This is a genomic window from Sinorhizobium sp. FG01 (assembly GCF_002531875.1).
In the GTDB taxonomy this organism is placed as follows: Bacteria; Pseudomonadota; Alphaproteobacteria; order Rhizobiales; family Rhizobiaceae; genus Sinorhizobium; species Sinorhizobium fredii_C.
The window spans coordinates 165,783-222,282 of the sequence record NZ_NWTB01000010.1 but is presented as its reverse complement, the minus strand read 5'-3'; the positions used below and the strand labels follow the sequence as shown (position 1 = coordinate 222,282).

51 protein-coding genes and 2 pseudogenes (2 of these 53 only partly in view) are annotated in these 56,500 nt (G+C 63.7%); 20 read left to right on the top strand and 33 right to left on the bottom strand.

The genetic code is table 11. The features are described 5' to 3' along the window. Positions 1 to 3,732, top strand: the 3' portion of a protein-coding gene (gene gltB, locus CO656_RS18625) for a glutamate synthase large subunit (RefSeq protein WP_097526684.1). It extends 993 nt beyond the left edge of the window; only the last 3,732 of its 4,725 coding nucleotides appear in the window; its start codon lies off the left edge, out of view; it ends in the stop codon at positions 3,730 to 3,732. A gap of 99 nt (positions 3,733 to 3,831) precedes the next feature. Continuing rightward, positions 3,832 to 5,289 (top strand): glutamate synthase subunit beta, encoded by a 1,458-nt coding sequence (locus CO656_RS18620; RefSeq protein ID WP_097526683.1) that lies wholly within the window; start codon positions 3,832 to 3,834, stop codon positions 5,287 to 5,289. Between the two features lie 200 nt (positions 5,290 to 5,489). Here the strand turns inward: CO656_RS18620 and CO656_RS18615 are convergent, their stop codons facing one another. Then, positions 5,490 to 6,755 (bottom strand): GDSL-type esterase/lipase family protein, encoded by a 1,266-nt coding sequence (locus CO656_RS18615; protein ID WP_097526682.1) that lies wholly within the window; start codon positions 6,753 to 6,755, stop codon positions 5,490 to 5,492. Between the two features lie 112 nt (positions 6,756 to 6,867). Continuing rightward, complete coding sequence (locus CO656_RS18610; protein ID WP_097526681.1) at positions 6,868 to 8,085, bottom strand: lytic murein transglycosylase; 1,218 nt, start codon at positions 8,083 to 8,085, stop codon at positions 6,868 to 6,870. 302 nt (positions 8,086 to 8,387) lie between these two features. Between CO656_RS18610 and galU the strand changes: the two genes are divergently transcribed. Continuing rightward, positions 8,388 to 9,275, top strand: coding sequence for a UTP--glucose-1-phosphate uridylyltransferase GalU (gene galU, locus CO656_RS18605; protein WP_037420256.1), 888 nt, complete (start codon positions 8,388 to 8,390; stop codon positions 9,273 to 9,275). Positions 9,276 to 9,363: 88 nt separating this feature from the next. Here galU and CO656_RS18600 read toward each other — a convergent pair whose 3' ends face one another. The 3 genes from CO656_RS18600 to CO656_RS18590 all read right to left on the bottom strand — a co-directional run bounded on the left by CO656_RS18600 (position 9,364) and on the right by CO656_RS18590 (position 12,369). After that, positions 9,364 to 10,806, bottom strand: coding sequence for an outer membrane beta-barrel protein (locus tag CO656_RS18600; protein ID WP_097526680.1), 1,443 nt, complete (start codon positions 10,804 to 10,806; stop codon positions 9,364 to 9,366). Positions 10,807 to 10,910: 104 nt separating this feature from the next. Further along, positions 10,911 to 11,366: an NfeD family protein gene (locus tag CO656_RS18595; protein WP_097526679.1), complete on the bottom strand. Its 456-nt coding sequence runs from the start codon at positions 11,364 to 11,366 to the stop codon at positions 10,911 to 10,913. Between the two features lie 10 nt (positions 11,367 to 11,376). Continuing rightward, positions 11,377 to 12,369, bottom strand: a complete 993-nt coding sequence (locus CO656_RS18590) for an SPFH domain-containing protein (protein ID WP_097526678.1) — start codon at positions 12,367 to 12,369, stop codon at positions 11,377 to 11,379. Between the two features lie 197 nt (positions 12,370 to 12,566). Between CO656_RS18590 and CO656_RS18585 the strand changes: the two genes are divergently transcribed. Next, on the top strand, positions 12,567 to 14,453 hold the full coding sequence (locus tag CO656_RS18585; protein ID WP_097526677.1) for a diguanylate cyclase: 1,887 nt from the start codon (positions 12,567 to 12,569) through the stop codon (positions 14,451 to 14,453). 181 nt (positions 14,454 to 14,634) lie between these two features. Here CO656_RS18585 and CO656_RS30830 read toward each other — a convergent pair whose 3' ends face one another. Beyond that, positions 14,635 to 15,213: a hypothetical protein gene (locus CO656_RS30830; protein ID WP_234819793.1), complete on the bottom strand. Its 579-nt coding sequence runs from the start codon at positions 15,211 to 15,213 to the stop codon at positions 14,635 to 14,637. 240 nt (positions 15,214 to 15,453) lie between these two features. Between CO656_RS30830 and CO656_RS30825 the strand changes: the two genes are divergently transcribed. Beyond that, on the top strand, positions 15,454 to 15,759 hold the full coding sequence (locus CO656_RS30825; RefSeq protein ID WP_234819792.1) for a hypothetical protein: 306 nt from the start codon (positions 15,454 to 15,456) through the stop codon (positions 15,757 to 15,759). Between the two features lie 5 nt (positions 15,760 to 15,764). Here CO656_RS30825 and CO656_RS18575 read toward each other — a convergent pair whose 3' ends face one another. The 8 genes and pseudogenes from CO656_RS18575 to CO656_RS18545 all read right to left on the bottom strand — a co-directional run bounded on the left by CO656_RS18575 (position 15,765) and on the right by CO656_RS18545 (position 24,395). Continuing rightward, entirely contained in the window at positions 15,765 to 16,835 is a 1,071-nt protein-coding gene (locus CO656_RS18575) for an MFS transporter (RefSeq protein WP_103452612.1), read from the bottom strand. Positions 16,836 to 16,894: 59 nt separating this feature from the next. Further along, positions 16,895 to 17,458, bottom strand: a pseudogene (locus CO656_RS31405) (glutaminase). Further along, a complete protein-coding gene (locus CO656_RS31400) occupies positions 17,370 to 17,891 on the bottom strand; it encodes a glutaminase (protein WP_337441794.1) in 522 nt (173 codons plus the stop codon). The pseudogene CO656_RS31405 and the gene CO656_RS31400 overlap by 89 nt, the downstream one beginning before the upstream one ends. A gap of 80 nt (positions 17,892 to 17,971) precedes the next feature. Continuing rightward, positions 17,972 to 19,009 carry a ferrochelatase gene (hemH, locus tag CO656_RS18565; RefSeq protein ID WP_097526676.1) on the bottom strand — a complete coding sequence of 346 codons (1,038 nt, stop codon included), beginning with the start codon at positions 19,007 to 19,009 and terminating at the stop codon, positions 17,972 to 17,974. Between the two features lie 115 nt (positions 19,010 to 19,124). Then, the gene (locus CO656_RS18560; RefSeq protein WP_097526719.1) at positions 19,125 to 21,002 is read right to left on the bottom strand and encodes a bifunctional UDP-sugar hydrolase/5'-nucleotidase; all 1,878 of its coding nucleotides are present in this window, start codon (positions 21,000 to 21,002) and stop codon (positions 19,125 to 19,127) included. 225 nt (positions 21,003 to 21,227) lie between these two features. Next, entirely contained in the window at positions 21,228 to 21,593 is a 366-nt protein-coding gene (gene omp10 / locus CO656_RS18555; protein WP_037420246.1) for an outer membrane lipoprotein Omp10, read from the bottom strand. 294 nt (positions 21,594 to 21,887) lie between these two features. Beyond that, positions 21,888 to 23,339: a homospermidine synthase gene (locus tag CO656_RS18550; protein ID WP_037420244.1), complete on the bottom strand. Its 1,452-nt coding sequence runs from the start codon at positions 23,337 to 23,339 to the stop codon at positions 21,888 to 21,890. Positions 23,340 to 23,483: 144 nt separating this feature from the next. Beyond that, positions 23,484 to 24,395 (bottom strand): DUF3445 domain-containing protein, encoded by a 912-nt coding sequence (locus tag CO656_RS18545; protein WP_097526675.1) that lies wholly within the window; start codon positions 24,393 to 24,395, stop codon positions 23,484 to 23,486. A 117-nt stretch (positions 24,396 to 24,512) separates the two neighbouring features. Here CO656_RS18545 and CO656_RS18540 point away from each other — a divergent pair, with 117 nt between their 5' ends. Beyond that, positions 24,513 to 25,463: a sensor domain-containing diguanylate cyclase gene (locus CO656_RS18540; protein WP_097526674.1), complete on the top strand. Its 951-nt coding sequence runs from the start codon at positions 24,513 to 24,515 to the stop codon at positions 25,461 to 25,463. On the opposite strand, the gene CO656_RS18535 is transcribed toward CO656_RS18540, so the two are convergent. The 3 genes from CO656_RS18535 to CO656_RS18525 are packed head-to-tail and all read right to left on the bottom strand — an operon-like array spanning position 25,428 to position 29,113. After that, positions 25,428 to 26,054, bottom strand: coding sequence for an aminotransferase class IV family protein (locus CO656_RS18535; protein WP_097526673.1), 627 nt, complete (start codon positions 26,052 to 26,054; stop codon positions 25,428 to 25,430). The two genes, CO656_RS18540 and CO656_RS18535, sit on opposite strands and share 36 nt — an antisense overlap. Continuing rightward, entirely contained in the window at positions 26,051 to 27,208 is a 1,158-nt protein-coding gene (locus CO656_RS18530) for an aminodeoxychorismate synthase component I (RefSeq protein WP_097526672.1), read from the bottom strand. The genes CO656_RS18535 and CO656_RS18530 overlap by 4 nt, the downstream gene beginning before the upstream one ends. A gap of 36 nt (positions 27,209 to 27,244) precedes the next feature. Beyond that, a complete protein-coding gene (locus tag CO656_RS18525; RefSeq protein WP_097526671.1) occupies positions 27,245 to 29,113 on the bottom strand; it encodes a M3 family oligoendopeptidase in 1,869 nt (622 codons plus the stop codon). A 184-nt stretch (positions 29,114 to 29,297) separates the two neighbouring features. Here CO656_RS18525 and CO656_RS18520 point away from each other — a divergent pair, with 184 nt between their 5' ends. Together CO656_RS18520 and CO656_RS18515 are read left to right on the top strand one after the other, a co-directional pair. Then, positions 29,298 to 30,839, top strand: a complete 1,542-nt coding sequence (locus tag CO656_RS18520; protein ID WP_097526670.1) for a sigma-54 dependent transcriptional regulator — start codon at positions 29,298 to 29,300, stop codon at positions 30,837 to 30,839. 180 nt (positions 30,840 to 31,019) lie between these two features. Beyond that, complete coding sequence (locus CO656_RS18515; RefSeq protein WP_097526669.1) at positions 31,020 to 32,858, top strand: DUF882 domain-containing protein; 1,839 nt, start codon at positions 31,020 to 31,022, stop codon at positions 32,856 to 32,858. Between the two features lie 77 nt (positions 32,859 to 32,935). Here the strand turns inward: CO656_RS18515 and CO656_RS18510 are convergent, their stop codons facing one another. The 3 genes from CO656_RS18510 to CO656_RS18500 all read right to left on the bottom strand — a co-directional run bounded on the left by CO656_RS18510 (position 32,936) and on the right by CO656_RS18500 (position 34,479). After that, positions 32,936 to 33,202: a DUF2312 domain-containing protein gene (locus CO656_RS18510; protein WP_037389186.1), complete on the bottom strand. Its 267-nt coding sequence runs from the start codon at positions 33,200 to 33,202 to the stop codon at positions 32,936 to 32,938. A 160-nt stretch (positions 33,203 to 33,362) separates the two neighbouring features. Continuing rightward, entirely contained in the window at positions 33,363 to 33,668 is a 306-nt protein-coding gene (locus CO656_RS18505; RefSeq protein ID WP_037420220.1) for a DUF1244 domain-containing protein, read from the bottom strand. A gap of 16 nt (positions 33,669 to 33,684) precedes the next feature. Then, positions 33,685 to 34,479 (bottom strand): N-formylglutamate amidohydrolase, encoded by a 795-nt coding sequence (locus CO656_RS18500; protein WP_097526668.1) that lies wholly within the window; start codon positions 34,477 to 34,479, stop codon positions 33,685 to 33,687. 298 nt (positions 34,480 to 34,777) lie between these two features. On the opposite strand from CO656_RS18500, the pseudogene CO656_RS18495 reads away from it, so the two are divergent. Next, positions 34,778 to 35,149: pseudogene (locus CO656_RS18495) on the top strand (DUF1036 domain-containing protein); the annotation flags it as partial. Then, the gene (gene pyk / locus CO656_RS18490) at positions 35,149 to 36,588 is read left to right on the top strand and encodes a pyruvate kinase (RefSeq protein WP_097526666.1); all 1,440 of its coding nucleotides are present in this window, start codon (positions 35,149 to 35,151) and stop codon (positions 36,586 to 36,588) included. The pseudogene CO656_RS18495 and the gene pyk, both read left to right, overlap by 1 nt. Here pyk and CO656_RS18485 read toward each other — a convergent pair. The 6 genes from CO656_RS18485 to CO656_RS18460 all read right to left on the bottom strand — a co-directional run bounded on the left by CO656_RS18485 (position 36,555) and on the right by CO656_RS18460 (position 40,411). Further along, a complete protein-coding gene (locus CO656_RS18485) occupies positions 36,555 to 37,601 on the bottom strand; it encodes an alpha/beta hydrolase (protein ID WP_097526665.1) in 1,047 nt (348 codons plus the stop codon). The two genes, pyk and CO656_RS18485, sit on opposite strands and share 34 nt — an antisense overlap. Before the next feature lie 45 nt (positions 37,602 to 37,646). Continuing rightward, positions 37,647 to 38,246: a hypothetical protein gene (locus tag CO656_RS18480; protein WP_037420208.1), complete on the bottom strand. Its 600-nt coding sequence runs from the start codon at positions 38,244 to 38,246 to the stop codon at positions 37,647 to 37,649. A 95-nt stretch (positions 38,247 to 38,341) separates the two neighbouring features. Continuing rightward, on the bottom strand, positions 38,342 to 38,467 hold the full coding sequence (gene ykgO, locus CO656_RS18475; protein WP_012709334.1) for a type B 50S ribosomal protein L36: 126 nt from the start codon (positions 38,465 to 38,467) through the stop codon (positions 38,342 to 38,344). 177 nt (positions 38,468 to 38,644) lie between these two features. Then, on the bottom strand, positions 38,645 to 39,694 hold the full coding sequence (locus CO656_RS18470; protein WP_097526664.1) for a 5-(carboxyamino)imidazole ribonucleotide synthase: 1,050 nt from the start codon (positions 39,692 to 39,694) through the stop codon (positions 38,645 to 38,647). Beyond that, entirely contained in the window at positions 39,691 to 40,155 is a 465-nt protein-coding gene (gene purE, locus CO656_RS18465; RefSeq protein ID WP_037420361.1) for a 5-(carboxyamino)imidazole ribonucleotide mutase, read from the bottom strand. Before purE ends, CO656_RS18470 begins: the two co-directional genes overlap by 4 nt. 52 nt (positions 40,156 to 40,207) lie before the next feature. Further along, a complete protein-coding gene (locus CO656_RS18460; protein ID WP_012709331.1) occupies positions 40,208 to 40,411 on the bottom strand; it encodes a DUF465 domain-containing protein in 204 nt (67 codons plus the stop codon). Positions 40,412 to 40,622: 211 nt separating this feature from the next. Here CO656_RS18460 and CO656_RS18455 point away from each other — a divergent pair, with 211 nt between their 5' ends. After that, positions 40,623 to 40,796 carry a DUF465 domain-containing protein gene (locus tag CO656_RS18455; RefSeq protein WP_014765888.1) on the top strand — a complete coding sequence of 58 codons (174 nt, stop codon included), beginning with the start codon at positions 40,623 to 40,625 and terminating at the stop codon, positions 40,794 to 40,796. 173 nt (positions 40,797 to 40,969) lie between these two features. Here the strand turns inward: CO656_RS18455 and CO656_RS18450 are convergent, their stop codons facing one another. After that, positions 40,970 to 41,230 (bottom strand): metalloregulator ArsR/SmtB family transcription factor, encoded by a 261-nt coding sequence (locus tag CO656_RS18450; protein ID WP_037389169.1) that lies wholly within the window; start codon positions 41,228 to 41,230, stop codon positions 40,970 to 40,972. Between the two features lie 99 nt (positions 41,231 to 41,329). Then, complete coding sequence (locus tag CO656_RS18445) at positions 41,330 to 42,109, bottom strand: sulfite exporter TauE/SafE family protein (RefSeq protein ID WP_097526663.1); 780 nt, start codon at positions 42,107 to 42,109, stop codon at positions 41,330 to 41,332. Between the two features lie 103 nt (positions 42,110 to 42,212). Between CO656_RS18445 and CO656_RS18440 the strand changes: the two genes are divergently transcribed. The 6 genes from CO656_RS18440 to CO656_RS18415 all read left to right on the top strand — a co-directional run bounded on the left by CO656_RS18440 (position 42,213) and on the right by CO656_RS18415 (position 49,264). Further along, positions 42,213 to 42,866, top strand: coding sequence for a thiamine phosphate synthase (locus tag CO656_RS18440; protein WP_097526662.1), 654 nt, complete (start codon positions 42,213 to 42,215; stop codon positions 42,864 to 42,866). An 8-nt stretch (positions 42,867 to 42,874) separates the two neighbouring features. Further along, positions 42,875 to 44,011, top strand: a complete 1,137-nt coding sequence (locus CO656_RS18435; RefSeq protein ID WP_097526718.1) for a tetratricopeptide repeat protein — start codon at positions 42,875 to 42,877, stop codon at positions 44,009 to 44,011. Between the two features lie 234 nt (positions 44,012 to 44,245). Then, positions 44,246 to 45,046 (top strand): inositol monophosphatase family protein, encoded by an 801-nt coding sequence (locus CO656_RS18430; protein ID WP_037389161.1) that lies wholly within the window; start codon positions 44,246 to 44,248, stop codon positions 45,044 to 45,046. 347 nt (positions 45,047 to 45,393) lie between these two features. After that, positions 45,394 to 46,500 (top strand): MotA/TolQ/ExbB proton channel family protein, encoded by a 1,107-nt coding sequence (locus CO656_RS18425; RefSeq protein ID WP_037420195.1) that lies wholly within the window; start codon positions 45,394 to 45,396, stop codon positions 46,498 to 46,500. Between the two features lie 3 nt (positions 46,501 to 46,503). Then, the gene (locus CO656_RS18420) at positions 46,504 to 47,535 is read left to right on the top strand and encodes a peptidoglycan -binding protein (protein ID WP_097526661.1); all 1,032 of its coding nucleotides are present in this window, start codon (positions 46,504 to 46,506) and stop codon (positions 47,533 to 47,535) included. Between the two features lie 79 nt (positions 47,536 to 47,614). Next, positions 47,615 to 49,264: an FAD-binding dehydrogenase gene (locus CO656_RS18415; RefSeq protein WP_083854101.1), complete on the top strand. Its 1,650-nt coding sequence runs from the start codon at positions 47,615 to 47,617 to the stop codon at positions 49,262 to 49,264. Between the two features lie 198 nt (positions 49,265 to 49,462). On the opposite strand, the gene CO656_RS18410 is transcribed toward CO656_RS18415, so the two are convergent. Beyond that, positions 49,463 to 50,455, bottom strand: a complete 993-nt coding sequence (locus tag CO656_RS18410) for a tripartite tricarboxylate transporter substrate binding protein (protein ID WP_037420184.1) — start codon at positions 50,453 to 50,455, stop codon at positions 49,463 to 49,465. Positions 50,456 to 50,590: 135 nt separating this feature from the next. Continuing rightward, on the bottom strand, positions 50,591 to 52,390 hold the full coding sequence (locus CO656_RS18405; RefSeq protein WP_097526660.1) for an ABC transporter transmembrane domain-containing protein: 1,800 nt from the start codon (positions 52,388 to 52,390) through the stop codon (positions 50,591 to 50,593). 198 nt (positions 52,391 to 52,588) lie between these two features. On the opposite strand from CO656_RS18405, the gene rpmE reads away from it, so the two are divergent. Continuing rightward, entirely contained in the window at positions 52,589 to 52,810 is a 222-nt protein-coding gene (gene rpmE / locus CO656_RS18400) for a 50S ribosomal protein L31 (RefSeq protein WP_012709319.1), read from the top strand. A 565-nt stretch (positions 52,811 to 53,375) separates the two neighbouring features. Here the strand turns inward: rpmE and CO656_RS18395 are convergent. From CO656_RS18395 to CO656_RS18385, 3 genes are all read right to left on the bottom strand, one after another. Next, positions 53,376 to 53,894, bottom strand: a complete 519-nt coding sequence (locus CO656_RS18395; protein ID WP_037420109.1) for a DUF1465 family protein — start codon at positions 53,892 to 53,894, stop codon at positions 53,376 to 53,378. A gap of 349 nt (positions 53,895 to 54,243) precedes the next feature. Then, positions 54,244 to 54,432: a DUF1192 domain-containing protein gene (locus tag CO656_RS18390; protein WP_037420106.1), complete on the bottom strand. Its 189-nt coding sequence runs from the start codon at positions 54,430 to 54,432 to the stop codon at positions 54,244 to 54,246. Then, positions 54,419 to 55,720 (bottom strand): MFS transporter, encoded by a 1,302-nt coding sequence (locus CO656_RS18385; protein ID WP_097526659.1) that lies wholly within the window; start codon positions 55,718 to 55,720, stop codon positions 54,419 to 54,421. The genes CO656_RS18390 and CO656_RS18385 overlap by 14 nt, the downstream gene beginning before the upstream one ends. 179 nt (positions 55,721 to 55,899) lie before the next feature. On the opposite strand from CO656_RS18385, the gene CO656_RS18380 reads away from it, so the two are divergent. After that, positions 55,900 to 56,055 (top strand): hypothetical protein, encoded by a 156-nt coding sequence (locus tag CO656_RS18380; RefSeq protein ID WP_083854097.1) that lies wholly within the window; start codon positions 55,900 to 55,902, stop codon positions 56,053 to 56,055. 161 nt (positions 56,056 to 56,216) lie between these two features. Beyond that, positions 56,217 to 56,500, top strand: the 5' portion of a protein-coding gene (locus tag CO656_RS18375; protein ID WP_083854096.1) for a tetratricopeptide repeat protein. 1,624 nt of this gene lie beyond the right edge of the window; the window shows 284 of its 1,908 coding nt (coding positions 1–284); it begins with the start codon at positions 56,217 to 56,219; its stop codon lies off the right edge, out of view.

Here is a 56,500-nt window from a genome sequence, read left to right as displayed (position 1 = left end):
GCGCTCGAGTTCCTGGTGCAGGGCGGCTATTCGCTGTCGCACGCGGTGATGATGCTGATCCCGGAGGCCTGGGCCGGCAACCAGCTGATGTCGCCCGAACGCAAGGCGTTCTACGAGTATCATGCGGCCCTCATGGAACCGTGGGACGGGCCGGCGGCGGTCGCCTTCACCGACGGCCGCCAGATCGGCGCGACGCTCGACCGCAACGGCCTGCGCCCGGCGCGCTATATCGTCACCAGCGACGACCGTGTCATCATGGCGTCGGAAGCCGGCGTGCTTCCAGTGGATGAGGACAAGATCGTCAAGAAGTGGCGGCTGCAGCCGGGCAAGATGCTGCTGATCGACATGGAAGAGGGCCGCATCATCTCCGACGAGGAGGTGAAGTCGTCGCTTGCCGGCAAGCATCCCTACCGGCAGTGGCTCGACGATACCCAGCTCATCCTCGAAGACCTGAAGCCGGTCGAGCCCCGGGCGCTGCGCCGCGACGTATCGCTGATCGACCGCCAGCAGGCCTTCGGCTACAGCCAGGAAGACACGAAGCTCCTGATGTCGCCGATGGCGACTACCGGCCAGGAAGCGATCGGCTCGATGGGCACCGACACGCCGATCTCGGCCATGTCAGACAAGCCGAAGCTGCTTTACACCTATTTCAAGCAGAACTTCGCCCAGGTCACCAACCCGCCGATCGATCCGATCCGCGAGGAACTGGTGATGAGCCTCGTCTCGTTCATCGGTCCGCGGCCGAACATCCTCGACCACGCCGGCATGGCGCATGCCAAGCGGCTGGAGGTTCGCCAGCCGATCCTGACGAATGGCGATCTTGAGAAGATCCGTTCAATCGGCCATACGGAAGACCGCTTCGACACCAAGACGCTCGACTTCACCTATGACATTTCGCGCGGTGCCGAAGGCATGCCGGAAATGCTCGACCGACTCTGCGAGCGCGCCGAAGCGGCGGTCAAGGGCGGCTACAACATCATCGTGCTTTCCGACCGGCAGATCGGGCCGGATCGCGTGGCGATCCCGGCGCTGCTGGCGACCGCGGCCGTGCACCACCACCTTATCCGCAAGGGCCTGCGCACGTCTGTCGGCCTCGTGCTCGAATCGGGCGAGCCGCGCGAGGTGCATCACTTCTGCCTGCTCGCCGGCTATGGCGCGGAAGCGATCAACCCCTATCTCGCCTTCGATACGCTCGTCGACATGCACAAGCGCGGCGACTTCCCAAAGGAAGTCGACGAGAAGGAGGTCGTCTACCGCTACATCAAGGCAGTCGGCAAGGGCATCCTCAAGGTCATGTCGAAGATGGGCATCTCGACTTACCAGTCCTATTGCGGCGCACAGATCTTCGACGCCGTCGGCCTGTCGTCGAAGCTGGTCGACAAGTATTTCTTCGGCACGGCGACGACGATCGAGGGCATCGGCCTCGATGAGATCGCCGCCGAGACGGTTTCCCGCCACAAGGCCGCCTTCGGCGCCGATCCGGTGCTTGCCAACACGCTGGACATCGGCGGCGAATACGCCTTCCGCATGCGCGGCGAGAGCCATGCCTGGACGCCGGACGCCATCGCTTCGCTGCAGCATGCGGTGCGCGGCAATGCCGAGGACCGCTACCGCGAATTCGCCGAGATGGTGAACGCCTCGGCGCTGCGCATGAACACGATCCGCGGACTGTTCACCATCAAGAGCGCAGAGGCCGTCGGCCGCAAGCCGATCCCGATCGACGAGGTCGAGCCGGCAGCCGAGATCGTCAAGCGTTTCTCGACCGGGGCGATGTCCTTCGGCTCGATCAGCCGCGAGGCGCATACGACGCTGGCGATCGCCATGAACCGGATCGGCGGCAAGTCGAACACCGGCGAGGGCGGCGAGGAAAGCGACCGCTATCTGCCGCGTCCGGACGGTTCGATGAACCCGGAACGCTCGGCGATCAAGCAGATCGCCTCCGGCCGCTTCGGCGTCACCACCGAATATTTGGTCAATGCCGACGTGCTGCAGATCAAGGTGGCGCAGGGTGCGAAGCCCGGCGAGGGCGGTCAGCTGCCCGGCCACAAGGTCGATGCGACGGTCGCCAAGACCCGGCATTCGACGCCGGGCGTCGGCCTCATCTCGCCGCCGCCGCATCACGATATCTATTCGATCGAAGACCTGGCGCAGCTGATCTACGATCTGAAGAACGTCAACCCGGAGGCCGATATTTCGGTGAAGCTGGTGTCGGAAGTCGGCGTCGGCACGGTTGCGGCCGGTGTCGCCAAGGCGCGCGCCGACCACATCACCATTGCCGGCTTCGACGGCGGCACCGGCGCCTCGCCGCTGACTTCGCTGAAGCACGCCGGCAGCCCTTGGGAAATCGGCCTTGCCGAAACCCAGCAGACTTTGGTGCTGAACGGCTTGCGCTCGCGCGTCGCCCTTCAGGTCGATGGCGGCCTTAAGACCGGCCGTGATGTGATCATCGGCGCGTTGCTCGGTGCTGACGAATTCGGTTTCGCCACCGCGCCGCTGATCGCCGCCGGCTGCATCATGATGCGCAAGTGCCATCTGAACACCTGTCCGGTCGGCGTCGCCACACAGGATCCGGTGCTCCGGAAGCGCTTCAAGGGCACGCCGGAACACGTCATCAACTACTTCTTCTTCGTGGCCGAAGAGGTGCGGGAAATCCTCGCTTCGCTCGGGGTCCGCAAGCTCGACGACATCATCGGCGCCTCGGAACTGCTCGAGCGCGACCGTATGATCGAGCATTGGAAGGCGAGGGGCCTCGACTTCTCGAAGATCTTCCACAAGGTCGAAGCGCCGAAGGAAGCGACCTACTGGACGACCCGCCAGAACCATCCGATCGATGACATTCTCGACCGCAGGCTGGTCGAGAAGGCGAAGCTGGCGCTCGAGACCAAGGTTCCGGTGGCGTTCGAGGCGGAGATCAAGAACGTCGACCGCTCGGCCGGCGCGATGCTTTCCGGTGCGCTCGCCAAGCGCTGGGGCCACAAGGGGCTGAAGGACGACACGATCCACGTGACGCTCAAGGGCACGGCGGGCCAGTCCTTCGGCGCCTTCCTGGCGCGCGGCATCACCTTTGATCTCGTCGGCGACGGCAACGACTATGTCGGCAAGGGCCTTTCGGGCGGGCGCATCATCGTTCGGCCGCCGGAAAGCGCGAAGATCGTGCCGCAGGAGTCGATCATCGTCGGCAACACGGTGCTCTACGGGGCGATCTCGGGCGAGTGCTACTTCAACGGCGTCGCCGGCGAACGCTTCGCCGTGCGCAACTCGGGTGCGGTGGCGGTCGTCGAGGGTGTCGGCGACCACGGCTGCGAATACATGACCGGCGGCGTCGTCGTCGTGCTCGGCGGCACGGGGCGCAACTTCGCGGCCGGCATGTCCGGCGGCGTCGCCTACGTGCTCGACGAGGAGGGAGACTTCGCACGCCGCTGCAACATGGCCATGGTCGAGCTGCAGCCGGTGCCGGAGGAGGACGACATGCTGGAGAAGCTGCACCATCACGGCGGCGACCTCATGTACAAGGGCCGGGTGGACGTCTCGGGCGATATGACGCGCCACGACGAGGAACGGCTCTACCAGCTGATCTCCAACCACCTGCACTTCACGGGGTCGGCGCGCGCCAAGGAGATCCTCGATCAGTGGACGGACTACCGGCCGAAATTCCGGAAGGTCATGCCGGTCGAATACCGCCGCGCGCTCGAGGACATGGAGCGCATGAAAATGGCGGTAGCGGCCGAGTAACGGCACCTGTGACAGCGGCCCCCGAACCGTTCCCGGTGACGGGGGCCACCACGCGCCTCATGGGCGCCTGTGCAGATTTGAAGATATCAGGATCGTAAGATGGGCAAGGTTACTGGATTTCTCGAGATCGACCGGCAGGTGGCGAAGTACCAGCCGGCGTCCGACCGCATCCGCCATTTTCGTGAATTCACCATTCCGATGTCCGACCAGGAAGTGCAGAAGCAGGCCGCTCGCTGCATGGACTGCGGCATCCCTTACTGCCATGGGCCGACCGGGTGTCCGGTACACAACCAGATCCCGGACTGGAACGACCTCGTCTATAACGGCAACTGGGACGAGGCGATCCGCAACCTGCATTCGACCAACAACTTCCCGGAATTTACCGGCCGCGTCTGCCCGGCGCCCTGCGAGGAAGCCTGCACGCTGAACCTCGAGGACGTGCCGGTGGCGATCAAGACGGTCGAGCAGGCGATCGCCGACAAAGCCTATGAGATGGGCTACATCGTGCCGCAGCCGGCCGTTACCAAGACCGGCAAGAAGGTCGCGGTCATCGGTTCCGGACCGGCCGGCATGGCGGCTGCGCAGCAGCTTGCCCGCGCCGGCCACGAGGTTCATGTCTACGAGCGCGAATCGAAGCCCGGCGGGCTGCTGCGCTACGGCATTCCGGACTTCAAGATGGAGAAGAACTTCATCGATCGCCGCGTCGAACAGATGAAGGGCGAAGGCGTGACCTTCCACTGCGGCATCAATGTCGGCGTCGACCTGGCTGTCCAAACGCTCATCGACGACCACGACGCGGTGCTCTATTGCGGCGGCTCCGAAACGCCGCGCGATGCTGGGATCCCGGGCGTCGAGTTCATCGGCGTGCACGACGCCATGCCCTATCTGGTGCAGCAGAACCGCCGCGTCGGCCGCGAGAACATCGACAGCGTCGGCTGGCCGTCCGAGCCTATCCTCGCCGGCGGCAAGCATGTGGTGGTCGTCGGCGGCGGTGACACGGCGTCCGACTGCGTCGGCACGGCCTTCCGCCAGGGTGCCGTCAAGGTGACGCAGCTCGACATCCGCCCGCAGCCGCCGGAGAAGGAAGACAAGCTCGCTGTCTGGCCGTTCTGGGCAACGAAGATGCGCACCTCATCGAGCCAGGCCGAGGGTGCCGTTCGCGAGTTCCAGGTCGCCACGCTCGAATTCATCGGCGACGAGGACGGCAACCTGACGGGCGTCAAGTGCTGCCAGGTGGACGATCGGCGCAAGCCGATTGCCGGTACCGAGTTCATCATCAAGGCGGACCTCGCCTTCATCGCCATCGGCTTCCGCGGCCCGTTCACGACCAGCGTGCTCAAGGACCTCGGCGACAGGCTGTCGCTGAACACCGACCGGCGCGGTTCGACCAACGTCGTGGCCAACGAGCGGGACTACAGGACCTCGGTCGACAAGCTCTGGACAGCCGGCGACGTCCGCCGCGGCCAATCGCTCGTCGTCTGGGCGATCCGCGAAGGCCGGCAGGCGGCCCGGGCGATCGACGAGGCGCTGATGGGATCGACGGTGCTGCCGAGGTAAAGGCATTGCCTTCCTTGTGCCCCTCTCCTCGGGTTTAACCCGAGGACTAAGCCTCTCCCCACGCGCGGGGAGAGGGGACTGGACGGCGCGACGGTTCTCCTCCGCCCCGCTTCCGGCGAAGGGACAAAGGCGATGTGGCGCGCGTCCTTCGCCCCGCCTGCGGGGAGAAGGTGCCGGCAGGCGGATGAGGGGCAAAGAATCTATGGCTGTGCATTCCTCAACAGCGGATTGCTGATCACCGTTGCGGGCTTTGCCAGCCGGAAATCGTCGATGCGGCCGACTGGGGCGGTGGGTACCTCGCCCTTTTCCACGAGCAGATCTCTCGGGCTCTTTCCGGTGCCCTTCTCAGGCGCGCCCGCTCCGAGAAGGGCTGTGGCGCCGTCGAGCGCCGGATCGGTGACGCTGATCGGCGGCGTCTTGACGATATCCTCGTTGGCAAGCGGGGCGGTAACCACAAGATCCTTGAGTTCCCCGGCACCCGGCACGTCCGCGTCCGCGGCTGCCTCGCCGAAAAGCTTGCGGATGTCCTTCTCGACATAGAAGGCAAGCTTGCGCTTGCCCGCCTTGGTCAGGTTGATGCCGTCGGAGCCGCGCAGGCGGACCTGCTGGCCGTTGATGTCGGAGCCGGTCAGAACGAACTTGCCGCCTTCGTCGACGAAGCCGTCCCAGATGTCGATGAACTGTCCGCCGACCTTCTCCGCCTCCTCGCGATAGATGCCGTTGAAGGTGACCATGTCGGCGGTCATGGCGGTCGACTGGAATGGCGGCATGCCGACCCAGAGAAGCGGCAGATTGTCCTTTCGAGCCAGCGCGGCGAGCGCGTTGACGCGCTTGCGGTATTCCGCCATCCACAGGTCGCTGCGGAACGCCTCCTTGGTTTCGCCGATCCGCATCATCTGGCGATCATTGGCGCCAAGACTGACGACGATGACCGAGGGCTTGAGTTCGGCGACATAGCCCGGCAGGTTCTCCGGCAAATCGAAGTAGTCGTCCCGGACGAGGCCGGACGAGCCGTTGGCGCGCGTCTCCACCACGACGCCTGGCGTCATCTCGAAGGCAGTCTGCAGGCCGTCGCCAAGACTTCCGGCAACGAAGTCGCCGACGACCAGGACCTTTTTCGCGTCCGGCGACTTCTCGACGACCGGAGCGGGCGGGGGGGCGTCCACGACGCGCGGCTTGGCGCGCTGCTGGCGCGGCCGCTGCTGCTCGGCCGGCTGCTGCCGCCGCCTCTGTATGCGACGCGGCCGCGGTTGCGGCGGATAGGCGCTCTGATCCTGATAATAAGTTCGCCGCTGTGGCGCGAAGCCGCCGAAGAGCCGTTGGAAAAAAGTGCGACGCGGGACGGGCTCTTGCGCCTCGGCCATGCTGGCAAGGAAGCCGGTGACCAGCATCGCAGCCGCAGCCAGGAAGACCGGCGTCAAACGCAGGAGAAGCGACCCTTTCCCGGCATCTCTGGTTCTAAACATGGTTACAATCACCGTCGAATGGCAGGCGCGCTCTCAACCATACGCCAAATCACAGCGATTTGGGACCGAATGATCGCAAATCGCCGTGATCCAGGAAGGTCGTGGCGAGCGTTTAGCGGCGCAGGGCGCGCAGCAGGTTCTGCGTCGGCTCGCCGTCCGGCGTCAGGCCGTTCTGCGTCTGGAAGGCCTGGATCGCGGCTTTCGAGCCCGAGCCGAAATTGCCGTCCACCTCGCCATCGTAATAGCCAAGTTCCTTGAGCCGGTTCTGCAGTTCGAACTTCTCGCTGATGTCGAGCGAACCGTCGGGCCGCGGCCAGCGCTGCTGCATGCCGGCATAGCCGGCGATCTGGTCGGCGAGAAGCCCGACGCCGAGCGCATAGGAATCGGAGGCGTTGTAACGCTTGATCACGAAGAAGTTGCGCGTCATCAGGAAGCCCGGACCGCCGCCGCCGCCCGGCAGCTTGAGTTCGGCGCGGGTTTTCGAGTTGCGGAACCCCTTGCCGTTCGGGCGAAGGAAGCCGAGCGCGGCCCATTGGCCGAGCGTCTTCGTCTGGCCAGAATATTTGGCCGCATTGGCCGGCGCCACGACCTCGTAACCCCAGGTCTCGCCCGGCTGCCAGCCGTTCTTCTTCAAGAGGTTGGCAGCCGTCGCCAGCGCATCGGGAACCGAATTCCAGATGTCGCGATGGCCGTTGCCGTCGGCGTCGACCGCGTAGAGCAGGTAGCTGGTCGGGATGAATTGCGTATGCCCCATGGCGCCCGCCCAGGAGCCGGTGAGCTCGCGCGGGGTGATGTCGCCGCTCTGCAGGATCTTCAAGGCCGCGATCAGCTGGGTCCTGGCGAATTTGGCGCGCTTCGGGTCGGCATAGGCAAGCGTTGCGAGCGCGCGCGGCACATAGTGCAGCCGGTCGTCCTTCTGCAGGACGGCGCCATAATTCGACTCCATCGACCAGATCGCCAGCAGGATGGTGCGGTCGACGCCGAAATGCCGCTCGAGCGAGTCGAGCGTGCGCGCGTGCTTGGCCGCCATCTCCTGGCCTATGCGCCTGGTGTAAGGATTGACACGCGAGTCAATATATTCCCAAATCTTGTGCTTAAATTCGGGCTGGTAGTTGGCTTTCTCGATGACGGCGGGGTCGGGCGTCATCACGCCGGCGAAAGCTTTGCGGTAGGTCGCCTGGCTGATGCCGCTCTTGGCGGCCGTTGCGTAGAAGTTGTTGATCCAGTTCTGAAAACCTTGATCCGCCCGCGCCGGCGATGAACCCAGCGCGGCGGCGGCGACGAGAGCGGCGGCGATATGTCGGAAGAACGTCTTGCGGTTTCTGATCATCTGCTGTCGGTTCCGTTTCTCGGCGGAGCATTCAGCCAGCGTTCATGCCGGACGGATTACTCCGGGTTTTGCGAATCTTCCCCGCAAGCGCGCCGCGTGTGGGGCAGCATGCGGTCCTTCGTGAGGCCGAACGGCAGCAGCCGTTTCGGGTCAGTGGAGAAGCCTACAGAAACGAAGTCAACAAAGTCTTTACCATGAAATTGCCGAGTCGTCTTCCTTCGCAAAAAATGGCAAATGACGACTAAAACCGATTCAATTCGCCTGTTTCAGGCTAGACTGAGGTCCACTCCAAGGAGGTGTTCATGACCGACAAGCGTAAAGTTCGCAAAGCCGTTTTCCCGGTCGCAGGCCTGGGAACGCGTTTCCTTCCCGCCACCAAGGCAGTGCCGAAGGAAATGCTGACGGTCGTGGACAAGCCGGTCATCCAGTATGTCGTCGACGAGGCGCTGGAGGCAGGGATCGAGCATCTGATCTTCGTGACCGGTCGCAGCAAGGCGGTCATCGAGGATTATTTCGACATCCAGGTCGAACTCGACCAGACGCTCCGGGAGCGCAACAAGAAGGCGGAAATCGAGCTGCTCGAAGCCATGCTGCCGAAGGCCGGCACGACGAGCTTCACCCGCCAGCAGGCGCCGCTCGGGCTCGGCCATGCCGTGTGGTGCGCGCGCGATCTCGTCGGCAACGAGCCCTTTGCGCTGCTTCTTCCCGACATGATCATGAAGGGCGAGAAGGGCTGCCTCAAGGGCATGGTCGAGCTCTACGAGCACAGCGGCGGCAATGTCATCGCCGTCGAGGAATGCGCCCCCGACCAGGCGCACAAATACGGGATCGTCGGCGTCGGCGACCGGGTCGGCGACGGCTTCAAGATCACCAAGATGGTCGAGAAACCGGCGCCCGGAACGGCCCCGTCCAACTTCTTCATCAACGGCCGCTATATCCTGCAGCCGGAAATCTTCCCGATTCTCGAGCGCCAGGAACGCGGCGCCGGCAACGAGATCCAGCTGACCGACGGCATGGTGAAGCTTTCCGGCGCGCAGCCCTTCGCCGCCTATCATTTCCGCGGCGAGACTTTCGACTGCGGTGCGAAGGACGGCTTCATCCTCGCAAACGTTGCCTTCGCGCTCGAGCGCGCCGACATCCGCCCAATCGTCGAAGGGCCGCTCAAGACGCTGTTGCATGGATTGAAGTGATCGCTTGCGCTTCGAGCGGATTTGAACGACGGAGACTGGCCGCTTCCCTCTGGCGCGGCCTTTCTCTTTGAAGCGGAATCCGCTTGCTTCAGCGCCGCAGCGTCAGGCCGACGCCGACGCGTGTCGTATCGCTCGAGGGGCCGATATCCCTGTTGGTGCGCTCGTAGCTGACATCGCCGGTGAGCGCCAGATAGCGGCTCATGTCCCAAGTGAGACCCGCGCCCGTCCGCCAGGTGGCCTCGTCGGAGGCGGCGGCATCCGAGGGGAAATCGCGCAATGTCAGGCTGTTCGACAATGTCGCCACCAGTGACGAACGCAGCTGGTGGGTGATGATATTCGTCAGCTCATAGTTGATCGATCCCGGATTGCCCGCTGTCGTGGACGGATCGAGATAGGTCAGGAGCCCGAAGAGCACGTCGGTGCCGCGCTTGGGCGACCAGTTGACCCGCCCGTCGACCGACAGGCCGCCCAAGTCGCCCAGCCGGTCGTCGTCGAGCCGAAACGTCTCATAGCCGAGCGCGAGTTCGCCGTTGAGCTTCTCGCCGAGGTCCACCTCCATACCGGCGCAGCCGGCATAGCTCATGTAGGAACGCTCGAAGCCGAGCGTGTCCCGCCTGAGATCGTAGATGGATTTGCCGACCGAGGCTTCGAGAAAGGGAATGAGGGCCGGCGACAGCTCGTAGCCGAGCCGCCCGGTAAGCGTGCCGGTATTGCGGTTGCGGTCCTCCTGCGACAGCGTCGTGCCGTTGTCGAGCTCGACATCGCCATAGGTCTGGCGCTCGAAGTCGAGGCCGAGGGAACCGCGGACGAGGCCGAGGTCGCGCTCGACGGCAGCGCCCAGCCGGTAGGTGTTGACCGCCGATTGCTCCACGGCATTGGCGATAGCGTTCGGATCGTTGGCGTCCTCGCGCTCGAAACTGTAGCCGGCGCTTAACTTGGCCGTCGTTTCGTCGCTCAAGTCGAGGCGCAGTTCCGCATCGACGTCGGCGCGCGGCTCTTCTTCGCCTTCGCCCGATATATTGTCCTGCAGGACGCCTTCGCCGGTGACGCTCAGCTGGTGGCGCGCCCAGTCGGATGTGAGCGTGCCCTTTAGGCCCGTCTCGAGAAAGGTCCGGCTCTGGCTGGCGCTGCCATTCTTCTGCCGATCGTGATTGAACGTTTCGCTGAGCGCCGGCTTCAGGACGAAGCTGCCGATGCGGATGCCCGGCGCCTGGCCGGCTTCCGGATCGATGCGCATGCGCAGCCCGTCGGTCGTTTCCTCGCGCCGGTTGAGGCGGTTGAAATCCTCGTCCAAGGCCGGGGGCAGATCGGAACTGGCGACGGCGCCGGTCGTCTGGGGATCGGTGGCCGCCGGGGAGGCACCGGTCTCAATCGTACTGCCAGTGACTGCGGTGGTTGCGGCTTGCGGCGCATCAAGGCTTTGCGCGGTCGCCGTGTGGGCGAAAAGAAGCGCACAGCCCGCCGACAGCCAGGCCCGCTTTCTCGCAAGCGAGGCGCCCGCCGTGATCGAGCGTGAAAACCTGGGCGCCATCTGCCGTTTGTCCGCAAACCTGATTGCAATCGTTTCGCAATCGTAAAGGCACGTGGTTAAGCAATCGTTTCTGAAGCGAAATCAGCCATGAAGATGCGAGGGTTTCAGGCTTGCTCGACGGTCAACTGGCGGCCGCTGCTTGCGACGATGCGCACGCGGGTGCCGGCGGGCAGATCCGGTCCTTCGACCAGCCAGGTCGTATCGTCGAGGCGGACGCGGCCGCGGCCTTCGGCAATCGGCTGCTCGAGCACGGCCGTGCGGCCGACGAGGCTTTCGCCTCGCCTGTTGAGGAGGGGCTCGTCGCTTCCCGACGAGGAGACGACGAAGCGCCGCCCGATCACCACGGAGACGAGCGCGAGCAGCGAGAAGGTGACGAGCTGCACCTCCCAGACCCACAAGGCCGTGTCCCACAGGAGGAGCGACAGGACGCCGGTCAAAAGCGCCGCAAGCGCGATCCAGACGAGGAACACGCCCGGCAAGATCACTTCCGCCGCCAGCAGCAGGAGGCCCAGGACCCACCAGTTCCAGGGGCCGAGCTCGAAGGCGATACGCTCGATCATCGACCGATCCTCACGCGTTCTCGGCGGGGCCCGGCGCCGGGCCGGTGCGCGGCGTCGACTGGCGCGGGCGAGAAGGAGCGGGCGGCTGCCCGTCGCCGAAGACTTCGCGGGCGATCGCGCCGATGCCGCCGAGCGAACCGATCAGCGAGGAGGCTTCCATCGGCATCAGGACGATCTTCTGGTTGTTGGCGGTGCCGATCGAAGCCAGGGCTTCCGTGTACTTCTGCGCGACGAAATAGTTGATCGCCTGCACGTCGCCGGCGGCGATCGCTTCGGAGACCATGCGGGTCGCCTTGGCTTCCGCTTCCGCCAGGCGCTCGCGCGCTTCCGCCTCGCGATAGGCAGCTTCCCGCTGCCCCTCCGCCTCGAGGATCGCCGATTGCTTGGCGCCTTCGGCGCGCAGGATCTGCGCGTTCCTGGCGCCTTCCGCTTCGAGCACCTGAGCGCGCTTCTCGCGCTCCGCCTTCATCTGCCGGGCCATCGCCTCGACGAGGTCGGTCGGCGGGGCGATATCCTTGATCTCGACGCGAGTGATCTTGATGCCCCAGGGATTGGCCGCCTCGTCGACGACGCGCAGCAGCCGGTCGTTGATCGTGTCGCGGTTGGAAAGCAGCTCGTCGAGATCCATCGAGCCCATGACCGAGCGGATATTGGTCATCGTCAGGTTGAGGAGGGCGTTTTCAAGATTGGCGACCTGATAGGCGGCCTGGGCGGGGTTCAGCACCTGATAAAAGGCGACCGCATCGGCCGATACGCTGGCATTGTCCTTGGTGATGACCTCCTGGGTCGGAACGTCGAGCACCTGCTCCATCACATTCATCTTCGCGCCGATGCGATCGAAGTAGGGGATGATGAAATTCAGACCGGGATCGAGGGTCTTGATATATCGTCCGAAGCGCTCGATCGTGTAACGGTAACCCTGTGGAACCGTCTTGATCCCGGCGAAAAGCGTCAGGAAAACGAGAACGACGAGCGCAATGACCGCATAATCCAAGCCGCCCAAGGACAATCCTCCCTCTTTGCAGCTCCAGACCTGGAGTGCTGCCCGGCCTATGACGTGGCGATTCGCGGGAATAATTCAAGCGAAAGTATCTTTCTACGTTTGCTACTGCCCGGTGCCGGTTCGAACTTAATAAAGCTCAAACCAGTTGTCGTCTAAGGTCGGTCTTCTACAGGTGATGAAAGGCCGAACGCAGCGCGATGAATGGCATTTGGGGGCAGTTTGTTGGCAACCTTGCATTTGTAAGCCTGTCGATTTCGATCTGGGCGCATCTGTCGATCTGGCTCCGCCGGCGGTTTGCCGGACACGAGAAAATCCTGTTCGGGCTGATGGCCGGCATCGCCTCTATCGGCTCGATCCTGCTGGCCGTGGAATTCAGTTCCGGCATCCATATGGACCTGCGCTACGCACCGCTGGCACTGGCCGGTATGTTCGGCGGTCCGCTCGCGGCGGCCATCGGCGCAACCCTGGCGGCTATTTTCCGGATCGCGCTCGGCGGTGTCGCCGCACCCGATGGCGTGGTGGCGATCATCGCCGTCACGGGCATGGGCCTTAGCGTCAATCTGTTGATGAAGAAGAGATCGCCGACCCTTCTGCATGTCGTCGTGCTCGGCGCGGCGGTCGGAATCCTGCTGGTCGTGCTGATGGCGGTGCTGCCCACTCTGTCGAAGAGCCATGCTTTGGCGACAATGGGTCTGCCCATGGCGGCGATGAATTGCGCTGCGACCATTGTTTGCGGTTTCATCGTGCTGACGACCCAGCACCTGGAACTCGAGCGCAGAATGCTCGAGACGGCGTTCTCGCAATCGCCCGACTATCTCTACGTGAAGGACAGGGACAGCCGCTTCATCACCGTCAACGAGAACATGATCCGCCTCTACCGTATGAGGACGACGGCCGAGATGGTGGGTTTGTCGGATTTCGATCTCCATCCGCGACGGCTCGCCGAGGAGCTTTACCATCGCGAGCAGGAGGTGATGCGCACGGGCGTGCCCCTTATCGATTCCCTCGAACACATCGAGGGCCTCGACCTGCTCGCCTCCAAGGTGCCTCTCCGCGACAGGGAGGGACGGGTGATCGGGCTGGCGGGCGTAACCCGGGACATTACCGAACGCACCGCGCTCGAGCGGGAACTCAGGGAAAGCAAAAACCTGCTCTCCCATGCGATGGCGGGGATGTCCGACGGCTTCGCGATGTTCGACAGGGATGGCTATCTCCTCTTCTGCAACGAGCAATACCGCAGCGCTTTTCCGCTGTCGGGCAGAGCCCGGGTGATCGGTGCGCATATCAGCGACATTGTCCGCTGCGTCGCCGAAACCCGAGAGCGGCTCAACGTGCCTTACGAATCCGTGGATGAATGGATCAGTGAGGCGACTTCCACGTTGCACTGCAACAAGGACGAAGAGGTTCAGCATCAGAACGGCGACTGGCACAGCATCAGGACAAGGCTTGCGCCCGGCGGGACCGCGATGGTGGTCGTCTCGGACATCACCGTGATGAAACAGGCCGAAATGGCACTCAGGCTTTCGGCCGAGCAGTTGAAGAACCTGGCGGAGACGGACGGCTTGACCGGCCTTGTCAACCGCCGCGCCTTCGATGAAGCCTTCGTGCGCGAGGCGGCGAGATGCGCCAGGATCAATACGCCGCTCAGCCTCCTGATGATCGATATCGATCGCTTCAAGGCTTACAACGATACTTACGGACATCCGGCCGGCGATCAGTGCCTGCGTCTTGTCAGCAAGTGCCTTCTGAATTCCGCGCAACGGCCGGCGGATATCGTCGCCCGTTACGGTGGCGAGGAATTTGTCGTGCTGCTGCCGGACACCGACGACAAGGCGGCCGCCATCGTTGCCGAGAAATTCGCCGGTCTGCTCGGCGAGGAGAAAGTCGTCCATGCGCAAAGCGAGTTTGGATCTGTCACGGCAAGCATCGGCATAGCCTCGGCAATCGGGCATATCCTGCAGGCCGAGCCGGGCCGCCTGCTGTCGGAGGCGGACGCCGCTCTTTACGAAGCCAAGATGCTGGGTCGCAATCGCATTCTCGCGCGTGTGCTCGCCGACGCGGCGGACGTCAGGTTGGCAGGCTAGGCGCAGACCTCGGAACCAGCGGCAAGGCTTTCCGGCTCAACGATCAGGATCTGATGCGGCGCGTATCATGCGTGCGCATACACGCGGTATTGGATATTCCGCTCACCCAACGAAAGTCTGGCCATGGTCTTCTGATGACGTGAAACCGGAGCGGCGTCATGATTCGGGTGGGTACCAAGTATCAATACCTTGTGCACGGCACTGGCTGCGGCTGCTTCAGCCCCGTTTTACAGCAAGCATCGCGCCGCTTGGAAGAATTTTCCCGCAGGAGCTTTCTTGCTTGTGCGGGTGCCGCGGCCGTCACCGGGATAATGCCTGAACCATCCTTCGCCCAGGGACCCGCCTCCAAGGTTCTCTTGAGCAAAATCCGGTTGTTCGATGGCAAGTCCGACCTTTGCGGGCCGGGGTTCAGGTCCTGATCGAGGGCAACAGATGCGACGAACAGGGCTCCGCCGTTCGACGCGATCGTGATCGATTGCGGCGATCGCGTTCTGATGCCGGGCATGATCGATGCGCACTGCACACGCTGTATGCCGCAGTTCCCTTGACGGTCATAGCGACTTGCGATCCAGGCTTCGTGTTCTCCGCCTCCACGGCCGAAGCGGAACGGACACTCCTGCGCGGCTTTACCGCCGTCCGTGACCTGGGCAGTCCCGTCTTCTCTTTCAAGCAGGCGATCGACAGCGGCGTGATACCGGGTCCGCGCCTTCGGCGAGGAGGAACTCCGTGCGGCGATTGACGTTGCCCCGGTCTGGAACACCTACGTCACTGTCCATGCCTATGCCCCGGACACCGTCCAGCGGGCGATCGCGGCGGAAGTGCGCTGCATCGAGCATACGCATCTGATGGACGAGGACGGCAAGGCTCATGGCCGACAAGGACTCAGCACCCAGCCTTTCCTGTCGACGAAGGATATCGCCCCGCAGGCACGGCCATCGGCCGAACGCATGCAGCAGGTCTTTGCCGGAACGTTCGCAAGCACGGGATCAAGGCGGCATGGGTGTCGGATGTGCTGTTCTCCCCTGAAGTGACGCGGCGCCAGGGCATCATGCTCACCCATCTCAGCCGCTGGTACACCAACGCCGAAACGCGCCGTATGGCGACATCGGTCAATGCGGAACTGCTGGCGCTCTCCAATCTTCGCACGCCTTTTCCGGGCAAGCTCGGCGTCATACAGGAAGGCGCGCTCGCCGATATCCTGGTTCTCAATGGCAATCCGCTCGAGGACATCCGCCTGATCGAAGATCCGGAGAAAAACGTGGCCGTCGTCATGAAAGACGGGCGGGTTCGTAAGAACGCGCTGTAGCGCCTTCAGCCCTCGGGGATCTCGCCCGGCCGATAGTTGGGCAGCTTGCCGGCCGGCAGGATCGTCAGGAGAGCGAGCCCGGCCATCATCAGGAAGCCGAGCTTGAGAGCCCGCAGCCTCGCCTCTGTGTTGATGCGAAGCGCCTCGGCCTTCTGGTCGGGCGTCGCGGTGGTGGCCGCGACTATGCTCTCGAGTCTTTCGTTGCTGGCAAAGCTGATGCTGTCGAGGTTCACCTGCGACTGGATCTCGATCGGCAGCGTTGGCCGTCTCGCGGCGCCGCGTCCACAGCAGAAATCCCTGGCCGAGCACGATGCGATGAGAATCAGGATCGGTGCCGGCGACAGGCCAAGCACGTTGAACGGTGCAGTCGGCCGAGCCAGAGCAAGTCCCGAACCGTTCAGATTGTTGAAGCCGAAGCTGATAAGAATGATTGCCGTTGCGGCAAGCAGCACGCCGAGGAAGTCGATCCGCACCTCAGGGCGACCGTGATCTGGCTTGAGCCGGAAGCTCAGCAGCAGGACGAGCGCCGAGACGGCGATCAGGATTCCGAAGACCGGCCGCCAGCCGATATAGGTGCCGAGCACGCCGCCGATCAGGAATGCCAGCACGCCGGCGCCTGCCCGGGCCGATCCCAATGCGCCCAAGGCCGTCGCCTGCTGGGTGCCGTGGTAGTTTTCGGCGATCAAGGCGATGAGGGCGGGAACGATGACGGCGCCGGCGGCACCGCACAGCGCCTGCGCAGTGATCATGGCCGTCGCGTTTGGGCTGAAGGTCATGAGAACCTGCGCCAGTCCAAACACAAAGACAGCCAGCCGGAAGACGCGCAGCGTACCGAACCGCTGTACGAGCTTTGCACCCAGCATGACAAAGCCCGCGACGATCATCGAGTAGGCAACGATGCCGGTGGCTACCACCGTCGGTGCAACCTGAAAACTTTCGACCATGCCGCCAAGCGCGACGGGCAAGGACGCCACATTGAAAGACATGATCGCCTGGCCGAATGCAATCGCGACCATGGGAATCCAGGAGGCTCGCTCTTCCGCAAGTTCCTGCTGGGCGGATGTCGTCGCGGCCATAGATAGTCCCCCTTTGGACCTGGCGATTTCTTCAGCTAGCTGAAGCGGCGCGCCGGCCATCAACCGGGCGGTGACATCAACAGATCGAGCCCGAGCCGTTGTGACAGGAATTGCGCCACCAATTGTCCCTTGACGCTGTTGCCCGCCTCGTCGAGAGGCGGCGCGAAGGTGCCGAGACCCCCTTTTCCGGGCGAGACAGTAACGATGCCGCCGCCGATTCCGCTTTTGCCCGGCAGCCCGATCTCTTAGAGCCAATCCCCGGAGGTCTCGTAGAGGCCGGCGGTCAGCATGACCGCCAAGGCATAGTGACAGACTTCGGGTCTGACGATCTGTTCGCGCGTCAGCGGATTGAAGCCGCCATGCGCGAGCGTTGCGCCCATGACGGCGAGATCTTTGGCGCTGACGTTCAGCGAGCATTGCCGGGTATAGAGCTCCGTCGCCTCCATGGGATCGCAATAGATGCGGCCGAGGCTTTCCAGCATCCAGGCAATGCTCCGGTTCCGGGAGTTTGTTCGGGAAGCGGAGTCATAGACTTCATCGTTGACGGACAGCTGCCTTCCGGCAAAGCGAGACAGGCCCTCGCTGATGAAGCGCCATTTCGCTTCCTCGGTCTCTCCCGGCACCAGGTCGTCGTGGCGATGGCTCCGGCATTGACCATCGGATTGCTGCGGCCCTCCGCGTTGCGCTCGGTCCCGGCAACGGAGTGAAGGCGTAGCCGGTCGCATTCACGCCCAGCCGCTCACGCGCGCCGGTGGCGCCGATCACATCGCAGATCAGAGCGAAGATGAACGGCTTGGAGACGCTCATGAGGGTGAATTCATGTTCCGCGTCTCCGACGGCGAACACGCGCCCGTCAACGCTCACGACGCAAATGCCGAAGAGATTGCTCGGCACGTGGGCCAGGGCCGGATAGACTTGGGAGTTCTGTCCCAGCGCGACGGAGGCAAAGCGTTCGTGGGCCTGCGTGACCAGGCGTGCGACATGATCGGACGGCGGAAGGCTCCCTGTCGAGACATAGGAGCTTTGCGGGTCGAAGAGGGGATCCAGTAGCTCCACGTGCCCTCCTCAGCGGTCGGGCGACCAATGCTACGTTCAACTCAGCGGTGTATTCTACATCAGAAGAAAGGGCGCTGCAACTACAGCCAGCCCTCGAGTTCACGGCGCACGACGTGGTTGAGCACGGCCATGCCTTCGGCGCTGTCGTTCAGACAGGGGATATGGGCGAACTTCTCGCCGCCATTGTGATGGAAGCTTTCGGCCGCCTGGCCGGCGATTTCTTCCAGCGTCTCCAGACAATCGGAAACGAAGCCCGGATTGATGACGGCGATGCGCTTGACGCCGTCCTTGGCGAGCCTCTCGACCGTCGCGTCCGTATAGGGCTGCAGCCATTCCTCCGGTCCAAAGCGCGACTGGAAGGTCACCTGCAGCTTCTCCTTCGACCAGCCGAGCCTCTCGCGCAAGAGCCGCGCCGTCTTCTGACAATGGCAATAATAGGGATCGCCAAGCTCGAAATAGCTTTTCGGAATGCCGTGGAACGACGCCAGAACGACCTCCGGCTGCCAGTCGAGCCTTGCCAGGTGGCGCTCGATCGACGTGGCGAGCGCGTCGATATAGACCGGGTCGTCGTGGTAAGGAGGGACGGTGCGCAACGCCGGCTGCCAGCGCATCTTCAACAGCGCCTCGAAGGCCTTGTCGTTGACCGTAGCGGTCGTTGCCGCTGCATATTGCGGGTAGAGCGGAAATACCAGGATGCGCTCGCAGCCCTGCTTTTGCAGCGCCTCCATGCGCGAGGCGATCGAAGGCTGGCCGTAGCGCATCGCCCAATCGACGACGACGTGCGGGCGATCGGCGAAGCCTTCGGCCATCAGTGCGGCCTGGTTGCGCGTGTAGGTTCTGAGCCAGCTTTCGTTGAGCGCCCTGTTCCAGATCAGCTCATAGGCCTTGCCGACCTTCTGCGGGCGCGTGTTGAGCACGATGCCGTAGAGGATCGGGTACCAGAAGAGGCGCGACCATTCGATGACGCGGCGGTCGCTGAGGAACTCCTTGAGGTAGCGGCGCATGGAAGCGTAATCGGTGCCGTCCGGCGTGCCGAGATTGACCAGCAGGACGCCGACCTTCCCCGATTTAACGGCGGGGTGAGCAGCGGCGGTCGGTTCGGCAACTAGGTCTGTCATCGTCTTCCTCACGGGCGTTTATATGTTTAGCAGCGCCTCTGTTTTCAAATCCTTCTAAAAAGAAAAGCCGGCGCGGGAAAGCCCGCACCGGCCTTTGCCACAGAGGCAAATTGTCTTACTTCGCCGGAATCTCCAGTTCCCTCCCGATCTCGAGCGCGCGCGGGGCCGGATCGCCATTGGCTGCCGCGATTTTCTTCCACTCGAAGCCGTTGCCGTAGAAGGACTCGGCCAAATCCCAGAGCGTGTCGCCCCGGGCGATGACGTGCTTCTGCGGTCCGCCAGCGGCCGATGCGGTTCCGCCCGATGGCTGGGCGGCGGGTGCCGCGGCAGCGCCTTCGGCCGGCTTGGTTTCGGCAGCCGGTTCCGCCGGCGTCGTGCCGGCCGCAGCGGCGACCTCCGAAATGCGGCCGTCCGTATAGGGTTTGAACGGCTGATGCGCCGCAAGATAGTCTGCCAGCACCGTTTCGAGACCCGGACCGTAGTCGTAGGCGTTCTCGCCCTTGGATTTGAAGACCGCGTAGCCGTCGCCGCCGCCGCGCATGAAATTGTTGCTGACGAGCGAATAAGTCTTTTCCGGATCGAGCGGCTTGAAGGCGTCACCCTCCTTCACCTGGATCGAAACAAGGCGGCTGCCGGCGGGCTTTGAACGATCGAAGGAGAATTTGAGGCCGGCCACTTGCGGGAACCGCCCGCCGCCTTCCTCGACCTGGCTGACGCCGTTCTCCAGCGCCGCGCGGATATCGGCACCCTTCAACTGGAAGGTCGCGACGGTGTTCTGGAAGGGCAGCACCGTGATCACTTCGCCCATCGTTACGTCGCCGGCGTCGATCGAGGCCCTCAGGCCACCGCCATTGGTGATGGCGATCGTCACGCCCTGGCCCTTGACGCGGTCGAGCAGGGCATCGGCGACGAGACTGCCCATCTCGCATTCCTTCGCCCGGCAATTCTCGCGCGATCCGTCGATCGGCGCTTCCGTTTTGGCGACGATCTTCGTGCGCAGTTCTTCGATCGGCTTAGCGAGCTCCTTGACGCGCGCGACCACTGCCTCATCCGGCTTGATGGAGAAATCGACTAGGATCGGATCGCCCTTGGCGGCCTTGACGACGCCGCTGTCGTCGAACGTGACGACGAGGTCGCCGAGATACTTGCTGTAGGAGCCCGCCTGGACCACCGGCACCTTGTAGCCGCCGGGGTTGTCGACCATCGTCGGATAGGGGCCTTCGGCCTTCTCGTCGGTGTTGGAGAGGAGGCTGTGGGAATGGCCGCCGACCACGACGTCCACATCCGGGATCTTGGCGATCGCTGCGAGGTCGCGCGGATAGCCGACATGCGTCAGCGCGACGATCTTGTTAAGGCCCTGTTTCTTCAGCTCGTCGACGGCGCTGGTGATCGTCGCCACGTCCTCGCCGATCAGGATGTCCGGGCCCGGCGAGGAGAGCTCCGGCGTGTCGTTGGCGACCGCGCCGACAATGCCGATCTTCTGGCCGCCGAGGTCGAGCACGATCGACGGCTTGATACGGTCGCCGATCTTCGACTTGTGGCTAGGAAGAACATTGGCGGTGACGACGGGGAACTTGACCTTGTCGAGGAAGCTCGCGAGACCGTCCTCGGCTTCGTCGAACTCGTGGTTGCCGACGGTCATCGCGTCGAACTTCATCAGGTTCAGGAATTCCGCTTCCGCCGCGCCCTTGTAGGTGGTGAAGAACAGCGATCCTTGAAAGTTGTCGCCGGCATTGAGCAGAAGCACGTTCTTGCCGGTAAGCTCCTGGCGCTTCTGGTCGATCAGCGTCTTCAGACGGGCGACGCCGCCGAAGCACTCGTTCTTGCCTTCCTCCTCGGCCGAGCAGGTCGAATCGAACTTGTTGATCGACTCGATGCGCGAGTGCAGATCGTTGATATGCAGGATGTTCAATTCGTAATCGGCGAAGGCGGCGCCCGATGAAAGGGCGAGAAGGGATGCGGTGATGAGGCCGGTCCGCATGGATTTGATCATGATGTTCTCCTGTTGCCTGTCGTCTTCAGCCGATTGCAGGCCCCAGTCGGAAATCATCGCCCGGCCGAGGCATTTCAGCAGGCCGGATGTTTTCATCAGTCGCGCCGGACTTCAAGCGCTAAACACGTCTCTTCTTTGCCGGATTCCAAGTAGGGTTAAGCCGGCTCAGAAACAAAAGAAGCCTCCGGTCGGAGGCTTCTTTGACATGCATTGTCGGATCTCTGCTCAGCCCTGGCGGGCGAGCGAGAATTGGGCGCCTGCATCCGTCGTGCAGTTCAGCTGCGCCGGTGATACGAGCGCGCAGTTGACCCTGGATTGGGTATTCCTGACCAGAGAGGTCATGTTGATCTCGACGAGCGTCGGGCTGACATTCACATAGGTGCCGGAAGCGAGAAGCTGGTTGGTGTCGGTGGTGCGCGTCGAGAAGGTGCCGCCGGCAAAGGTAGAGATAATGCCGTTCGGATCGACCCAGGCGCCCTCCACGCCGCTCGCCCGCGCCTGCGGCGCCTGGCGGATTTCCCTCGGAGACGACTGGCAGGATGCAAGCGCCGTGGCGGTTGCGAGAATGGTCAGTATGGCGAGTGGCTTCATCGGCGTTTCTCCCGCGTCACGAGTTGAAGCGGAATGCAAACGCAATGCCGCTACAGACTTCTGTTCGCCCCGCTCTACCGCATAATTCGCTCCGCCGGAACCGGCTTGACGGCAAATTGAGCAGCGGAACAGCGTTCCAGGGCGACTTTGTACGCCGGGCGTTGCGCCCAAGCCGCAGGAGGCTTTCGATTTCGCCGTTCAGTTGTGAGCTGCAAGCAAGAGGAGGAAGCGGCGCCGCGGCGCGACAATCATGGTCGGGGCGCCCGGAGCCAGCGAGCTCCGGGCGCAATCGGCTTAGCGGACAAGGATGTTCTTGAACTGCCAGGGGTCCTTGGTGTCGATGTCTTCCGGGAAGAGGCCGGGCCGGCCGTCGAGCGGCGTCCAATCGGTGTAGTGGCCTTCGACCGGACCGAGATAGGGAAGCTGCACTTCGAGGCAGCGCCTGTAGTCCATCTCGTCGGCCTCGACGATGCCGGCCTTCGGGTTCTCCAGCGCCCAGACCATGCCGGCGAGAACGGCGCTCGTCACCTGCAGGCCGGTGGCGTTCTGATAGGGGGCGATGCGGCGGGTTTCCTCCAGCGACAGGCGCGAGCCGTACCAGTAGGCGTTCTTTTCGTGGCCGTAGAGCAGCACGCCGAGTTCGTCGATGCCGTCCTCGAGTTCCGTCTCGTCGAGCACGTGGTGCACCGGTTGCGGCGTGCCGCCGTTGCCGAACATTTCGTGCAGCGACAGGACCGCGTCGTTGGCCGGATGATAGGCATAGTGGCAGGTCGGCCGATAGGTGACTTCGCCGTTCTTGTCGCGGGCGGTGAAGAAGTCGGCGATCGAGATCGATTCGTTATGGGTGACGAGGAAGCCGTATTGCGGACCCGGCGTCGGGCACCAGCTGCGCACGCGGGTGTTGGCGCCCGGCTGCTCGAGGTAGATCGCCGCCTGGCAACCCTTCTTGTGTCTCCTAGCGTTCTTCGGCATCCAGTTCTCATGGGTGCCCCAGCCGAGTTCGGCCGGCTGCATGCCTTCCGAGATGAAGCCTTCGACCGACCAGGTGTTCCAGAAGACGTTGAGCGGCTTCGGGTGCTTGGTGCGCTGGGTGTCGCGCTCGGCGATGTGGATGCCCTTGACGCCGGCCTTCTTCATCAGCTTGGCCCAGCCTTCACGGTCGTCCTGGTGCGGTTCCTCGTATTTGAGGCCGAGATCGTCGGCGAGGTTGAGGAGCGCCTTCTTGACGAACCAGGAGACCATGCCCGGATTGGCGCCGCAGGTCGAAATCGCCGTGGTGCCGCCTGGGTTCTTTTCCTTCTCGCGGCGCACCGTCTCGCGCAGCGCGTAGTTGGTGCGCGCGGCGTTGTCCATCTCGGAGTCGAAATAGAAGCCGAGCCACGGCTCGACGACCGTGTCGATGTAGAGTACGTCGAGCTTGCGGCAGAGCTTGATGATGTCGAGCGACGAGGTGTCGACCGAGAGGTTGACGCAGAAGCCCTGGCCGCCGCCTTCGGACAGGAGCGGCTTCAGCAGTTCCTTGTAATTGTCCTTGGTCACGGCGGCGCGGACGTGGCGGACGCCGTGGCGGGCAAAAATCTCCGTGTCCTTGGCGTCTTCACGGGGCTCCACCACGATCAGCCGGCTCTTGTCGTATTTGAAGTGGCGCTCGATCAGCGGCAAGGTGCCGTGGCCGATCGAACCGAAGCCGATCATCACGATCGGGCCGGTAATCTCGCCATAGACCGGGTAGCTGGTGTCTGCCATTTTTGCGTCTCTCCTGACAAAACGTCTCTGATGCTGCTTGAATGCGCGCGGAACAGCGCGCCTCGGAATCTCGCGTGAGGCCCTAGAGCATAGTTTCGTGTCACAATAAAGGGCCGGCGGGTCAACCGCGATTTCGGATATTGCTTAACCGGCTATCGATAGAAGGGCCGAGATCAGCGCCTCCCGCTTGCTGACGAGGCCCTTGTAGGCCGCCTGCGGCGGCGTCAGGTCGTTCAACTGTCCGATGAAGGCGCGGGCAAGAGCGGCCGCGTCGGGCCTGTTTCTGAGCGCGGCAACCGGGTCGGAATAGATGCGGATGGTGAAGACGATCGCGCCGGTTCGCGGCAGCTTGCGAAGCGTCTGCCTCTCGACGCGAATGAAGGTGCCGTCCTCGGTCAGGTGGACGGCCTCGGCGCCGATGCCCTCGGCCTTCGATTTCGGCAGATGCAGCGCGCCGTCGACATTGACCGCCCAGTTGAAGCGCTCGACGAAGCGGGCCGGCGAGAGATTGTCGAACATGCGGGCGATCAGCTCCGCATTGCGGCTTCCGCGCTCGAAGCCAGGCACCGGGGCGTGAATTTCGTCGAGCGTCCGGCCGAACTTCTCACGGAGAGACCAGGACGACGGAAAGGCGACATAGGCGGCGGTAAGCCGCCATTCGCCGGCCTTGCGTTCGAGGATCGCCAGATCATCCTGGATCAGCGAGCCGGCGATGACGAGAGGAACGTCGTCGTCGAACGCAACGCGGCGGCCGCCGGCGATCATCGTGCCGTTTTCCCGCCGATAAAGCTCGGGGTAGCGGTGCTGGAGGTAGTCGGTCAGAAAATCGAGCAATTCCCACTGGGCCGTGTCGGTCCCGTCCTCGGCCGCGAAGACCTCTTGGCGGCTTGTGGCAAGCAGCCTCGCCTTTTCGCTGAGATAAAAGTCCAGCGCCTCGTCCGGCTCGATCCAGCGATCGGGGTCGAGCTGCGTGAGCCCGATCGTGAAGGGCTTCGACGAACCGTCATAAGGTGTGTGCTTCATGTGCGAATTCGGCACGTTCTGCGACTTAGCCATTTTCCCTTGGTTTCACATGTTGTACGACTTGCCGCAAGCTTTTCGTGCTATAGCTTTAGTTGATCCGTCCGCTTCGCGCCGTGATTGATTTGTTGTTCAAGCTGGAGCAGACCAACCGTGACCGGTGATTACCTCAAGGCCCTGATGGGTTTGCAAGCCCGATCGCCCGTGCTGATCTCGCTCTACGATCAGCACGATCGGCTGCGCTTTGCCAATTCGGCATTCCGTTCCACCTTTCATGTCGGCGCCGACGAGGCGCCGACATGGGAAGAGATCATGCGCCGCAATCACGCGGCAGGCCGGGGCGCAATGCTCGGGATCGACGACATCGAGACCTGGATCGCCACGGCGCTCGCGCGGCGCCGCAGCGTGCCGTCTCGTGCGTCGGAAGCCGAACTGCATGACGGGCGGTCGCTGTGGGTGACCGAGACCGTTGACGAAAAGGGCTGGACGCTCTCCATGGCGGTCGACGTGACCGGGATACGGGAGGAGGAGCGCAAGCACCGGAAGGACAGGGATTTCGCCTTGCGGGATTCGCCGGTGGAGGAACTGGTCCACGTCCCCGACCGCCGCCATACGCTCGGGAAGCTTGCCGAGTTCATCCAGGACTGCGCCGAGAATCCGCAGATGTGGGGTTGCGTGGCGATCGTCGACATCGACTATTTCAAGGCGATCAACGACCGTTACGGCCCGCAGCGCGCCGACGAGGTCCTGCTCGACTTCGCACGCCAGATGCAAGGCTTCGTCCGCCGCTCCGACTGCTTCGGCCGCATCGGCGGCGAGGCGTTCATGCTGATCCTGCCCGACACGACGGTCAGCGAGTCGAACCTCATCCTCGATCGCCTTTTGGAGAAGATACGAGGCGCCAGGCCGCTCTCCAACATTCCGGAGTTTTACTACACGTGTTCGGTCGGACTTGCGGAGTATCGCGACGGCGACAAGGTCAGCGATATCTATTCCCGCGCCAACCAGGCACTCCATCTGGCGAAGCGCGAGGGCCGCGACCGGGTGAAGCGCTACACCCTGCCAGGCTCAGACCACGAGTTCCGCCCGGATCAGACCTCGTAGCGAATTGCCGACATAGAGACGGCCGCGCCGAAGGTCGGCAGCCGACAGCCGCGCCACTCGCGCGCGCCGCTGGCAGATGAGTTCGCTGCGCAGCACGCCGGCGAGCAGACCACAGGCGATCGGCGGCGTCTGCAATATGCCGTCGCCGTCGTCGAGAAAGATCGAGGTGATCGTCCCCTCGCAGATCTCGCCCTTCTCGTTCAGCAGCACCACCTCGTCGGCCTCGGCCGAGGAAAACTCGCTGCGCGCCGTTTCGTAGGCGCCGCGCCGCGTCGTCTTCATGCGAAGCAGCCGGTCCGAAGAATCGAGCCGGGTCGAAGCGATCCGGACACGCCACAGCGCATCGGCCGACAGCGGCACGAACGGCGCGGTCGTAACCGCTATGGCACCCTCGCGGTCGAGCGTAAGGCGGACGCGCAAAGCGCCGCGCGAGTTGCGGACTGCCTCGAACAGCCGCTCCTCGGCCTCCGCGGTGCCGGCAAAACCGAGACGCCTCGCGGACCGCGTCAGTCGGGCAAGGTGCAGCCTAAGGCGGACGAAGCCGGCCTCCGGTTCATAGCGCAGGGTCTCGATCAGCGAGAAATCCGTCATCGGTCGATCTCGGCGTCGCCGACGGCGAAACGCGCCTTCAAGAGGCACTCGTCGTATTCGGCCTCGGCCTTGGAATCGAAGACGATGCCGCCGCCGACATTGAAGATGGCGCGGCCGTCGGGAAATAGCGAAATCGTCCGGATCGCCACATTGAAGCGCATGACGCCGTTCGGCGCGATGAAGCCGATCGCCCCGCAATAGGCATCGCGAGGGCCGGATTCCAGCTCGTGCAGGATTTCCATGGCCCGCATTTTCGGCGCGCCGGTCACGGAGCCGCACGGAAAAAGGGCGGCGAAGATGCCGGCGATCGTAATGTCCGGCAGGAGCCTGGCCCGAACATGGCTCACCATCTGATGAACTGTCGGGTAGGTCTCGATCGCGAAGAGCTTCGGCACATCGAGCGTACCGACCGCGGTGACGCGGGAGATGTCGTTGCGCAGCAGGTCGACGATCATCCGGTTTTCGGCCTGCGTTTTCTCGTCTGCGCGCATCTCGGCGATGATCGCCGCGTCCTCCTCAGCGGTCGCCCCGCGTGGTGCCGTGCCCTTCATCGGATGCGTCTCGATCCAGCCGTCCGCATCGACACGGAAGAAGAGCTCGGGCGAGCGCGACAGCAGGAGCGGCCCGTCGAGCGCCACGAGTGCCCCGTATTTCACCGGCTGGCGTTCGATCAGCGACCAGAAGGCGGCGCGCGGGTCGCCGGACCAGCGCGCGTGGATCGGCATCGTCAGGTTCGCCTGGTAGCAATCGCCCCGTCGCAGGTGCTGGTGCAGCCGCTCGAAGCGTTGGCGATAGGCAGGAAGATCCCAGCCGGCGCGGGCCTCGGAAAGGAACGGTTCGTTTTCCAGGCGTCGGCGCGGCTCGGCGAGGGGGTGGCCTTCCGCCGGCGCGTCGAAGACACCAAAGGACATCAGCGGCGTCTCGCGGTTTTCCTCGGCGAAGGGCGTGAGCTTTTCCTCGAAGAGATGGCCCGCCTCATAGGCCATATAGCCGGCGAGCCATTTGCCGGCACGGCGGGCAGCCTCGAGTTCTGAAAGTCCGCGGCGGAACTCGGCCCGCGTGCGCGCCGTGATCACGCGCGACGGCTCAGCGAAGACTGTCGTGCGGTCTTCGCTGTCGTCCCGGAAGAGGACAAAGGGCGCGTGTTCGATCATCTAAAGCCGTCGCTGTCAGTCGCCGTCCTGGCTGGATCACGCCCTATCAAGCGCTTCCAGCTCGTCGATCAGGCCCTCAATCATCGACAGCCCCTGTGCCCAGAACGACGGATCGGCGGCATCGAGCCCGAAGGGCGCCAGGAGTTCGGAATGATGCTTGGTTCCGCCGGCCTTCAGGAGCTCGAAATACTTCTGCTGGAAGCCGCTTTCGGCGTTGCGATAGACGGCATAGAGCGAGTTCACCAGGCAATCGCCGAAGGCATAGGCATAGACATAGAAGGGCGAGTGGATGAAATGCGGGATATAGGCCCAGTAGGTCTCATAGCCCTCCGAAATCCGGATGGCCGGCCCGAGGCTTTCGCTTTGCACCGAAAGCCAAAGTTCGCCGAGATCGTCGGCCGTCAGTTCTCCCTGCTTGCGCGCCGTGTGGACCTTGCGTTCGAACTCGTAGAAGGCGATTTGCCGCACCACCGTGTTGATCATGTCCTCGACCTTCTGGGCGAGCATCGCCTTGCGCTCGCGCTTGTCCTTGGTGCTGTCGAGCAGCGCGCGGAAGGTCAGCATCTCGCCGAAGACGGAGGCGGTTTCGGCGAGCGTCAGCGGCGTCGACGCCATTAGCGCGCCCTGGCCACCGGCAAGCACCTGGTGGACGCCATGGCCGAGCTCATGGGCTAGCGTCATCACGTCGCGCGGCTTGCCCATATAGTTGACGAGCACGTAAGGATGGACGGACGGAACCGTTGGATGGGCGAAGGCGCCGGGGGCCTTGCCCGGCCGCACCGGCGCGTCGATCCAGCGGTCTTCGAAGAAGCGCCGGGCGATCGAAGCCATTTCCGGCGCGAAGCCGTGATAGGCGGATAGGACCGTGTCCTTCGCCTCGGCCCACGGGATCAGCGCGGTCGGCGTTTCCGGCAGTGGCGCGTTGCGGTCCCAGAACTCCATCTGTTCCATGCCGAGCCACTTGGCCTTCAGCGCGTAATAGCGATGCGACAGACGCGGATAGGCAGTCTTGACCGCCGCAGCGAGCGCGTCCACCACTTCACGCTCGACCCGGTTGGCGAGATGGCGGCTGTCGGCGATGTCCTCGAAGCCGCGCCAGCGGTCCGAGATCTCCTTGTCCTTGGCGAGCGTATTGGTAACGAGGGTAAAGGTGCGGATATTCGCCTTGAAGGTTTCGGCCAGCGCCATGGCTGCCTTCTTGCGGTTTTCGGAGGACGGATCCTGCAGGAGGTTCAAGGTCACCTCCAGCGGCAGCGCTTCGCCATCGACCGAAAAGGTGAGCGAGGCGATCGTCTCGTCGAACAGCCGGTTGAATGCACTTGCCCCGGTCATCGATTTTTCGAGGAAAAGCTGCTCGAGCTTGTCGTCGAGTTGGTAGGGCTTGTCCTTGCGCAGGTCGAGAATCCAGGGCTTGTAGTGGGCAGCGAGGCTGTCCGCCTCGAGCGCCGCATCAATCACCTTGTCGTCGATCCGATTGAGTTCCAGCGAGAAGAACAACAGATGCGCCGATATGTCGGTGAGCTTCGATTGGACGTCGCCATAGAGTTTGCCGTTCGCCGGATTGGACGTATCGGAGAAATAGGTGAGGCCGGCGAAGGAGGCGATGCGGCCCATCAGGTCCTCGAGCGCCTCGAACTCCTTGACGGCCGCGCCGACGCCTTGATCGCCCGTCCTGCCGGCGGCCTCCGCGAGCTTGCCCTTCCACTTGTTCTCGAAGGCGAGCGCGTCGGATTCCGCCTTTGCGAGGTCGGAGCGGAACTCGTCGGAGGTGGCCGAGGCGTAGAGATCCTCGAGCCGCCAGGTGGGCAACTCGCCGAGATCTGCCGCCGGGCGGGCCGCCTGCCCGGCCGGCGTGAGCAGTGGAGAGGGACCGACGGCGGCGAGAAGGGGCGAGGCGAGGGTCATCGGCGGTTCTCTCCTTTTGACCATGGAAGGCAGCGATATGGGGCGCATTGCTACCGCCCGCAATGGCTAAAATGCAAGCATTTCTCAAAACACGATGTTCAGCCCTTTATGGCACGAATGGCTGGCATGATTTGGCACATGAGGCTGGCCAAAGAGTACCGCGTGTCCTGAGCAGGAGGCTTTCGTGACATCCCATATTCTTGTCATCGACGACGATCCGGTGCAGCGCCGTTTGCTGACGAACATGATCGAGCGGCTCGGCCATGTCGCGCATCTCGCCGACAACGGGCGCAGCGGGCTCGAACTGTTGGAACGCAAGGGCGGCATGATCAACCTCATCCTGCTCGATCTGTTGATGCCGGAGATGAATGGCCACGGCTTTCTCGAGGCGCTTGCCGAACGCGGTATCGACACGCCGGTCATCGTCCAGACCGGGCAGGGCGGCATCGAGACGGTCGTGCAGGCGATGCAGGCGGGCGCCTTCGACTTCCTCGTCAAGCCTGTCTCGCCGGAGCGGCTGTCGATCGCCATCGGCAACGTGCTGAAGATGGCGAGCCGCGACGGGCGGGTCAAAACCTCTCGCCGGCCGCGCGGCGGCGCCGTCGGTTTCGACGATATCGTTTCGGCGAGCCCGGCGATGATCCGGGTGCTCGACCTGGCGCGCCGCGCCGCGCAATCGAATATCCCGATCGTGCTCGAGGGTGAATCCGGCGTCGGCAAGGAGATGGTTGCGCGGGCGATCCAGGCGGCAAGCGACCGGGCCGGCAAGCCCTTCGTCACCGTCAACTGCGGTGCCATCCCGCACAATCTCGTCGAGAGCATCCTCTTCGGCCATGAGAAGGGGGCGTTCACCGGCGCGACCGAAAAGCACAGCGGCAAATTCGTCGATGCGGACGGCGGCACGCTCTTCCTCGACGAGATCGGCGACCTGCCGCTCGAGGTTCAGGTGAAGCTGCTGCGCGCCGTCCAGCAGGGCGAGATCGAGACGGTCGGCGCGCGCCAGCCGCAGCGGGTCAATGTGCGGCTGATCTCGGCCACCAACAAGGATCTGATCAACGAGGTGCGCGAAGGGCGCTTCCGCGAGGACCTCTACTATCGCCTCAACGTCTTCCCGATCACCATCCCGGCGCTCCGCCGGCGCAAGGAGGACATTCCCGTCCTGGTGCGCGCCTTCGTCGAGCGTTTCACCGCGGAGCAGAGGCTCAACCACCCCTTGACGGTTTCGAACGGGGCGATGGCGCTGCTGACCGCCTATGACTGGCCCGGCAACATCCGCCAGCTCGAAAACGCCATCTTCCGCGCCGTCGTGCTTGCCGACGGCGGCGACCTCACGGTCAAGGACTTTCCGCAGATCGCCACCCAGATACCGGGCTATGTCGTTGCCGACCGTGGAGGGCTCTCCTGGGGCGAGGCGGGTCCGGACCGCCGCGCGGCTCCCGCCCCTGCGACCGTTCACGTTCCGCGCGCTGAAACTCAGGAAAAGTCCGACTCGTTCGGCGCGATTTCCGAAGGACGGTTCGAGAACGCCATCGCCAGCGTCGATCAGGGCGGCGAAGTGCGCAAGCTTGCCGAGGTCGAGGAGGAACTGATTCGGTTTGCGCTGAAGTTCTATCGCGGCCAGATGAGCCAAGTGGCCCGCAAACTCGGCATCGGGCGCTCGACGCTCTACCGAAAACTCAAGGATTACGGCATCGATCCCGACAATCCACTGCGCGAAGCGGCATAAAATCGACGCATTCACACCTCATTTGCCGTCCAATTCAGTCACCGCCGTTTAGACCTTGTTAGGAAACTGTTCACTATATTATAAGGGGCGGTGACTACTGTGGCATATTTGCCATGCTGTCACCTTATTTGACAGTCATCTGAGACAGCAAAGCACGGTTGTCCGTCGAACGGGGATTGAATGCCAAATTTGTTCGGTTTGGGGGGACCCATCGGTTCCTTGACGCGCAGACTCTGCTCGGCGATCACCCGTAAGGGTCCGCAGATTCTCGCCTCCATTGCCTTGACGTGCTCCCTCGTCACTCCCGGAATGGCGCCGCCGGTCGCGGCCGCCGGCCAGACGCGGACGCTGAAGCTCTATTTCATCCATACCAAGGAAAAGGCGCAGATCACCTTCAAGCGCAACGGCCGTTACGATGCGAAGGGCCTGCAGCAGATCAACCGGTTCCTGCGCGACTGGCGGCGCAACGAGCCGACCAAGATGGACCCGCGCCTCCTAGACCTCATCTGGGAAGTCTACCAGAAGAGCGGTTCGCGCGACTATATCCACGTCGTCTCTGCCTATCGCTCGCCCGCCACCAACGGCATGTTGCGATCCCGTTCGAAGGGCGTCGCCAAGAAGAGCCAGCACATGCTCGGCAAGGCGATGGACTTTTACCTGCCCGACGTTAGGCTCAAGACGCTGCGCGAGATCGGCATGAAGTTCCAGGTCGGCGGCGTCGGCTATTATCCGACCTCCGGATCGCCCTTCGTGCACATGGACGTCGGCGGCGTGCGCGCCTGGCCGCGCATGACCCGCAACGAGCTCGCCCGCCTCTTCCCCGATGGCAAGACGATGCACATTCCGGCCGACGGCAAGCCGCTACCGGGCTTCCAACAGGCGGTTGCCGATTACAAGCGGCGCGTCGGCGCGTCGGCGATCGAGGTGGCCGGCGGTGGCGCGAAGGGGCCGGGCGACGTTGGCACCGGCAAGCGCCGCAATCTCTTCGCCGCGCTCTTCGGCGGCGGCGGGGACGAGGATGAAGAACCGACGGCGATTGCCGCCGGCGCGGGCGAAGGCGGCGACGAGGGAGTTCCGGCCAAGGCCCAGACCGCCTCGGCGCCCGCCGGTCAGGAGGCGCTGCCGGGTGTCGCCGGTTCGGTCGCCGGTGCGCCGGCCGACGATCAGCAGAATATCAACGCGCCCGTGCCCGCCGTGCGACCGGCCTTCAAGAATGCGCCGGCCGAAAGCGGCGTAGCGGTCGCGCTCGTTGCACCGGAAAAGAACAGCGCCCAGGAGGCGCTCGCCGCGGCCATGCCGCAGACCGGGCAAACGCCATCGGAATATGCGGATCTCAGCACGCTGAAGGTTCCGGTCCCGCAGATGCGTGAGAACACGCTCATGGCCGGCGAAACGCTCGTGGCCTCTGCCGACGGCCAGACGGCCGAACTCGGCTTCGTGCCGGTGCCGGGAATGCGTCCAGCCGGACAGGCTGCGCTCGCCGCCGTCGCCGCGGCCGATGTCACCGCCCCGCTCGTTGAGGAGCGCCCGGTCGCGGCCGCATCCGTGGCCGAGACGATCGCCATGGCCCGGCCGCCTGAAACGCGTGTCGCGCTCGCTGCCCCGACGGTCGACGAGCATGCTGCACCGGCGGTCCAAATGGCCGCCTATGCGCCGCAGCCCGACAGCAGCTCGCGGGCCTCGATCTTCGACAGCGCCTTCGACACCGAGGCGGACCTGCCTTCGAAGGGCGCGCGCCCGAAGCGGCAGGATGCGGAAGCGGCAAGCCGCTCCTCCGTTCGGACTGAGCCGAAGCTGACGAAGAAGATCATTTCCGAATGGGCGCTTTCGACCGGCCGCGTCGCCACGCTGTCGAAGCCGGTCAAAGCGCCGCGCTTCGTCAGCAGCTCGCTCAGGGCCGCGCCGACGACCGTCTATGCGGCCGGCTTCAACAGCAATGCCGGCGCCACGGTCGATACGGCTCGCTTCAGCGGCACTGCGGTGAATTTCATGGAAGTGAAGAAGTTCAGTACCAACTGAGGTCCTTCTCCCGGACACAGAAAAAGCCCGCCAGGTCTGAACTGACCGGCGGGCTTTTTCATTCAGCCTGATCGGGCTTAAGCGGCCTCGTCGGCGGCGGGAACCATGCCCAGTGCCTGCAGATAGGTGTCGAGGATTGCCTCCTGCTCCATGCGCTCGTCGGCGTCCTGCTTGCGGATCGAAATGACCTTGCGCAGGATCTTCGTGTCGAAGCCCATCGACTTGGCTTCACCATAGACATCCTTGATGTCGTCGGCGATCGTCTTCTTTTCTTCTTCCAGCCGCTCGATCCGTTCGATGAAAGCGCGAAGCTGATCGCGTGCGAAGCCTTGAGCATCGGACATGGTCTTCTCCTTTTGGGGAATGAATTCTAGTGCTGTGACCTGCCGCGAACGGCAGGCGAGGTCAAGGGCGATTGCGCAACAGGTAGGGCAATTCCTTCCCGCGCCGTCGCCGAAGAGGGCCGCAGATGTGGATTGATGTGGATACGGCGGAAAACGGCCGCTATTCCTTCGGGCGATTGCGCTCGAACGCCGCCTGCTGCTCCGCGGACGCGTCCTTCTGATAAAGCGCGCGCCATTCCTCATAGGGCATGCCGTAGACGATCTCGCGCGATTCATCCTTGGTCATCGATATGCCCGAGGCTTCGGCCGCTTCCCGGTACCAGTTCGAGAGGCAGTTGCGGCAAAAACCGGCGAGGTTCATCAGATCGATGTTCTGGACGTCGCCGCGCTCGCGCAGATGCTCGATCAGCCGGCGGAAGGCCGCGGCCTCGAACGCGATACGCTGCTCCTTGCTGAGCTCGGTCATGTTATGTCTCCGTTTGTCAGCCATCATAGGCACCGGTTCGCGAAGGATAGCGCTGATAGGCGTGGAGCGCCGGCATGTCGTTGAGCTCCGCGAGGATCGGCGCCAGCCGCTCGGCCCAGGCAGTGACGCCCGCCATGTCGGAGATCAGGTCCTGTCTCACCTCGATCAATGCGTGAGCGATGCCCGGCACCATGCAATGGCGGTACATCGTATCGCCCCTCAGCGCGCCGTCATAGGGCTCGTTGTTGCCGACGACGATGTCGCCGGCGCTCTCGAGTCTTTCGATCAGTGGAAAGACGGCGCGGGGGTCGTTGTCCCAGAGCACCGCCGCGTGCCAGGGGCGCGCGATACCCTTCCAGGCAGGCGTGAAGGAATGCAGCGAGATCACCAGAGGCGCCTTTCCGCTCGCCGCAGCGGCCTCGGCGATCGTTTGCGAGACCGCCTCGTGGTAGGGCCGGTGGAACCGGTTCAGCCGGTTCTGCCATTCCTCGTCGGTGATCGGGTGGTTGCCCGGAATGACGGCGCCGTCCGAGATCTTCATGATCAGCGTCGGATCGTCCTCACCGCGGTTTGGGTCGATCAGCAGACGCGAGAAGCAGCCGAGGACTGCCGGTGCTTCGAGGGCCGCCGACAATTGCCGCACCAATGGCTCGATGCCGATATCATAGGCGATGTGGCGTTCGAAGGCGCTGTCGGCAAGGCCGAGTCGCCCGTATTCCGGGGGAAGCCGGTTCATGGCGTGGTCGGCCAGAAGGACGAGGCCGTTTTCGCGCTTGCCGCCGATGATTTCATAGGGGGAGAAGTGCCGCATTCCGATCCTGTGTCGCTCTCCAACGCTCCGCACCTGATCGCACGCAAAATTGCGGCTCGCAATAAAAAGCCGTGAGTTCAGCGCCTTCTGTCACAGGAATGGCAAATATAATCGATTAGAGTTGCGTTGACTTTCCCGGCTGGCCGTCGCAAGAAAGTGCCACACAAATCAAAACGGAGTTCCGCAGGAAGCCGTGTCTAGATATCCTTTTTGCAAAGCGAAGCCGGGGTCAACGACGTTAGGAGCCATCCTCCTGTATTCCTTGGTACTTTCCGGTGCATTTCTCATTTCTGGCGAGGCTCGGGCCGACTTTCGCGTTTGCAACGGGACGCAGCAGCTGGTCGGCGTGGCGATCGGCTATCGCGCCAAGGACGGCTGGGTCACCGAGGGCTGGTGGCAGGTGCCGGCGACGACCTGCGCGACGCTGATCGAGGGCGAACTCCAGTCCCGCTACTACTATCTCTATGCGGAAGACGCGGCCAAGGGCGGCCGCTGGACCGGCGACATCAACATGTGCGTCGCCGAGAACGAGTTCAAAATCGTCGGCGTGCAGGACTGCTTTGCGCGCGGCTTCCAGCGCATGGGATTCAAGGAATATGACACGGGGCGGCAGGGGAGCTGGATGGTTCAGCTTTCCGATACGCCCGGCACGCAGGAAAGCCAGAATTGATGAGACGGAACAGAAAAGTCAAAATCCTCGCCACGCTCGGGCCGGCATCGTCCGAGGAGCAGATGATCCAGAAGCTGCACGAGGTGGGGGCCGACCTGTTCCGCATCAATATGAGCCACGCCAGCCATGAGGTCATGCGCACCCTCATCGAGCGGATTCGCAGTGTCGAAGCGCGCTGCGGCCGGCCGATCGGCATCCTTGCCGATCTGCAGGGCCCGAAGCTGCGCGTCGGCAAGTTCGCCGAAGGCAAGGTCGAGCTCAAGATCGGCCAGACTTTCACGCTCGACAACAGGGACGTGCCCGGCGACAACACGCGCGTCTTCCTTCCGCATCCGGAAATTCTGGAGGCGGTGAAGCCCGGCGACCGCTTGCTGATCGATGACGGCAAGCTGCATCTGCGCGCCGAGAAAACCGATGGCAAGAGCATCGTCACCACCGTGGTTTCCGGCACCAGGATTTCGGACCGCAAGGGCGTCAGCCTGCCCGATACGCTCCTCGGTGTCGGCGCACTGACCGATAAGGACCGTGCCGATCTCGACGCGGTACTTGCCACCGGCCAGGTCGATTGGGTGGCGCTTTCCTTCATCCAGCGCCCGGAGGATCTTGCCGAGGTCCGCAAGATCGCCCGCGGTCGGGTCGGGATCATGTCGAAGATCGAGAAGCCGCAGGCGATCGAACGCATCGACGAGATCATCGAGCTTTCGGACGCGCTCATGGTCGCGCGCGGCGATCTCGGTGTGGAGATGCCGCTCGAATCCGTGCCCGGCCTGCAGAAGCAACTGACGCGCGCCTGTCGGCGTGCCGGCAAGCCCGTCGTCGTCGCGACTCAGATGCTTGAATCGATGATCTCGTCGCCGGTGCCGACGCGTGCCGAGGTCTCGGACGTGGCGACCGCCGTGTTCGAAGGCGCCGATGCCGTCATGCTTTCGGCTGAATCGGCCTCCGGCGAATACCCGGTCGAGGCCGTCGCTACCATGGCCTCGATCGCTAGCAACGTCGAACGCGACCCGCATTATTCGGGCATCATCTACGCCCAGCGCACGCCGCCGGAGGCCACCGGCGCCGACGCCATCTCACTTGCGGCGCACCAGATCGCCGAGACGCTCAACCTGGCGGCGATCGTCACCTACACCTCGTCCGGCGCCACCGGCCAGCGCGCCGCGCGCGAACGCCCGCAGGTGCCGGTCATCGCCCTTTCGCCGATCGTCCAGACGGCCCGCCGCCTCTCGGTCGTCTGGGGTCTGCACTGCGTCGTCACCGAGGATGCGACCGACCTCGACGACATGGTCAATCGCGCCTGCCGCATTGCCGTTTCGGAAGGTTTCGGCAAACCCGGCGACCGGATCATCATCTCCGCCGGCGTGCCGCTCGGAACGCCCGGCGCCACCAACATGCTGCGCATCGCTTATATCGGCTCGGACGGACGTACCGGCGTATAAGCGAGTTCCTCGACCGGTTCCTCGACTCTCAGGCGGGCTTCGGCCCGCCTTGCGAATTCCTGGAGGTCGTGCGGCTTCCCGGAGATCTTCTCGATGGCAGCGACGACGAGGTCGGTCACGACATAATCCGGCTTGTGCCCCAGATTGCTGATCCACAGCAGCTCCGATCCCTTGATTGAGCTCGCCAGGCTGCGGGAATGGATATCGGCCAAAACGATGCCGTCCCGGTCACCGGTTATGATGACGGTCGGCGCGGAGATCTCCGCGTAGCGCGGCGACATCTGCGTGACGTAAGCGTGAAGATTGGCGACATCGACTGCATTGTTGAGAAAGGTGGCCGGCCTCAGGACGAGGTGTGGCGCAGTATTGGCGATGTAGTCCTTCGGGCGCGGATTGGGCGAGAATATGGCTTGCGTCACCCGGTCGATGCGCCTCAGCCCGATCGGAATGACGGCCGTGCTGGCGAACAGCCAGCCGACAAAAGGCATGGCAGCGAAGGTGATATGCCAGTCGACGCCTCCGGGCCACGGATGCGTCGCCGGCGCCAGCAGGACGACGCCTTCGGTTCTGTCCGGGTGGTGAAGCGCAAGGCTGGCGGCGATCGCGGCCCCGAAGGAGTGGCCGACGATGATTGCGCGGGAGATGCCGCGCTTGTCCATCAGCCGGACAATGGCGTCGGCCTGGCCGTCCGGCCGGGCATTGGCCGGCCCGCCGCGCTCCGAATAGCCGTGTCCCGGCCGATCAACGAAAAGCATCTCGGCACGGCCATCGAGCGCCGGCTGGAAGGCGTGCAATTGGTCGAGAAGATTGCCTCCGGCTCCGTGAATGAAGACGATCGGCGGCAGATCCGCGGTCCCGTGGGACCGGATGTGGACGCAGTTCATGCGGAAACCGCCGACATCGACCAGTTCGCCGCTGTTCGGGAAGCGAGCGGCAATCCTGCGTGCCTGCCAATAGCTGTGGGCGACCGCGGCGAGAATGAGAATGGCGAGAATCAGAAGGGCAAGGAACATCCGTCGGTCATATCAGAGCGGCTGCGATATGGCAGAGGTCGCCGATCAGGTCCGGCTGCCGGCGAGCTTCTCGGCGAGTTCCCCGAATTGCTCCTGGGCCTTGCGGTCGGAGGGGTAGATATCGAGGAATTGCTGCCACGCCCGCATCGCCAGCTCGTTCTTGCCGGCGGCCTCCAGCATGGTCGCCATGCCGGCGATCGCCCCGAAATGCCGGGGTTCGATGGCAAGCACGCGGTTTATGTCGGACATCGATTTGCGGTAATTGCCCATCTGGAAATGCAGCGTCGCGCGGCGGTTCCAGCCTTCGACATAGCCGGGGGCAAGCACGATGACCTGGTCGAGGATGTCGAGCGCCACTGTTTTCTTGTCGTCGGTGATCGCCTTGTCGGCCGACTGCATCAGAAGGTTCACCGTGGCGCTGCCGGACTCCTGCCACTCGAGGCGAATGCGGTCGGCAAGTTCCCGTGCCTTGCTCTCGTCGCGCTCCTTCTTGAGGTCGAGGAACAGGGCGTCCAGGCGTTGCTCGGGTGTGGCGAGACTTGCCGCCTCCGGCCGGGGGGCGGGTTCGGCAGCCTGCGACAGGGCCGCAGTTGCCGGGACGATCAGGGCCAGAATCAAAGGTAGAAAAAAGCGCATGGCGGACATCGTAGCCCGCCATGAAACAAGATCAAAATCAAATGTGACGGAGGATCACCGAAGCGACCGACGTTCAGTCCGGCGGCAGAAGCCGCCCGAGGGCATCAGCCCTGACGTGCCTTGAAACGCGGGTTCGACTTGTTGATGATGTAGACGCGACCCTTGCGGCGAACCAGGCGGTTTTCGCGGTGACGGGTCTTCAGCGACTTGAGCGAATTCTTGATCTTCATTTTTCCTGATCCGCAGGTTTCGGGGAATGAAAATTCGCCCGGTAATTCCAACAATCAAAAGCGCGCCATTCAGCGCGCTCTTCAAGTAGGCAGGCACATAGCGTGTCGCACCTATCCTTGTCAACCGCAGGACCGCGGGATTTCGACAGCTGCGCGCGCGTTCCTGGGCCACTCGGTTCACCTGAGGCGGGTGAAATGCCCCATTTTGCGGCCGGGGCGCGCCTCGGCCTTGCCGTAGAGATGGACCAGCACGTTCGGCTCGCCGAGCAGAGCGGGCAATTCGGCGATCTCGTCGCCGATGAGGTTCTGCATCACGCAGTCCGAGTGACGCGAGGCGTCGCCGAGCGGCAGGCCGGCAATCGCGCGGATATGCTGCTCGAACTGCGAAACGACGCAGGCGGCTTCCGTCCAGTGACCGGAATTGTGGACGCGCGGAGCGATCTCGTTGGCGACGACGCTGCCGTCGGCAAGCACGAAGAATTCGACACCGATGACGCCGACATAGCCGAGCGCTTCGAGAATGGCGGTCGCAGCCTTGCGGGCAGCCTCGGCGGTCGAGGCGGCAACCGATGCGGGCACGGTCGAGGTGTGGAGAATGCCGTTCCGATGGACATTTTCCGCCGGATCGAAGCAGGCGGTGGCGCCGTCAGGGGAGCGTGCGGCGATGATCGAGATTTCCCGCTCGAAGGCCACGAAGCTTTCGAGGATCAGCGGGACTCCGCCGAGGGCGGCGAAGGCGTCGGAAGGATTGTCCTTGCCGGAGCGGAAGACGCGCTGCCCCTTGCCGTCATAGCCGAGGCGGCGGGTCTTCAAAACGCCGGAGCCATCGAAGTCGGCAAGCGCCGCTTCGAGGTCGGCCTGGCTGTCGACGGCGTGGAAGCCGGCCGTGGCAATGCCGCAGCCATTGATGAACCGCTTCTCGACCAGCCGGTCCTGCGCGACTTCCAGCGCCTTTGGTGGCGGGAAGACCGGCCGCGATGCCGCCAGCCGCTCGGCCGCGGCGACGGGGACGTTCTCGAATTCGTAGGTGATCAGATCGGCGGTCCGGGCGAGCTCGTCGAGCCCTCGCGGATCGTCATAGGCGGAAACAATCTGGGTGTTCGCCGCCTGGGCGGCGGGACAGTCCGGCTGCGGCTCGAGAATGACTGTGCGGAAATTCAGCCGCGCAGCCGCCATGGCGAGCATGCGGCCGAGCTGGCCGCCGCCAATGATTCCAATGGTCTTCATGCCTGGTCTACCGGGTACTCGGCGACCGAAACGGTCTGCTGCTCACGCCAGTCGTCGAGACGGTCGGCGAGGTCCTCGTCGCTCAGCGCCAGGACGGCGGCGGCGAGCAGGGCGGCGTTGACGGCCCCGGCCCTGCCGATCGCCAGTGTGCCGACAGGAATGCCGGCCGGCATCTGCACGATCGAGAGCAGGCTGTCCTGGCCCGAGAGAGCCTTCGACTGCACCGGGACGCCGAAGACCGGCAGCGGCGTCATCGCGGCGCACATGCCCGGCAGATGGGCCGCCCCGCCGGCGCCGGCAATGATCACCTTGAAGCCCTCGTCGCGCGCGCCCTTGGCGAAGCGGACCAGCCGGTCGGGTGTCCGATGCGCGGAAACGATGCGCGCCTCATAGGCGATATCGAGGGCCTCGAGCGTGTCGGCCGCATTCTTCATCGTCTCCCAGTCCGACTGGCTTCCCATGATGATGGCGACGGGCGGGGTCGTGGTTTCGGTCACGTCTATCAGGATCCGTTCAGGCAATGATGTCGGGGATGATCTGATCTTCGATCTTGCTGATCTTGTCCTTGATGGCCAGCTTCTTCTTCTTCATGCGCTGGATGCGCAGGGCGTCGCAGCCGGTTTCGATCATGGCATTGATGGCGACGTCATAATCTTCATGTTCCTGCCTCAGGCGCGCTATCGTCAGTCTAAGTTCGGCCTGGTCCTGGTCCGGCATGCAAAACGATCCCCATAAGTCCGGCTGCGTCCATGTCGCGAACCGGAATTTCCTGCGCCGCTCTATCACATCTTGGGCGGTGACGGGAAGTTATCCGACGTCATCATTTCGCCTTCGACAAATGAAAAATGGCATGGCACACTGGTAAGGTTACAACCATGGAACATCCGGCATTTGCGTGCCGGATGCAAGCAAAAGGAAGGGACTGCCAATGACCATTGAGGCTCATCTTGCAACGCTTGAGAAAAAACATGGCGCCCTGGAACAGGAGCTGCATGAAGCGCTGAATTCTCCCTCCTGCGAGGACGAGTTGATCAGCGAACTCAAGCGGCGGAAGCTGCGCATCAAGGACGAAATCGAAAGACTCCGTTCCTCGACACACTGATTGCGAACGGTATTTCCCGCGCTTTCGGGAGGCGTCGTCTTCGTGAAGGAGAAACGACGCGAAAGGTCAACAACAATCCCATATATGACGGATCGCTCGACCGGGCCTAAGGCCCGGTCCGCTTCTTCGGCGACTTCCTTAACGGCCGCCGCGGAGCGGGCGAATGTAAGCCGTCAGGACCAGAACTGGTCGAGCCATAGATTGAGCCGGTCGAAGCCCGGCCTGTGGATGGCGTAAATGCGCCTGGTGCCGCTTGTCGACACCGATACGAGATTGCAGTCGAGCAGCGCCTTCAAATGCTGCGACACCGCCGGCCGGCTGATCGGCAGCCCTTCGGCGAGTTCATTGACAGTCTTGGGCGCGCGCCGCAGCTCCTCCAGCAGATAACGCCGGTTCGGATCCGCAATGGCATCGAATGGGTCCGCGATCGTCATGACGGGACGTTAGGCGAATTTCCTGCGACCGGCAAGAAAATTGTGCATTGCGATATGCCGCATTGCTTTGCAGCATTATTCGAGCGGAGCAAGGCTCGGTCAGCCGGCGGACAGAAGGCTGGTTAGCCCCTCCCAGATAAGTCTAGATCCGGCGATGAAAGCCATGGTGTACATAAGGGGATAGAACACCTGCGGCTTCATGCGGCGCACGATCCATGCGCCGCAGGCCGTTGCGACCATCGCCAGAGGAAAGAGGGTCGCCGATGTCATGAGGTTGCTGGTGTCGAGCTGCCCGAGCGCGAAATAGGGAATGAGTTTCACCGCATTGAGCGTTGCGAAGAAGCGCACGATGGTGCCGGTATATTCGCGCGGGTCCAGCTTCAGCGGCAGGGCGTAGATCTGGAAAGGCGGCCCGCCGGCATGCGCGACGAAGCTGCCATATCCCGCAAAGCTTCCCCATAGCGCCGCAGGGCCCAGACGGTGCTGCTTCGGAAGGATCGGCGTGCCGCTGCGGCTGCGCCAGACGGTGTAGACGTAACGCAGCACGAACACGACCGTTATGGCGCCGATGATCAGCCGCAGCGCATCGCGCGGCACGTAGGCCGACGTCGCCCAGCCGATGGCGATGCCGGCCAGCGCGCCGGGCAAGAGCATGGTGAGCGTCTTCCGGTCGCCGTGCTTCCGCCAGATCCATAAAGAGACGATGTCCATTGCGATGAGAATGGGGAGGAGCAACGCCGCCGCCTGGACCGGCGAGACCGCCAGCGAGAGGATCGGAACCCCCATCAGCGATAGCGCCTCTCCCATGCCTCCCTTGCTGAGGCCAACGAGCAGGACCGCCGGCACGGCGACCAGATAGAAGTCGAGATCGGGAAGCATAGGCGGCGGTTGATCCTTTGGTTATCTCCGTCTATCGGTTTTCCCGATTGAAATCGAGTAGCGGATTTCCGCCCTCGAGCGGGCTTCGCCAGGAACGAACGACATGAGCAATACCGATAACCGCTGCCGCCTTGTGCTGATCGCGCCCGACATGCCGGATGCCGCCGAGCGCGCGAAGATCCTTGCGGATGCGCTGAAAGGCGGCGACGTGGCCTCCGTCATTGTTCCGCAATATGGCCTCAACGAGACGGATTTCCAAAGGCACGCCGAGGCGCTGGTGCCGGTGATCCAGCAGGCGGGTGCGGCGGCGCTGATCGAAGGCGATACGCGGGCCGCCGGCCGAGCCAAGGCCGATGGTCTTCATATCGCCGCCGGTGCGGACATGCTTGGCGAGGCGATCGAGCGGCATACGCCGAAGATGATCGTCGGCGGCGGCAATGCGACCGACCGCCACCACGCGCTCGAGATCGGCGAACTCCGGCCGGACTACGTGTTCTTCGGCCGCACCGACGGCGACATCAAGCCGGAAGCGCACCCGAAGAATCTGGCGCTCGCGGAATGGTGGGCATCGATGATCGAAATTCCCTGCATCGTCATGGGCGGCACCGATCCGCAGTCCGCGCTTGCAGTGGCCGAGACCGGCGCCGAGTTCGTCGCGCTGCGTCTCGCGGTCTTCGCCGAGTCGGGCCAGGCGCCCTCCGTGGTTGCCGCCGTCAACGCCTTGCTTGACGAAAAAGCGCCACGGTTTGAAGATTAGACGTGGCGATGCTGAGCCGATCCCCCCTGAAACGAAGCCGGTTCGCGACCCTTGTCGTCGCCGTCACTCTGGCCGCCTTGCCGGCTCGCGCCGAACAGCCGCCGGCACCTGCGGATGAGGGCATCGTCCCGAAACGGGGCCGGATCACACCCTTTAACGGTGCGGCGCTGCCGGAAGGCGCCGAAAAGCCGGCGAAGGGCGATACGAACGCCAAGCCCAAGAAAGACGACGAAAAACCCTCCGGAGGCGTCAACGTAATCGACCGCATGGGGGCCGAACTTCCGGCGCTTCCGGCCGAAAAGCCGTTCGCCGGCAAGGTGGACGAGGCCTATGGAGCCTTCCAGCGCGGCTATTACCTGACGGCAATGGACCTTGCGCTGCCGCGCGCCCAACTCGGCGATCCGGCGGCCCAGACGCTGGTCGCCTCGATCCTCGAGCAGGGCCTCGGCGTCGCGCGCAACCCCAAGGATGCGGCCTTCTGGTACGGCCAGGCGGCGAACAACGGCGATCCGGCGGCGATGTTCAAATATGCGCTGATCCTGATGGAGGGGCGCCACGTCAAGCGCGACCGCAAGGCCGCCGACGAACTGATGAAGAAGGCCGCCGATCTCGGCAACGCGGCCGCCCAGTTCAACTATGGGCAGACGCTCGTTGCCGACGCACCCGGCCAGAAGGGCCTGAAGGCGGCGATGCCCTATTACGAGAAGGCGGCCGAACAGGGCATTGCCGATGCGCAATATGCGCTTTCGCAGATTTATCTCAATGTCGAGGGCATCGACGACGGCAAGCGGGCGCGTGCACGCGAATGGCTGGCCCGGGCGGCGCGCGCCGGCTACGACACCGCGCAGCTCGACATGGCGATCTGGCTGATCGAAGGGATCGGCGGCGACCGCAACCTGGACGAGGGCTTTGCCTGGATGAAGCGGGCAGCCGAGGGCGGCAACGTGGTTGCGCAGAACCGGCTTGCCCACCTCCTCGTCAATGCCATCGGCACGCGGCCCGATCCAATCGAGGCAGCGAAGTGGTACGTGCTGTCGCGCCGGGCGGGGCTCAAGGACGATGCGCTCGAGGATTTCTATCTCGGCCTCAACGACTCGCAGCAGAAATCGGCGCTCGCGGCCGCGAACAAGTTCCGCTCGTCCTGAGCCTAGATTCGACCGGCGCCATGTATTTCGCTTGAACTCTTGGGGTTTTTGTGGTCTTGAAGCCGCGGTTTTGTCCGCGGCCCCTCATGCCATCTCCGCGGGCGGAGTGACTTCTCACTCGGTTTTTTGACGACGGTTGCGTCTTCGCCGACCCTTTACGAGGGCGGGCCGTCAAGCAGGTTCAATGTCCGGTCGAGACGGCTCGGCCGGCCTTCGCTTTCAGAGGATTGCCCTATGGCCCGTTCTGCCCTTCTCAATGTCATGGTCCAGGCGGCCTTCAAGGCCGGCAAGTCGCTGGCGCGCGATTTCGGCGAAGTACAGAACCTACAGGTGTCCTTGAAGGGGCCGAGCGACTACGTTTCCCAGGCAGACCGCAAGGCCGAGCGGAGCATCCGCGAGGATCTCCTGAAGGCCCGCCCGACCTACGGCTTCCTCGGCGAGGAAGGCGAGGAGATCAAGGGCACCGACGGCGCCCATCGCTGGATCGTCGACCCGCTCGACGGCACCACAAATTTTCTCCACGGCCTTCCGCATTTCGCCATCTCGATCGCGCTGGAGCGCCAGGGCGAGATCGTCGCTGCGGTGGTCTTCAATCCGGCAACCGACGAACTCTATACGGCTGAGCGGGGCGGTGGCGCCTTCCTGAACGACCGGCGGCTGCGCGTCGGCGCCCGTAAGGTCCTGTCCGACGCGGTGGTCGGCACCGGCACGCCGCATCTCGGCCGCGGCAATCACGGCAAATATCTCATCGAGCTCCGCCACGTCATGGGCGAGGTTGCCGGCATTCGCCGCTTTGGCTCCGCCTCGCTCGACCTCGCCTATGTGGCTGCCGGTCGCTTCGACGGCTTCTGGGAGCGCGATCTCGCTGCCTGGGATATCGCCGCCGGGGTCCTGCTCGTTCGCGAGGCCGGCGGCTGGGTCACCGACATCGACGGCGGCAGCAAGCCGGTCGAAGACGGCTCGATCATCTGCGGCAACGAATATATCGCCAAGGCGCTGCGCGAGGTCATCCACCGCCCGGTCCCAACGAAGTAGGGCCGCCCAAGGCCATGCTGCGGACCGGCCGCGTACACGTGTCTTCCGGTCCGCGTTCGACATAAGGCATTGGAATCGAACATTTCTGCTCCTTTGCAGCGTTGCGACCCGACCTCCCTGGAGGGGGGCGGCGCATTCCTGGGCCGGCTCTGCCGTTTTCCCTTCAATTTGGCGCAAAGTTCCACTAGTCTCCGGGCCGATAGGATGGTCTCCGGCCATCGGCGGCATCGTTCGGCCGAGATCGCTATTGATTTCGAGAATGATCCGCTACTTCAAAGAGTTGCAGCAACCGGCGCTTGTGCGGACAGGCGCAGGAGCGTGCCGCAAACCGGGAGATTGGCAAACGCATGACGAAACTCAGTCTGTCCGGCTGGCGTGGGCAGGAAGTGGCGGAGGAGAACTATAATCCGCATAAGCTTTCGAGCCCCATGCCCTACTTCTGGACGATGGTCATTTTCCTGATCATCGTCGGTTTTGTCGCGGCGATCCTCTTCCGGCAGGCACGCGAGGCCTTCGTCGGCAATCCCGGCCTCAACGGGCTGATCCTTGGGGTGCTGCTGATCGGCATTCTGCTGGCTTTCAACCACGTGCTCGGCCTCAGGCCCGAAGTGCGATGGTTCAATTCATTCCGCGCCGCTGGCAGTGCCGACAAGGTCGGGCGCGATCCGGTGCTGCTTGCACCCATGCGGGCGCTGATCGGCGGGCGCCAGACGACGGCGATTTCGACGATCGCGCTCCGCTCGATCCTCGATTCCATCGCCACCCGCCTCGACGAGTCGCGCGACATCACCCGTTATCTTGCCGGCCTTCTCGTTTTTCTCGGCCTGCTCGGCACCTTCTGGGGCCTTCTCGGCACGATCGGCTCCATCAATACCGTCATCCAGTCTCTCGACGCCGGTTCCGGGACGACGGAGGACCTCTTAAGCTCGCTGAAGAGCGGTCTCTCGGCGCCGCTGACCGGCATGGGCACCGCCTTCTCGGCCTCGCTCTTCGGACTTTCCGGTTCGCTGATCCTCGGCTTCCTCGATCTCCAGGCCGGCCGCGCCCAGAACCGTTTCTACACGGAACTTGAGAACTGGCTTTCCTCGGTGACCGATGTCGGCTCCGGCTTTTCGGCGCCGATCGAGACGACCGGCGGCGCACCGGCGGAGGAAATGCGGCGCGTCGCCGACCAGCTCTCCCGCCTCGCGCAGGACGGCGGCGTCAACCAGCGCACGACGGCAGCGATGGCGAGCCTCGCCGAGGGCATTCAAGGTCTCGTCAAGAACATGCGCGGCGAGCAGCAGATGCTACGCGACTGGATCGAGGCGCAGCAGGAGGAGGCGAAGTCGATGCGAAAGACGCTCGACCGGCTGACCTCGCGCATCGGCCAGGCCGACCGGATCGCCGTCAACAGCGAGAGGGCCACCTCGCAGGCGAAGCTCAGTCACGCCGACGAAAGCGGGGGTGATTGATCCATGGCTCTCGCCCGAAGGGGCCGCAATCCGCGGACGATCAACTACTGGCCGGGCTTCGTCGATGCGCTGTCGACCTTGCTCATGGCGATCATGTTCCTGCTCAGCGTCTTCGTCACGGCTCAGTTCCTGATGGGGCGGGAGATCACCGGCAAGGACGAGGTGCTGAACCGGCTGAACAGCCAGATCAACGAACTGACCCAGCTTCTCGCCCTCGAGAAGAGCGGCAAGCAGGATCTCGAGGATTCGCTTGCCAATCTCCAGGCCTCGCTTGCCCAGTCAGAGGGCGAGCGGTCCCGCCTTGAAGCGCTGCTTGATCAGGGGGCCGGCAGTACCGATGCGGCCAATCAGAAACTCGGCCGGTTGGGCTCGGAGCTCGAAAACGAAAAGCAGGTCAGCGCCCGCGCGATGAGCCAGATCGAGCTCTTGAACCAGCAGATCGCCGCGCTGCGCAGCCAGATTGCCGCCATCGAGGGCGCGCTTCAGGCTTCCGAGGCGAAGGATCAGGCTTCGCAGGCGAAGATCGCCGACCTCGGCCGCCGGCTGAACGTCGCGCTCGCCCAGCGCGTGCAGGAACTCAATCGCTACCGCTCGGACTTTTTCGGCCGCTTGCGGGAAATCCTCTCCGACCGCGAAAATATCCGCATCGTCGGCGACCGGTTCGTCTTCCAGTCGGAAGTGCTTTTTTCCTCGGGCAGCAGCGACCTGAACCCCGAGGGCCAGGTGGAAATGGCAAAACTCGCCACGGCGCTGCTCGACCTTGCCAGGGAAATTCCGGCCGAGATCAACTGGGTGCTGCGCGTCGACGGCCATACGGACAACGTGCAGCTCTCCGGCACCGGCCGCTTTGCCGACAATTGGGAACTGTCTTCGGCGCGCGCCACTTCGGTCGTCAAGTTCCTGATCTCCAAGGGCGTGCCGGCCGACCGCTTAGTGGCGGCCGGATTTGGCGAATACCAGCCGATTGGGGCCGGGGAAAGCCTGGAGGCGCGGGCGCAAAATCGGCGTATCGAGCTCAAGCTGACCGAAAAATAGACGAGCGGCCCCCGCTTGAATTGACCTTGACGTATGCGTAAGAGTTGCTGGTCGAGGGATGTTGGGGGAGAGCGCCTTGATGGATTGCGATGTGCTGGTCATCGGTGCCGGCCTTGCCGGGCTCGTGGCGGCGTCCGAGGCGGCGGCGCTTGGCCGCAAGGTCATCGTTCTCGACCAGGAAGGCGAGCAGAATCTCGGCGGCCAGGCCTTCTGGTCGCTTGGCGGCCTCTTCTTCGTTGACAGTCTAGAGCAGCGGCGCATGGGCATTCGCGACAGTCATGAACTCGCCGCCCAGGACTGGATGGGATCGTCGCAGTTCGACCGGCCCGAGGATCACTGGCCGCGCCTGTGGGCCGAGGCCTATCTCGATTTTGCCGCCGGCGAGAAGCGACGCTGGCTGCATGCGCTCGGGCTGCGCTGGTTTCCGGTGGTCGGATGGGCCGAACGCGGCGGTGGTCTTGCGCATGGCCACGGCAATTCGGTGCCGCGCTTCCACATTACCTGGGGCACCGGCCCGGCGGTGCTCGAACCCTTCATCCGGCTGACGCGGCAGGCGGAGAGCCGGGGCCTTGTCCGTTTCCGCTTCCGCCACCGGGTCGACGAACTCGTGACGACGGACGGTGCCGTGACCGGCGCGCGCGGGGCAATCCTCAAGGCGGATCCGGTCGGCCGCGGCGAGCGCAGCTCGCGCGATGAGATCGGCGATTTCGAGATCTCCGCCGGCGCGGTGGTCGTCAGTTCGGGCGGCATCGGCGGCAATCATGAGCTGGTGCGCCGCAACTGGCCGCGCAAGCGGCTCGGCCAGCCGCCAGCCTCCATGGTCAGCGGCGTGCCGCACCACGTCGACGGCCGGATGCTGGACATCGCGGCTAAGGCGCGCGGCTCCGTCATCAATGCCGACCGCATGTGGCACTATACCGAGGGCCTCAGGAACTTCGACCCGATCTGGCCGGACCACGGCATCCGCGTCCTGCCGGGCCCGTCCTCCTTCTGGTGCGATGCCGATGGCAACCGTTTTTCGGCGCCGGCCATGCCCGGTTTCGATACGCTCGGGACATTGGCCGCGATCCGGCAGAGCGGCCATGACTATAGCTGGTTCATCCTGACGCGCGCGATCATCAAGAAGGAGTTCGCCCTTTCCGGGTCCGAGCAGAACCCGGATCTGACCGGCAAGAGCATAGCGCTTCTGCTGAAGCGGCTCGGCGCAAAGCCGACCGGCCCGGTGCAGGCCTTCATGGACAAGGGCGAGGACTTTGTCGTCAAGGACCGGCTCGAAGATCTTGTCGAGGGGATGAACAGGTTGACGGGCGATAACCGGCTCTCGGCGAGCCACCTCAAGGCGCAGATCGAGGCACGCGACCGGGAGATCGACAATTCGTTTTCCAAGGACGCGCAGGTTACCGCCATCCGCGGCGCGCGTGCCTATCGCGGCGACCGGCTGCTCCGCACCGCCAGGCCGCATCGTCTCCTGGACCCGAAGGCAGGCCCGCTGATCGCCGTGCGATTGCACATCCTGACCCGCAAGACACTCGGCGGTCTGCAGACCAACCTTGCCGGCCAAGTGCTGGAGCTTTCCGGCGATCCGGTGCCGGGCCTTTATGCGGCCGGCGAAGTCGCTGGCTTCGGAGGCGGCGGCATGCACGGCTACAACGCCCTCGAGGGCACTTTCCTGGGTGGCTGCATCTTTTCCGGCCGTGCCGCGGGGCGGGGCGCGGGCGGGGACGTTTGATCAAAGAATCTTATCATCGCGTTGTAATACCCCTCACCCTAACCCTCTCCCCGTTTTGACGGGGAGAGGGGACTTGCGTGCCTACTGCCGGCCGCTTCCTCAGGCGATGGGTTGGAAGGCGCCGACGCGAGTCTCCTTCGCCCCGTAAGCGGGGAGAAGGTGCCGGCAGGTGGATGAGGGGCAAACACCGGTCTCTCGTCAATCCATCTGGATGTTTGCGTCGCGCACGACCGGTGTCCACTTCGCAAGCTCCGCCTTCACATGGGCGCCGAGTTCCTCGGGCGTCGAGCCGACGATCTTGGCGCTGAATTCCTCCATGCGCTTCTGGACCCCCGGATCGGCAAGCGCCTTCTTGGCCGACTCGTTCAGGCGCGCGATCACCGGCTGCGGCGTATTGGCCGGGGCGAAGAGCGCATTCCAGGTATAGGTCTCGTACCCGGGGATGCCGGATTCGGCGATGGTAGGCACGTCCGGGAAGGAGGGGGCGCGTTCCGCCGTAGTCACCGCCAGTGCCCGGAGCGTTCCGGCCTTGATGTGGCTGGACGAGGAGGGCAGGTTGTCGAACATGATCGGCACTTGGTTGCCGATGACATCGTTCAGCGCCGGGCCGGAGCCCTTGTAGGGGATGTGCTGCATCTCGACGCCGGCCATCGACTTGAAGAGCTCGCCGGATAGATGCAGCGGCGTGCCGTTGCCGGAGGACGCGTAGCTGTACTGGTCAGGCGATGCCTTGAGCAGCGCCAGCAATTCCTGCACCGATTTGGCCGGCAGCTCCGGATTGACGACCAGCACGTTCGGAACGACGACCAGCAGCGAGATCGGCGCGAAGTCCTTCTCCGGATCGTAGGGCTTCGTCTTCAGGATCAGCGGGTTCAAGGCGTGGGTTGCGACCGTCGCCATCAGGATCGTGTAGCCGTCCGGATCGGCACGGGCGACATTGGACGCCCCGAGATTGCCGCCGGCGCCGGCGACGTTCTGGACGATCACCTGCTGGCCGAGATCCTCGGACATCTTCTGGGCGATGATCCGGGCCACGACGTCGGTGGAACCGCCGGCGGCGAAGGGGACCACGAGCGTAATCGTCCGGTCCGGAAAACTCTGCGCCTGCACCGGGCCGCCCAAGGTCATGGCGGAAAGCGTGGCGATGCCGAAGGCAAGGGCGGCGCGGCGGGTCATGCTTAGAAATGGCATTACGGATATCCTCCCAATCTCGTCGAAGGCGCTGCCGGCAAAAGCCGGCCCCCTTACAATAGGGCTGCGCTTGCCGCGGGCAATGGCGGATCGAGAAACAATCACATCCGAGGGCCGCGTGGTTAACGCCCGGTCTCAGGCCTGGGATGCGACAAACAATCCTTCCGCCCCGTGATCGAATTGAAGCCGCGCGAGCTTGGCATAGAGCCCGCCCTGGCGGATCAGCGATGCGTGGGTGCCTTCCTCGACGATACGGCCGTGATCCATGACCAGGATGCGGTCCGCCTTCAGCACCGTCGCCAGCCGATGCGCGATGACGAGCGTGGTGCGCTCTCGCATCAGCCCGTCGAGTGCCTTCTGCACCAGCGTCTCGCTCTCAGCGTCGAGGGCCGACGTCGCTTCGTCGAGAAGCAGGATCGGAGCGGCCTTGATGATCGCCCGGGCAATGGCGATACGCTGGCGCTGGCCGCCGGAAAGCGTCACGCCACGCTCGCCGACCAGCGTGTCATAGCCGCGGTCGAGCCTTGCGATGAACTCGTCGGCCTGCGCCGCGACGGCGGCCGCCTGTACCGCCTCGCGGCTCGCCGTAGTGCCGAAGGCGATGTTGTCATGCACCGAGGCGGCGAAGATCGTCACGTCCTGCGGCACGATGGCGATCCGTTCGCGCAGGTCTTTCGGGTCGACGCTGCGGATGTCCATGCCGTCAACCAGCACGGTTCCCTTGATCGGGTCGTAATAGCGCAGCAGCATCGAGAACAGGGTACTCTTGCCGGCGCCGGAGGGGCCGACGATGGCAACGGTCTCGCCCGGCTCCACCGCGAGGCTCAGGCCTTTGAGGCTCTTGTAGTCGGGCCGCGCCGGATAGGCGAAGTGCACGTCGTCGAAGGCGATCGCCCCCTTCGCCGGCACGGGCATTGGGGCGGGGTGCTCGGGCGCGCGGATCTGCGGAACTTCGCTCAGGAGCTCGTTCAGGCGCTCGGCGGCCCCTGCGGCCTGCGAGATCTCGCCCCAGACTTCCGAGAGCGCTCCGAGGCTGCCGGCGGCAAAGACGGAATAGAGTAGAAACTGGCTGAGCGTGCCAGCCGAAAGCGTGCCGTCCAGCACGTCGCGGGCTCCGAACCAGAGCACCGCAACGACGCTGCCGAACACCATGGTGATGGCAAAGGCGGTGAGCGCCGAGCGGGCTCGGATCGCCGCACGGGCGGCGCCATAGGCCTCCTCCACGGCGGCGCCGAAGCGGTTATTGGCGCTCGCCTCGCCATTGAAGGCCTGTAGCGTGCGGGTGGCGGCGATCGCTTCGCCGGCATAGGCGGAGGCAGCGGCGAGCGTGTCCTGCGCCTGACGGGCGCGGCGCCGGACGGAACGGCCGAAGCCGACGAGCGGGAAGACGATGAGCGGAATGGCGGCGATCACCAGGCTCGACAGCTTCGGGCTGGTATAGACCATCATGCCGATCGCGCCCAGACAGAGGATCAAGTTGCGCAGCGCAACGGATGCCGTGGCGCCGACCGCCGACTTGATCTGCGTCGTGTCCGCGGTCAGCCGCGAGACGATCTCGCCGGACTGGTTGACGTCGAAGAAGGAGGCGGAAAGGCCCGTGACCCGGGCGAAGACGTCGCGCCGGAGATCGGCGACGATGCGCTCTCCCAGCGAAATGACGAAGTAGTAGCGGGCGGCGCTCGCCAGCGCCAACACGATCGCCAGCACCATCAACATGGTGAAATAGGTGTTGATGAAGGCGGAATCGGAATTGGAGAAGCCGTGATCGATCATCCGGCGGACCGCCAGCGGCAGCGTCAGCGTCGTCACCGCGGCGATCGTCAGCGAGATGGCGGCGCCGATCGCAAAGTGGCGATAGCGCCTGACATAGGGCAGCACGGCTGCAAGCGGCCGGACGGACTTGCGCTCTCGTACTTGGTTCTCTTGTCTTGGCACGTGACCCCCGATCGCCTGCCACGGAGGGTCGATTAGTCTTCCGCGCGGCACTTGTTATCCCGCAGACCTTCATGTATAGGCACGGCATCGAATTGAAGAAGCCGTGGCCGAGAGCGGTCCGCGGCTCCATTTACGTGTTCGGTCCCAAAGTCGCAATGCCTTGCGACAATTGGACCCTGGAACTCTAGGAAGATTGTTATGAAGGCAGGCATCCATCCCGAATACCACACGATCAAGGTGGTCATGACCGACGGCACCGAATACGAAACCCGCTCGACCTGGGGTTCGGAAGGCGCAACCATGCACCTCGAAATCGACTCGAAGTCGCACCCGGCCTGGACCGGCGGCAACCAGCAGCTCGTCGACCGCGGCGGCCGCGTCTCGAAGTTCAAGAAGCGCTTCGAGGGCCTCGGCCTCTGATCGCTCGCGATATCGCGTTTCTGGAGCCCGGCAATGCCGGGCTTTTTTGTTGGCTGTTGTTGCCTTCTGGACGAAAGAGTCAGATGCAGGCTTTACGCAGGCGATCCTCTCGCTCGGCGGCTTGTGCATGGATTCTCGGCAAGCCCGAGAATGACGAAGAAGAAGGGGGCCGTTTTCGTCGGAGACGAGCGAAGGTTGACAGCACCTGTCGCTTACCCTCGTCTCAACTTAAGACCGAGCGTTGTCAAGGGGGTCCTCCTCGGGCTTGACCCGGGTAAAACCCGAGGATGACGGGAGAGTGAACCGCTGTCGAAAAAGGGGAGCGCACCTGCCGGCATCATACACCGCTTGATTTGCACTGAGCATTACCCAGAAGCGTCATCCTCGGGCTTGCCGCGAGGATTCACACACACGCACTCCTTTGCGTGCTGGCTCGGACAGGCAAGTGCGTGAGAAGAGAATGCAAGGACCATGCAAGACAGACCGCTGGGAAATTCGCGTGCCGCACGCACGAAAAACCCGGCGCGTGGCCGGGCCTCGAACTCTGCCGTGATTACCGTCGACGTCAGTTGCCGCCAAACGCTGTCTGCAAGAGCTTGATCTGTGCCTTGACGCCGTTCTGGTTGTCTGGGACGAAGGTCGTGGCCTCCTGCGGCCGGTAGATCTCGCGGTCGAGCAGGGCGACGCGGTTCTGCAGGCGAAGCGAGCGTTCGATCAGGTCGCGGAAGCTGTCGGGCAGATCGTTCCAGCCGGGCGCGCTGCGGTCGACATTGAAGCTGTCGAGGCGAACTTTGCTTTTTTCCGACAGGACCTGTTCGCGGCTCATCTCGCCATTGTTGACAGCGCGCTGTAGGAGGAGCCAGGAGGCCATCTGCATCAGCCGCGTCGTCAGCCGCATCGACTCGGCGGCGTAAAGCACCGAGGCCATACGCGGCAACACCTTGGAGGCAGCACGGCCAGGACCATCGAGGTAGCTCGCCGTTTCCTCGACGAGGCCCATCCCTTCGGCATAGAGCGCCTTGAACTGCGCCGAGGACGCAGCGTGTCCTGCGAAACTGACGGTATTCAATCCTCTCTCGGACATGGCCTGTTTTTCCCTGGTTCAAAACGCATCACGGTCAGGTAACGAAGTGGCTTTGGGAAAAGTTTCCTTGAGGCCCCTCTATGCTCGAAGAATGATCTGATACCGCATTCCGCGCAAGGGTATTCTTAAGAAAGGGTTAATCTCCACAATTCTTTGAAAACAGCTGTCGCGAAACAAAAAAAGAGCCGCGCGGGGCGGCTCTCAAGGTAAAACAGGGAGAAATCAGACCCATTCGCCAATCGGTGAAAATGTCTGAGTCCGGAAGACCGGATGACGGTAGAATTACAGAAAATGCCTAATATCCCGTTAAGCGGCCGTCCGCCGGCGCTCTCTGAGGCTTGTCTAGCTCTCAGCGGAAGAGGCCTTCGGCGGCCGATCGGCTCGCCGATTTTCGGGTGCGCTCCGCCTCCAGCCGGGCGATTTCCTCCGACAGCAGCGCAATGCGCGCGGTGAGTTCGTCGACGGAGAGCTGCGAAAGGTCGCTGCCGATCTCATGCGCGGTCTTCTTCTTCGGCTGATCGTCGTCAAACAGGCTCATCGGCTCTCTCCTCCGCTTCGGGATCGTCGACGGTGTCTCCCCGCGTCTCCTCGAAGGGTGCCGCGCGCGGAGAGAGCTGCAGGCTTTCCGGCGTCGTCGGTGCACCGGCATTGACCGGCGAGAAGGTCTCGCGCTCGGCGACGGGCACGGGTGCGCGCCGGCGGCTGCGGACGATCGCATAGGCCGTGATCAGCATATGCGCACAGGCGGTGATCATGAAGAGGCCATAGGGGCCCGTCGCAGTCATCACCGGGCCGCCGATCGTCGGGCCGATGATCGTGCCGATGCCGTAGAGCAGAAGCAGGCCGCCGGAGACCTTGACGAAATCCTCCGGTGTGGCGAAGTCGTTGGCGTGCGAGACGGCGATCGGATAGAGCGCGTTTGCCGCGGCCCCGTAGACGGCAATCAGCGTCAGCACGATCCAGACTTGGCCCGGCTCGATCAGGAAGAGCATGAGCCCGGCAAGCGCCCCCACACCGGCCAGAACGGCGAGCACATAGCGGCGGTCGACGCGGTCGGAAATTCGGCCGGCGGGCAACTGCATGACCGCCCCGGAGAAGATCGCGACGCTCATCATCGCCGCGACGGTGCTGTCGGAAAGACCCGCCTGGCGGCCGAAGACGGCGCCGAGCGTGCCGAAGGCCCCGTTGGCGATGCCGATCAAGAGGATGCCGAGGAAGGACACCGGCGAATTGCGGTAAAGGCCGCGAAGGTCGAGCCGCACCTGCTTGAGCGGCGTCGGCGAGGCGGCCTTGGACAAGAGCGTCGGCAACATCGCGACGCAGTAGAGAATGCCGCAGATCATGAAGAAGAATGTGGTCGTCGTCTCGCCGAAGGGGATCATCATCTGCCCGCCGACGACGCCGAAGAGGGTGATGGCGATATAGAGGGAGAAGATTACGCCGCGGCTTTCATTGGTGGCGCGCTCGTTCAGCCAGCTTTCGATGATCATCGACGTGCCGGCGGTCGAGAAGCCGGTCAGCGCGCGCAGGACCAGCCACCAGATGGGGTCGATCATTATGCCGGTCAAAAGGGAAACGATGGCAATCAGCGCCGTGAAGACACTGAAGGCCCGAACGTGCCCAATGCGCTTCACGACATTCGGGGCGAAGAAGCAGCCGAGCACGAAGCCCGAAGCCCAGGACGTGCCGATCAGGCCGAGAATCGTGGTCGGGTATCCTTCCGCCGTGCCGCGCACCGGCAGGAGCAGACCCAGCAGACCGTTTCCTAGAAAGAGGAACAGAGTGCCGAGCAACAGCGCGGCGACGGGGAGCAGGTTGTTTCTCATTGTTCCATCCGAAATCGTTCTGCGACCGGCAATTCGCGGCGGCATGTGGTGCCGTTCAACTGGAATCGCTGCCGCCGGTCATTGCAAATCGGCGGCGAAAACAATAGCCCTCTATGCGTCGAAAAGTGACGGCCGTATGACGTTGCAACCGTGGCCGCGGAATTCTCCGGAATAAATGAATGTCGAAGGCACTGACGCTTCTCCTCTTCGTCGCCATGTGTGTGCACATCATCAAGCCGCTCGGATATCCCGGTCTCAGGCAGCGCCGGGATTTCTGGAAGATCGCCGTCTTCGCCATCGCCGTGATGATGGTCACGGTGTTCGTCCGGCCGTAGCCGCAGTCGCACTCACCTGCCGCGGATAGAACATGCGCAGGGAATGCGCGACCGCACGACGTTCCCTTAGAAACAGCTAACCTTTGAGGACAGGGCTACACTTGCGCGCAAAATGCCCGAAGTCTGCGCACGACATGTAGTCAAGAAAAGGTTAAATTACCGTGCTCGGCCACAAGATGAAAATCGAGGCACTCTTGGAACGCCGCCTGACCGCCATTCTCGCTGCCGATGTCGTGGGCTACAGTCGCCTGATGGGAACCGACGAGGCGGGGACGCTGGCCGCCTTGAAACGGCATCGCCGCGAGTGCCTGGAGCCGAAGATCGCCGAACACAAGGGGCGCATCGTCAAGCTGTCCGGCGACGGCATGCTGATCGAATTTTCGAGCGTCGTGAATGCGGTGGCCTGTGCGGCCGAGATCCAGCGCGGCATGCTCGTTCGCAACGA

Excerpts from the sequence above, each read along its gene's own strand:
- CO656_RS18525 (WP_097526671.1), bottom strand. The coding sequence starts at position 29,113 with ATGACCCTCGCCTCGCCCCTTCTCGCCGCCGTCGGTCCCTCTCCACTG.
- CO656_RS18485 (WP_097526665.1), bottom strand. The coding sequence starts at position 37,601 with ATGTTCCTTGCCCTTCTGATTCTCGCCATTCTCATTCTCGCCGCGGTC.
- CO656_RS18530 (WP_097526672.1), bottom strand. The coding sequence starts at position 27,208 with ATGATCGAACACGCGCCCTTTGTCCTCTTCCGGGACGACAGCGAAGAC.
- CO656_RS18455 (WP_014765888.1), top strand. The coding sequence starts at position 40,623 with ATGACCATTGAGGCTCATCTTGCAACGCTTGAGAAAAAACATGGCGCC.
- CO656_RS18600 (WP_097526680.1), bottom strand. The coding sequence starts at position 10,806 with ATGGCGCCCAGGTTTTCACGCTCGATCACGGCGGGCGCCTCGCTTGCG.
- CO656_RS18415 (WP_083854101.1), top strand. The coding sequence starts at position 47,615 with ATGGATTGCGATGTGCTGGTCATCGGTGCCGGCCTTGCCGGGCTCGTG.
- CO656_RS18435 (WP_097526718.1), top strand. The coding sequence starts at position 42,875 with ATGCTGAGCCGATCCCCCCTGAAACGAAGCCGGTTCGCGACCCTTGTC.
- CO656_RS18420 (WP_097526661.1), top strand. The coding sequence starts at position 46,504 with ATGGCTCTCGCCCGAAGGGGCCGCAATCCGCGGACGATCAACTACTGG.
- omp10 (WP_037420246.1), bottom strand. The coding sequence starts at position 21,593 with ATGAAGCCACTCGCCATACTGACCATTCTCGCAACCGCCACGGCGCTT.
- CO656_RS18620 (WP_097526683.1), top strand. The coding sequence starts at position 3,832 with ATGGGCAAGGTTACTGGATTTCTCGAGATCGACCGGCAGGTGGCGAAG.
- CO656_RS18560 (WP_097526719.1), bottom strand. The coding sequence starts at position 21,002 with ATGATCAAATCCATGCGGACCGGCCTCATCACCGCATCCCTTCTCGCC.
- CO656_RS18535 (WP_097526673.1), bottom strand. The coding sequence starts at position 26,054 with ATGACGGATTTCTCGCTGATCGAGACCCTGCGCTATGAACCGGAGGCC.
- CO656_RS18410 (WP_037420184.1), bottom strand. The coding sequence starts at position 50,455 with ATGCCATTTCTAAGCATGACCCGCCGCGCCGCCCTTGCCTTCGGCATC.
- CO656_RS18510 (WP_037389186.1), bottom strand. The coding sequence starts at position 33,202 with ATGTCCGATGCTCAAGGCTTCGCACGCGATCAGCTTCGCGCTTTCATC.
- CO656_RS18460 (WP_012709331.1), bottom strand. The coding sequence starts at position 40,411 with ATGCCGGACCAGGACCAGGCCGAACTTAGACTGACGATAGCGCGCCTG.
- CO656_RS18505 (WP_037420220.1), bottom strand. The coding sequence starts at position 33,668 with ATGACCGAGCTCAGCAAGGAGCAGCGTATCGCGTTCGAGGCCGCGGCC.
- hemH (WP_097526676.1), bottom strand. The coding sequence starts at position 19,009 with ATGACAGACCTAGTTGCCGAACCGACCGCCGCTGCTCACCCCGCCGTT.
- CO656_RS18575 (WP_103452612.1), bottom strand. The coding sequence starts at position 16,835 with ATGGCCGCGACGACATCCGCCCAGCAGGAACTTGCGGAAGAGCGAGCC.
- CO656_RS18385 (WP_097526659.1), bottom strand. The coding sequence starts at position 55,720 with ATGAGAAACAACCTGCTCCCCGTCGCCGCGCTGTTGCTCGGCACTCTG.
- CO656_RS18500 (WP_097526668.1), bottom strand. The coding sequence starts at position 34,479 with ATGCGGCACTTCTCCCCCTATGAAATCATCGGCGGCAAGCGCGAAAAC.
- galU (WP_037420256.1), top strand. The coding sequence starts at position 8,388 with ATGACCGACAAGCGTAAAGTTCGCAAAGCCGTTTTCCCGGTCGCAGGC.
- CO656_RS18585 (WP_097526677.1), top strand. The coding sequence starts at position 12,567 with ATGAATGGCATTTGGGGGCAGTTTGTTGGCAACCTTGCATTTGTAAGC.
- CO656_RS18380 (WP_083854097.1), top strand. The coding sequence starts at position 55,900 with ATGTCGAAGGCACTGACGCTTCTCCTCTTCGTCGCCATGTGTGTGCAC.
- purE (WP_037420361.1), bottom strand. The coding sequence starts at position 40,155 with ATGGGAAGCCAGTCGGACTGGGAGACGATGAAGAATGCGGCCGACACG.
- ykgO (WP_012709334.1), bottom strand. The coding sequence starts at position 38,467 with ATGAAGATCAAGAATTCGCTCAAGTCGCTGAAGACCCGTCACCGCGAA.
- CO656_RS18480 (WP_037420208.1), bottom strand. The coding sequence starts at position 38,246 with ATGTCCGCCATGCGCTTTTTTCTACCTTTGATTCTGGCCCTGATCGTC.
- rpmE (WP_012709319.1), top strand. The coding sequence starts at position 52,589 with ATGAAGGCAGGCATCCATCCCGAATACCACACGATCAAGGTGGTCATG.
- CO656_RS18425 (WP_037420195.1), top strand. The coding sequence starts at position 45,394 with ATGACGAAACTCAGTCTGTCCGGCTGGCGTGGGCAGGAAGTGGCGGAG.
- CO656_RS18595 (WP_097526679.1), bottom strand. The coding sequence starts at position 11,366 with ATGATCGAGCGTATCGCCTTCGAGCTCGGCCCCTGGAACTGGTGGGTC.
- CO656_RS18445 (WP_097526663.1), bottom strand. The coding sequence starts at position 42,109 with ATGCTTCCCGATCTCGACTTCTATCTGGTCGCCGTGCCGGCGGTCCTG.
- CO656_RS18470 (WP_097526664.1), bottom strand. The coding sequence starts at position 39,694 with ATGAAGACCATTGGAATCATTGGCGGCGGCCAGCTCGGCCGCATGCTC.
- CO656_RS18390 (WP_037420106.1), bottom strand. The coding sequence starts at position 54,432 with ATGAGCCTGTTTGACGACGATCAGCCGAAGAAGAAGACCGCGCATGAG.
- pyk (WP_097526666.1), top strand. The coding sequence starts at position 35,149 with ATGAGACGGAACAGAAAAGTCAAAATCCTCGCCACGCTCGGGCCGGCA.
- CO656_RS18610 (WP_097526681.1), bottom strand. The coding sequence starts at position 8,085 with ATGATCAGAAACCGCAAGACGTTCTTCCGACATATCGCCGCCGCTCTC.
- CO656_RS18545 (WP_097526675.1), bottom strand. The coding sequence starts at position 24,395 with ATGGCTAAGTCGCAGAACGTGCCGAATTCGCACATGAAGCACACACCT.
- CO656_RS18550 (WP_037420244.1), bottom strand. The coding sequence starts at position 23,339 with ATGGCAGACACCAGCTACCCGGTCTATGGCGAGATTACCGGCCCGATC.
- CO656_RS18450 (WP_037389169.1), bottom strand. The coding sequence starts at position 41,230 with ATGACGATCGCGGACCCATTCGATGCCATTGCGGATCCGAACCGGCGT.
- CO656_RS18515 (WP_097526669.1), top strand. The coding sequence starts at position 31,020 with ATGCCAAATTTGTTCGGTTTGGGGGGACCCATCGGTTCCTTGACGCGC.
- CO656_RS18395 (WP_037420109.1), bottom strand. The coding sequence starts at position 53,894 with ATGTCCGAGAGAGGATTGAATACCGTCAGTTTCGCAGGACACGCTGCG.
- CO656_RS18430 (WP_037389161.1), top strand. The coding sequence starts at position 44,246 with ATGGCCCGTTCTGCCCTTCTCAATGTCATGGTCCAGGCGGCCTTCAAG.
- CO656_RS18615 (WP_097526682.1), bottom strand. The coding sequence starts at position 6,755 with ATGTTTAGAACCAGAGATGCCGGGAAAGGGTCGCTTCTCCTGCGTTTG.
- CO656_RS18440 (WP_097526662.1), top strand. The coding sequence starts at position 42,213 with ATGAGCAATACCGATAACCGCTGCCGCCTTGTGCTGATCGCGCCCGAC.